The 48,625-nt window shown below is 56.0% G+C and carries 41 protein-coding genes, 3 tRNA genes and 1 pseudogene; 19 read left to right on the top strand and 26 right to left on the bottom strand.

From position 1 onward, the window contains the following. The first annotated feature begins 5 nt into the window (after positions 1 to 5). The 3 genes from IQ241_RS16155 to IQ241_RS16145 all read left to right on the top strand — a co-directional run bounded on the left by IQ241_RS16155 (position 6) and on the right by IQ241_RS16145 (position 2,917). The gene (locus tag IQ241_RS16155) at positions 6 to 404 is read left to right on the top strand and encodes a GxxExxY protein (RefSeq protein ID WP_228021778.1); all 399 of its coding nucleotides are present in this window, start codon (positions 6 to 8) and stop codon (positions 402 to 404) included. Positions 405 to 445: 41 nt separating this feature from the next. Beyond that, positions 446 to 1,195, top strand: coding sequence for a DUF554 domain-containing protein (locus IQ241_RS16150; RefSeq protein ID WP_193909026.1), 750 nt, complete (start codon positions 446 to 448; stop codon positions 1,193 to 1,195). Positions 1,196 to 1,372: 177 nt separating this feature from the next. Beyond that, complete coding sequence (locus IQ241_RS16145; protein ID WP_193909024.1) at positions 1,373 to 2,917, top strand: D-alanyl-D-alanine carboxypeptidase family protein; 1,545 nt, start codon at positions 1,373 to 1,375, stop codon at positions 2,915 to 2,917. 61 nt (positions 2,918 to 2,978) lie between these two features. Here IQ241_RS16145 and IQ241_RS16140 read toward each other — a convergent pair whose 3' ends face one another. The 6 genes from IQ241_RS16140 to IQ241_RS16115 all read right to left on the bottom strand — a co-directional run bounded on the left by IQ241_RS16140 (position 2,979) and on the right by IQ241_RS16115 (position 8,471). Beyond that, positions 2,979 to 3,611, bottom strand: a complete 633-nt coding sequence (locus IQ241_RS16140; protein WP_193909032.1) for a peroxiredoxin — start codon at positions 3,609 to 3,611, stop codon at positions 2,979 to 2,981. Positions 3,612 to 3,692: 81 nt separating this feature from the next. Further along, positions 3,693 to 3,765: transfer RNA gene (locus IQ241_RS16135), tRNA-Met, on the bottom strand. 231 nt (positions 3,766 to 3,996) lie between these two features. Further along, positions 3,997 to 5,829 (bottom strand): peptidoglycan DD-metalloendopeptidase family protein, encoded by a 1,833-nt coding sequence (locus tag IQ241_RS16130; RefSeq protein ID WP_193909022.1) that lies wholly within the window; start codon positions 5,827 to 5,829, stop codon positions 3,997 to 3,999. Positions 5,830 to 6,549: 720 nt separating this feature from the next. Then, positions 6,550 to 7,017 carry a tRNA (cytidine(34)-2'-O)-methyltransferase gene (locus tag IQ241_RS16125; protein ID WP_193909020.1) on the bottom strand — a complete coding sequence of 156 codons (468 nt, stop codon included), beginning with the start codon at positions 7,015 to 7,017 and terminating at the stop codon, positions 6,550 to 6,552. A gap of 52 nt (positions 7,018 to 7,069) precedes the next feature. Then, complete coding sequence (gene gshA, locus IQ241_RS16120; RefSeq protein ID WP_193909018.1) at positions 7,070 to 8,221, bottom strand: glutamate--cysteine ligase; 1,152 nt, start codon at positions 8,219 to 8,221, stop codon at positions 7,070 to 7,072. A 168-nt stretch (positions 8,222 to 8,389) separates the two neighbouring features. After that, positions 8,390 to 8,471, bottom strand: a tRNA-Leu gene (locus IQ241_RS16115). Positions 8,472 to 8,764: 293 nt separating this feature from the next. Between IQ241_RS16115 and dnaK the strand changes: the two genes are divergently transcribed. After that, on the top strand, positions 8,765 to 11,626 hold the full coding sequence (gene dnaK, locus IQ241_RS16110) for a molecular chaperone DnaK (RefSeq protein ID WP_193909016.1): 2,862 nt from the start codon (positions 8,765 to 8,767) through the stop codon (positions 11,624 to 11,626). A 76-nt stretch (positions 11,627 to 11,702) separates the two neighbouring features. Next, entirely contained in the window at positions 11,703 to 12,668 is a 966-nt protein-coding gene (locus tag IQ241_RS16105) for a DnaJ C-terminal domain-containing protein (RefSeq protein WP_193909014.1), read from the top strand. 26 nt (positions 12,669 to 12,694) lie between these two features. Here the strand turns inward: IQ241_RS16105 and IQ241_RS16100 are convergent, their stop codons facing one another. The 3 genes from IQ241_RS16100 to yidD all read right to left on the bottom strand — a co-directional run bounded on the left by IQ241_RS16100 (position 12,695) and on the right by yidD (position 15,445). Then, positions 12,695 to 14,032 carry a PhoH family protein gene (locus tag IQ241_RS16100; RefSeq protein ID WP_193909012.1) on the bottom strand — a complete coding sequence of 446 codons (1,338 nt, stop codon included), beginning with the start codon at positions 14,030 to 14,032 and terminating at the stop codon, positions 12,695 to 12,697. Positions 14,033 to 14,194: 162 nt separating this feature from the next. Then, positions 14,195 to 15,088, bottom strand: coding sequence for a glycine betaine ABC transporter substrate-binding protein (locus IQ241_RS16095; RefSeq protein WP_193909010.1), 894 nt, complete (start codon positions 15,086 to 15,088; stop codon positions 14,195 to 14,197). Positions 15,089 to 15,184: 96 nt separating this feature from the next. Continuing rightward, the gene (yidD, locus tag IQ241_RS16090; RefSeq protein ID WP_193909008.1) at positions 15,185 to 15,445 is read right to left on the bottom strand and encodes a membrane protein insertion efficiency factor YidD; all 261 of its coding nucleotides are present in this window, start codon (positions 15,443 to 15,445) and stop codon (positions 15,185 to 15,187) included. A 96-nt stretch (positions 15,446 to 15,541) separates the two neighbouring features. Here yidD and IQ241_RS16085 point away from each other — a divergent pair, with 96 nt between their 5' ends. Together IQ241_RS16085 and IQ241_RS16080 are read left to right on the top strand one after the other, a co-directional pair. Next, entirely contained in the window at positions 15,542 to 15,778 is a 237-nt protein-coding gene (locus tag IQ241_RS16085) for a tautomerase family protein (protein ID WP_322743681.1), read from the top strand. Positions 15,779 to 15,880: 102 nt separating this feature from the next. Further along, positions 15,881 to 16,426 carry a (2Fe-2S) ferredoxin domain-containing protein gene (locus tag IQ241_RS16080; RefSeq protein WP_193909005.1) on the top strand — a complete coding sequence of 182 codons (546 nt, stop codon included), beginning with the start codon at positions 15,881 to 15,883 and terminating at the stop codon, positions 16,424 to 16,426. Here IQ241_RS16080 and IQ241_RS16075 read toward each other — a convergent pair. From IQ241_RS16075 to IQ241_RS16060, 4 genes are all read right to left on the bottom strand, one after another. Then, positions 16,416 to 17,048 carry a Uma2 family endonuclease gene (locus IQ241_RS16075; protein ID WP_193909030.1) on the bottom strand — a complete coding sequence of 211 codons (633 nt, stop codon included), beginning with the start codon at positions 17,046 to 17,048 and terminating at the stop codon, positions 16,416 to 16,418. The two genes, IQ241_RS16080 and IQ241_RS16075, sit on opposite strands and share 11 nt — an antisense overlap. Positions 17,049 to 17,138: 90 nt before the next feature. Further along, entirely contained in the window at positions 17,139 to 17,351 is a 213-nt protein-coding gene (locus IQ241_RS16070; RefSeq protein ID WP_193909003.1) for an acetyltransferase, read from the bottom strand. A gap of 271 nt (positions 17,352 to 17,622) precedes the next feature. Beyond that, positions 17,623 to 18,606, bottom strand: coding sequence for a pentapeptide repeat-containing protein (locus tag IQ241_RS16065; protein WP_193909001.1), 984 nt, complete (start codon positions 18,604 to 18,606; stop codon positions 17,623 to 17,625). 156 nt (positions 18,607 to 18,762) lie between these two features. Beyond that, positions 18,763 to 20,574, bottom strand: coding sequence for an ABC transporter substrate-binding protein (locus tag IQ241_RS16060; RefSeq protein WP_193908999.1), 1,812 nt, complete (start codon positions 20,572 to 20,574; stop codon positions 18,763 to 18,765). A gap of 266 nt (positions 20,575 to 20,840) precedes the next feature. Between IQ241_RS16060 and IQ241_RS16055 the strand changes: the two genes are divergently transcribed. The 5 genes from IQ241_RS16055 (at position 20,841) to IQ241_RS16035 (ending at position 23,050) form a co-directional block, all read left to right on the top strand. Next, positions 20,841 to 21,071: a hypothetical protein gene (locus IQ241_RS16055; protein WP_193908997.1), complete on the top strand. Its 231-nt coding sequence runs from the start codon at positions 20,841 to 20,843 to the stop codon at positions 21,069 to 21,071. A gap of 70 nt (positions 21,072 to 21,141) precedes the next feature. Then, positions 21,142 to 21,585 (top strand): PPC domain-containing protein, encoded by a 444-nt coding sequence (locus tag IQ241_RS16050; protein WP_193908995.1) that lies wholly within the window; start codon positions 21,142 to 21,144, stop codon positions 21,583 to 21,585. Positions 21,586 to 21,744: 159 nt separating this feature from the next. After that, positions 21,745 to 21,817, top strand: a tRNA-Phe gene (locus tag IQ241_RS16045). Between the two features lie 157 nt (positions 21,818 to 21,974). Further along, positions 21,975 to 22,541: a DUF389 domain-containing protein gene (locus IQ241_RS16040; protein WP_193908993.1), complete on the top strand. Its 567-nt coding sequence runs from the start codon at positions 21,975 to 21,977 to the stop codon at positions 22,539 to 22,541. A gap of 113 nt (positions 22,542 to 22,654) precedes the next feature. Further along, positions 22,655 to 23,050, top strand: a complete 396-nt coding sequence (locus IQ241_RS16035; protein WP_193908991.1) for a hypothetical protein — start codon at positions 22,655 to 22,657, stop codon at positions 23,048 to 23,050. Positions 23,051 to 23,095: 45 nt separating this feature from the next. Here IQ241_RS16035 and shc read toward each other — a convergent pair whose 3' ends face one another. Continuing rightward, complete coding sequence (gene shc, locus IQ241_RS16030) at positions 23,096 to 25,033, bottom strand: squalene--hopene cyclase (RefSeq protein WP_193908989.1); 1,938 nt, start codon at positions 25,031 to 25,033, stop codon at positions 23,096 to 23,098. A 66-nt stretch (positions 25,034 to 25,099) separates the two neighbouring features. Between shc and IQ241_RS16025 the strand changes: the two genes are divergently transcribed. Together IQ241_RS16025 and IQ241_RS16020 are read left to right on the top strand one after the other, a co-directional pair. Further along, positions 25,100 to 26,269 carry a glycosyltransferase gene (locus tag IQ241_RS16025; protein ID WP_193908987.1) on the top strand — a complete coding sequence of 390 codons (1,170 nt, stop codon included), beginning with the start codon at positions 25,100 to 25,102 and terminating at the stop codon, positions 26,267 to 26,269. A 110-nt stretch (positions 26,270 to 26,379) separates the two neighbouring features. Further along, the gene (locus tag IQ241_RS16020; protein ID WP_193908985.1) at positions 26,380 to 26,961 is read left to right on the top strand and encodes a Uma2 family endonuclease; all 582 of its coding nucleotides are present in this window, start codon (positions 26,380 to 26,382) and stop codon (positions 26,959 to 26,961) included. A gap of 12 nt (positions 26,962 to 26,973) precedes the next feature. Here IQ241_RS16020 and IQ241_RS16015 read toward each other — a convergent pair whose 3' ends face one another. Genes IQ241_RS16015 through IQ241_RS16000 form a run of 4 tightly spaced genes read right to left on the bottom strand, consistent with a single transcriptional unit; the run spans position 26,974 to position 31,004 of the window. Then, entirely contained in the window at positions 26,974 to 27,819 is an 846-nt protein-coding gene (locus tag IQ241_RS16015) for a Uma2 family endonuclease (RefSeq protein WP_193908983.1), read from the bottom strand. A 40-nt stretch (positions 27,820 to 27,859) separates the two neighbouring features. Beyond that, entirely contained in the window at positions 27,860 to 28,543 is a 684-nt protein-coding gene (locus tag IQ241_RS16010; RefSeq protein WP_193908981.1) for a 5'-methylthioadenosine/S-adenosylhomocysteine nucleosidase family protein, read from the bottom strand. Next, positions 28,533 to 30,164, bottom strand: a complete 1,632-nt coding sequence (locus IQ241_RS16005) for a cyclic peptide export ABC transporter (RefSeq protein ID WP_193908979.1) — start codon at positions 30,162 to 30,164, stop codon at positions 28,533 to 28,535. Before IQ241_RS16005 ends, IQ241_RS16010 begins: the two co-directional genes overlap by 11 nt. An 18-nt stretch (positions 30,165 to 30,182) precedes the next feature. Beyond that, positions 30,183 to 31,004, bottom strand: a complete 822-nt coding sequence (locus IQ241_RS16000) for a squalene/phytoene synthase family protein (protein WP_193908977.1) — start codon at positions 31,002 to 31,004, stop codon at positions 30,183 to 30,185. A gap of 242 nt (positions 31,005 to 31,246) precedes the next feature. Here IQ241_RS16000 and hpnH point away from each other — a divergent pair, with 242 nt between their 5' ends. Then, positions 31,247 to 32,266, top strand: a complete 1,020-nt coding sequence (hpnH, locus tag IQ241_RS15995) for an adenosyl-hopene transferase HpnH (RefSeq protein ID WP_193908975.1) — start codon at positions 31,247 to 31,249, stop codon at positions 32,264 to 32,266. On the opposite strand, the gene IQ241_RS15990 is transcribed toward hpnH, so the two are convergent. After that, complete coding sequence (locus tag IQ241_RS15990) at positions 32,263 to 33,294, bottom strand: NAD-dependent epimerase/dehydratase family protein (RefSeq protein ID WP_193908973.1); 1,032 nt, start codon at positions 33,292 to 33,294, stop codon at positions 32,263 to 32,265. The two genes, hpnH and IQ241_RS15990, sit on opposite strands and share 4 nt — an antisense overlap. Between IQ241_RS15990 and IQ241_RS15985 the strand changes: the two genes are divergently transcribed. Continuing rightward, positions 33,293 to 34,393, top strand: a complete 1,101-nt coding sequence (locus IQ241_RS15985) for a sulfotransferase family protein (protein WP_193908971.1) — start codon at positions 33,293 to 33,295, stop codon at positions 34,391 to 34,393. The two genes, IQ241_RS15990 and IQ241_RS15985, sit on opposite strands and share 2 nt — an antisense overlap. Positions 34,394 to 34,457: 64 nt before the next feature. Here IQ241_RS15985 and IQ241_RS15980 read toward each other — a convergent pair whose 3' ends face one another. The 5 genes from IQ241_RS15980 to IQ241_RS15960 form a co-directional block, all read right to left on the bottom strand. Beyond that, a complete protein-coding gene (locus IQ241_RS15980; RefSeq protein WP_193908969.1) occupies positions 34,458 to 36,728 on the bottom strand; it encodes a substrate-binding domain-containing protein kinase family protein in 2,271 nt (756 codons plus the stop codon). A 73-nt stretch (positions 36,729 to 36,801) separates the two neighbouring features. Continuing rightward, a complete protein-coding gene (locus tag IQ241_RS15975) occupies positions 36,802 to 37,326 on the bottom strand; it encodes a type III secretion system chaperone family protein (RefSeq protein ID WP_193908967.1) in 525 nt (174 codons plus the stop codon). A gap of 13 nt (positions 37,327 to 37,339) precedes the next feature. After that, positions 37,340 to 39,772: an eCIS core domain-containing protein gene (locus tag IQ241_RS15970; RefSeq protein WP_193908965.1), complete on the bottom strand. Its 2,433-nt coding sequence runs from the start codon at positions 39,770 to 39,772 to the stop codon at positions 37,340 to 37,342. Positions 39,773 to 39,975: 203 nt separating this feature from the next. Then, entirely contained in the window at positions 39,976 to 41,205 is a 1,230-nt protein-coding gene (locus IQ241_RS15965) for an eCIS core domain-containing protein (RefSeq protein WP_322743679.1), read from the bottom strand. Between the two features lie 211 nt (positions 41,206 to 41,416). Then, on the bottom strand, positions 41,417 to 43,057 hold the full coding sequence (locus IQ241_RS15960; protein ID WP_193908961.1) for a tetratricopeptide repeat protein: 1,641 nt from the start codon (positions 43,055 to 43,057) through the stop codon (positions 41,417 to 41,419). A 145-nt stretch (positions 43,058 to 43,202) separates the two neighbouring features. On the opposite strand from IQ241_RS15960, the gene IQ241_RS15955 reads away from it, so the two are divergent. From IQ241_RS15955 to IQ241_RS15945, 3 genes are all read left to right on the top strand, one after another. Next, positions 43,203 to 44,411: a pentapeptide repeat-containing protein gene (locus tag IQ241_RS15955; RefSeq protein ID WP_193908959.1), complete on the top strand. Its 1,209-nt coding sequence runs from the start codon at positions 43,203 to 43,205 to the stop codon at positions 44,409 to 44,411. A 120-nt stretch (positions 44,412 to 44,531) separates the two neighbouring features. Beyond that, complete coding sequence (locus tag IQ241_RS26600) at positions 44,532 to 44,951, top strand: endonuclease domain-containing protein (RefSeq protein ID WP_193908958.1); 420 nt, start codon at positions 44,532 to 44,534, stop codon at positions 44,949 to 44,951. A 208-nt stretch (positions 44,952 to 45,159) separates the two neighbouring features. Continuing rightward, entirely contained in the window at positions 45,160 to 45,810 is a 651-nt protein-coding gene (locus IQ241_RS15945; RefSeq protein ID WP_193908957.1) for a Uma2 family endonuclease, read from the top strand. 100 nt (positions 45,811 to 45,910) lie between these two features. Here the strand turns inward: IQ241_RS15945 and IQ241_RS15940 are convergent. After that, positions 45,911 to 46,084: pseudogene (locus IQ241_RS15940) on the bottom strand (Uma2 family endonuclease); the annotation flags it as partial. Positions 46,085 to 46,177: 93 nt separating this feature from the next. Continuing rightward, positions 46,178 to 48,625: COG1470 family protein (locus tag IQ241_RS15935; RefSeq protein ID WP_193908955.1), on the bottom strand; the 2,448-nt coding region annotated here is incomplete at its 5' end.

Below are 48,625 nucleotides of genomic sequence, written 5' to 3'. Positions count from 1 at the left end.
AGGGGATGGAGGGGATGGAGATGAAGCGGGATAGGGCGAATTTTTTGTCGGGGGTGATTATTGGGGCGGCGATTGAGGTGCATCGGGAGCTGGGGCCGGGGCTGCTGGAGTCGGCTTACGAGGCCTGTTTGCTCTATGAGCTGAAGCAAAAGGGAGTTCGGGTTGCCAGTCAGGTTCCTCAGCCAGTGGTTTATAAGGGGATTAAACTGGACTGTGGCTATCGTTTGGACCTGTTAGTGGAAGACCTGGTCATCGTCGAACTCAAAGCGGTCGAAATCCTGCACCCAATCCATACGGCTCAGCTGCTAACCTACCTCAAGCTGAAAAACCTCTGGCTCGGCCTGCTCATCAACTACAATGTCCCCGTCCTAAAACAAGGCATCAAACGCCTCGTCAACGGCTAGACCCCAAACTTTTACACCTCTGTGCCTCCGTGGTTCTCTCTATGCTAAGCCTATGGGCCAAAACCAGCGGCACCTGGATCAACATAGCAACCGTTTTGCTTGGCACCGGCTGCGGCCTCCTGCTGCGCGATCGCTTACCCCTCCGCATGCAGGTCATCATCACCCAGGCCGTCGGCCTATTTACTTTATTCATTGGAAGTGCCATGGGGCAGCAGCTCTTAACCGTCCAGGCTGGCTCAATTGACGGCGTAATTTTAGGACTACTCGCCTTAGTATTCGGTGGACTGCTCGGGGAGTGGTGGCAGCTAGAGCAGCGGCTCGTCACTGTCGGCGACCGGCTAAAAAAGCAGTTTCGCGGTAGTGGTCGGTTCACTGAGGGCTTTGTCGCAGCGACGCTGCTGTTTTGCGTAGGGCCAATGACATTGCTCGGCAGCCTCAGCAACGGCCTGAGCGGAGATGCCAATCTGCTCGTGATTAAAGCCACAATGGACGGGCTGGTTTCAATCGCGCTAGCGGGCAGCTATGGCGTTGGTATCGGCTTTGCCATTTTGCCCATTCTGATCTACCAGGGCGGCCTCTCACTCCTGGCGGGTAGCCTAGCGGCAGCAATCCCCAACCCGGCTCAGGATCCTCGGATTGCGCTTGTGACCGGCATCGGCGGCATCATGATCCTGGGACTGGGTCTGAACCTGATTGAGATTGCTCAAGTTCGGGTAGCGTCGTTCTTACCGGCTCTACTGTTGGCACCAGTGATTTACGGTCTGGCTGTTCATCTAGCCGAACACTTTTAACCCAGCTGTTCACAAACCAGTCAGACATCATAGCGCTAATGGGCAAAGAAATCAAAAAGTGAAGCTGTTTTATGCCAGGTTCGGCTAGAGTCGGGTAATTCAGCCCTAAATTGGGAGGCAAGCTAGCACCCTAGCGGTAGCCGTCCGAAATTTTCTTGATTTCACTTGAATATTCCCATGAATTCCCATCCCCGAACAGCGCTGAAGATGAGTGAACGGCTCGCGGGTCGCTACGAAATTGTTAAACAGCTGGGCCACCTGGGTGCGACCTACCTGGCAATCGATCACCACTCGCCTAGCCTAGCTCGATGCGTGATTAGAGAGTTGAGGCAGACGCATCCTAAACTGCTGAAGCGCTTTCGACGGGAGGCTATGACGCTAGAACAGCTAGGCCGACATCCTCAAATCCCCCAGCTTTTTGCCTACTTCAGCCAGGAAGAGCGATTTTATTTGGCAGAAGAGTTTATCGAAGGCCATGCGCTAAGTCATGAGCTGGTGCCGGGCAAATGCTTGAGTGAAGGCTATGTGACGCGGTTGCTTGAAGCGGTGCTTGGGGTGTTGGCCCATGTCCATCGCCAAAATGTCGCTCACGGCAACATCACGCCCGAGTCGCTAATTCGCCGCCGAAGCGATGGCCAGATTTTTCTAATCGGTTTTGGCCAGGTCAAAATGCTCAGCACGCTTGAGGTCGAGCCTAGCGGTCGGATCGTGAGCTGCCAGCCAGCCAGCCGCTATGCCGCGTCCAAGCAGTTCCGACCGCAGCCGTCTGACGACTTGTATGCGCTGGGGCTAATTGCCCTGGAGGCGCTGGCCGGGATGAACTGCCGAGATCTAGAGCAGCTGGAGCGGAAACGGTACGCTGGCGGGGCCTCTCCTCAAGAGGATCACGCCCAAATTAGCCCGACCCTGACTCGTTTTATTGACCAGCTGATCACCGACCTTCCGGGGCAGCGCTATCCTTCGGCAGAAGCGGCGCTGGCCGCCCTAACCGGTATTGTCAGCCGACGGCAGACGGCAGAAGATAGCCGCCTACCTACGGTGATGGTGACTCCGGGGCAAGCGCAGCCTTTATTAGCCGGGCCGTCCGCCAGCCCGGCAGCTTCCCTACCGGACCTGTTTTGGCTCAAGGCCGTTGCGGGTATCCTGATCAGCCTGACTTTTCTAGGGCTAGGTTTTCATGCCTGGCAGTGGGGCGAATACCGGGTGAGCCGTTTGCAGCAAAACTGGCAGAGCTGGCGATCGCGACCTCAACCCTACCCGGAAACATCGCCGCGGCAGCTCACTAGCCTGCTAGAAGACGGCAGCATTCAGCTCCGGCCCGCTGCGGCAACGGCATTTTGGGCGATGGTCGCGGCCGCCCGGGCCGATGGAGTGAACCTCTACCCGCTGGCAGGCTACCAGTCGCGGGCCGAGCAGCGAGAGCAGCTTTATGACAGCCCGACTCCGCCTACGACTGAGGCTAAACGGCGGCTAAGACTGAGTGACTATCAGACCGGATATGCGATCGCAATCGGCGACTACGACGCGGCCAAAACAACCGACCGCCATCCCAGCTTTGCCCAGACCCGCGCCTTCCGTTGGCTAGCGCAGCATGGCGCTGACTATGGCTTTGAGCCGTCTTTTGAATCAGCTACGGGGACACCGATAGAGCCCTGGCACTGGCGCTATGTTGGCGATCTCGACAGTCAAGCGCTGTTCAAACCGACATCTAACCCAGAATAGAGGCAGCCCGTCTGCTCAAAACCGGCTCTCACCGAATGCAATTGGCTGGCATCTCAGAAACTCAGTCGGCTTGAGCCTGATTGCTCGGCTGCACAGCGGTAAAGTAATCCTTGAGCTTATCCGGATCGGAGATCATTGTTCGATCGCCGGGATGCCACTCTACCGGGCAGACCTCGCCCGGATTTTCCTGCACATGCTGAATTGCTTGCAGCAGCCGCAGCGTTTCCTCAACGCTGCGGCCAAAGGAAAGATTATTCACTGTCATGTGCTGGATATCCCCTTCCTTGTCAATCAGAAACAGGCCCCGCAGCGCAATTCCCAGCTCTGGCTCTAGCACGCCGTAATCTTTGCTGATCTCCTTGCGAATATCCGACACCAGCGGATAGGCCAGATCTCCTACGCCGCCAAGCTTACGCTCGGTTTGAATCCAAGCCAGGTGAGAAAATTCGCTATCTACCGAGACACCGAGCACCTCGGTGTTAATCGCTTCGAATTCGCTGTAGCGATCGCTAAAGGCTGTCACCTCGGTTGGACAGATGAAGGTAAAGTCCAACGGATAAAAAAAGAGGACAACGTACTTACCCCGGTAGTCAGACAGCTTGACGGTCTTAAATTCTTGGTCAAAAACGGCCGTTGCCGTAAAGTCAGGAGCCGGCTGACCTACTCTGAGACACCCCTCTAACTGACTCGTCATAAACGCATTCTCCAAGGCATAAACACAAGCCGTTGCCAGCGCTGCTTGGACGCTGACTGGAGCTTTCATGGGGGCTTTTGATGGCTCAGGCGGGATTTGAACCTGCGACCTTGGGCTTATGAGTCCCCTGCTCTAACCACTGAGCTACTGAGCCTAGTTACGCCTTTGCGGCCTAGAGATAAGCCCCAGCGGCCACAATTAAAGCTTAATAAATGTAGCACGAAATGCAAAACGGGTGAGCGGCCTTAGACCGATAAAACGCGTTTCTCTTTAAATTCAGGCCCGTCGTCAGAAAGGGGCCGTAAAAAGGGCCAGTCTTCGCAGGGATGACCCCAAAGACTGGCCTATTGATTCAGCAGTCGGACTCTGAACTCACCTCCGTCGATTAGCGACCAGGCAGATAGGCGACGGGGTTGACCGTCCCTTGATTGGGCATATGCACTTCAAAATGCAGGTGAGGCCCGGTGCTATAGCCCGTGCTGCCCATTTCAGCCACCTGCTGTCCCTGCCGCACAGACTGTCCCTGCCGCACCAGTAGGCGGTTGTTGTGGGCATAGCGAGTCATGCTGCCGTCGGAGTGACGAATGTCTACTAGGTTGCCATAGCCTCCTGAGTTCCAGCCCGAGCGCTCGATTACGCCAGCCGCAGCGGCGACGATAGGTGTCCCGACTGGACCCGCAACATCGACGCCGCGGTGCATTCGGCCCCAGCGCCAGCCATAGCCAGAAGTAACGGTGCCCCGGGTAGGCCAGATGTAACCGTCAAAGTAATCCGGCGCTTCTGGCAGGTACTCGCCGGCGTCGGGTAAGAGCGGCATCTCTGGAGAGACGGTCTGCCCGGCCGCCGGACGGCTCCGATTGGGCGCATAGGCATCTGGGCTCAGCGGAGCGGCTGCCAGCAGCTCTGATGTATCAACGGCGCTAGCGGAAGTGTCGGCCGCCGCCAGCTGCGGCGGCTCTGAAACCTGCCCCTGAGCTCCAGATTGAGAATCTGGTCGAAACTCGGGGTTAACTACGGTCTCGCTCTCAGCAGGCTCAGCTAGTTCTGTTCCCGCATCGACGACAGGCGTCTGGTCCGGTCGAATTGCCTCTACATCCTGAAGCAAGCTGGCGACGTAGGGATCGGCTTGGATCGCTGCGGGCTCTGTGCCCCCGGTCGCTTCGGCTCTGGCGATCGCGATTTCAGTACGGCCAGCCGCATCCATCAGCGTAGACTCTAATGGACGTACGGCAGTTTCCTGCAAATGGGCCAGACGCTCACTGCGCTCAGCCGCCTCGCGCTTTAGCGCTGTCTCGGCTGTTGAGGATTCGGCCCTGTTTGCGGCAGCTAAAGTCGGAGCCGGGCCGCCAATACCCAGTTGTGCCTGGGTACGGGGAATCACCAACTGAGTGCCTGCAATAATTAAATTGGGATTGTCGATGGCATTCGCCTGAATCAGCTGCTCCGAGCTAATGCCGAAAGAGCGAGCAATGTTGCCGACCGTATCACCCGACCGCACCTGGTAGCTGACTGAAGCGTTGACCGGGGTCGAAGACAGGGCAACAGCTGGTGCAGCCGGAGGTGGGCTAGGCATCGATGCGGCTGCTTCAGACTCGGCCTCAGCCGCTGACTCGGCTGAGTGCAGGCTCTCCAATTCCTGCCTGAGGCCATCAGACTGGGAGACCAAGCCAGCCGAACGCAGCACATCGGTGGGTTCGGTTTCAGCCACAGGCATCATGAGCGGGGAAGGCGCTGCCTCCACTGGAGCGGATGCGGCCTGGGGTAGCGGCTGCGGAGTAAGTCGCCCAGTCACACCTGGAGTCAGAGCTTCATCTTTCTCGGTTCTCCCCGAAGAGGCAGCGGTAGCCGTATTGCTATTGGGAGCTGCCGCCGCGACTGGGACGTTGGCTGGTGCCGCCGCACGAGCCACAGAGCGCTCGGCAGCCGTCGGCACTCGCAAAACGAGTCCCACCCGGAGTCCATTCTCAGGAGAAAGGCCGTTGGCAGCTTTGAGTGATTGAACATCGGTGTGGTATCGCTGAGCGATTTGCCAGAGGCTTTCGCCATCCTCCACAACGTGGTAAGTCGGAGCAGTTGAGTCTACATCGGTAGACGCGGCCTGCAACGAATCAGAGAGCATGTCCGGAACCCTGTCAGCAGAGGGAAGGTCTGCTGCGATCGCGGCGTCATGATAGGCAAAAAGGGCTCCAGAAGCGCCCACCGATAGGGCTAGGCCCAACGCGGCTGCAGAGGATACTCTGCAGCTTCCATAGCGACTGGAGCTATCAAACTCGTGAGCTGTGGTATTGCACGAGTGACCCGAATCAGACTTGGGCTCCTGTGAAATTACTCGTTCCAAGGAATCACCTCCAAATGACCAGCGTTCAACTATCTGAAAATCGCTCAAGAACGGAGCGGTTTGCAAAACAGCATCGCGGCTATCGAGCGATAGCACTAAGTAACTCAACAGTCAGGTGGCAGCTTCAGAAGAAGTTACCGCTTTGCTCAGGTCACAGTACTCTGCTTTCCTGGCTTAGGCAAGTTTACACGACTTAACCAAAAATTCAATCACCGGCTCAAAAAAATTGGGGATCGTCTCAGCTGGTGGAAAAAGGGAACGTAGAATTCCCCTTAGCGCCAGTTAGGCTGGTGCTGAGGAAATGTCTCAACATCCGTTTTTTTGAATATATTAAAGTCGTAGAAATCCCTTCCCTATCTGGTTTTGAGGCCCGGAGCCGGTGTTTTTTAACCCCTCTCAGCCAGCTTCACTAGCCGGGTTTCGACCGTTAGTTCCAAGCTAAAAATAGGCTGTCAGGACACGTTTACGCTGACCTTGGCAGCGGTCAATGCTCAATAGAAAATTCTTATCAAAGGGTTGCCAATGGTGAGCTCGCGGCTAGCTTTAGCGGGGAGATTAGCTGCTGTTTTATTGTCTGGATATAAAAGTGGCGCTGGAGGATTACTGCCGCGATCGCGACTGCTCCTGCCGCAGCGCTTCAAACAGCCCGATGGCGACGCTCACCGAAAGGTTAAGACTGCGGACCTGGGGCTGAACCATCGGGATTTTTACCCGTCGGTCGCAGCGCTGGAGTACCGAGGCCGCTAGACCACGGGTCTCAGACCCAAACAGCAGCCAGTCGTCTTCAGCGTACTCAATATCTATATAGCTATCTGAAGCTTTGGCGCTGAAGCCAACGGCTCGGCCTGCAGATTGAGTGAAAGAGTACCAAAAGTCATCGATTGAGTCATGTACCTTAAGATCGACATAGGGCCAATAGTCTAAACCAGCCCGCTTCAGATAGCGATCGCTGAGCTCGAAGCCGAGTGGCGCAACCAGGTGAAGCTCAGTACAGGTAGCCGCACAGGTTCGCGCAATGTTGCCAGTATTTGGCGGAATTTCTGGATTTACAAGGACAATTCGCGGCATTATTGGCTCAAAAATTAACCGCTAACCGATAGGAGTTTTTAATCATTTCGGCTTAGACGGCCAGCGGCTGGCAAACTTCCTCTGCTAAGGCACTTTCCTCGACCTGGGCTGTCTGGATTGCCTGACCCAAAATTTCGCTGACGGATGCCCCCCGCTGATACTGCCGCAGCCATTGCTGAGCCTGGTTGCCCTCTCGCAAAATTTTCTTTAGCGGCTGTAGAAAACAGCTAATCCCAGTTTGCTTGGCAATCGGCTGAACCTCTGCATAGAGCTGAGCTACCCAGTCGCGAGCCAGGATGGTTTCACCACTGCGCCAGTGGCGGAGCTGAGCATCGAGGCTACTGCGGGTGGCAGCCTGTTCATTTTGCCGGGTCAGCTCGAGCAAATCCTGCTGGCGGGTGGCGACGGGCAGCTGGCTGGCTTCTAGCGGGTCGAGCTGGGGCACCGCCAGCAGCTGCATCAGCCGGGCTTCGAGCAGGGCCGTCACCGCCAACAGCGCTAGCGGGTCGATTACCAGGTCGCAGATCCGCAATTCCAGCCGATTCAGGTTGTAGGGGCGGCGATCGCCGTTAGGCCGCACCGATGACCACAGATGGCGGACGTTCTGCATGGTGCCCTGGGCCAGCTGCGCTTCGACCCAGCGAATATGGTCTAGGTGGCTTTCAAACAGCGGTACATAGTCAGGCGTTTGGGGAAACATTTGCCAGCGGGTGGAGTGAGACCCGGTGGGCTGCCCATCTAAAAATGGGGAAGCGGCGGTCAGAGCTAGAAACAGCGGTGCTTCCACCCGAATCAGGCGGCAGGCCCGGATCAGCTGCTCGGGGTCGGCAATGCCAATATTGATGTGAATGCTAGCGGTGACCACGTCTGTGCCGTAGGTTTCTTCGATATAGGTGTGATAGGGATTTTTGGGGTCAGAGCGGTAAAAGCGATCGCGATCGCCCAAAGACAGCGTGCTCCCCGGCACAATCGTATAGTCGCCCAGGGTTTTGAGGTACCGGCGCAGGTTCAGGCGCGGCTTGACCAGGGCACAGAGCAGCTGCTCGTAGCGGCGCAGCGGCGGCGTCGTATATTCCACATTGCGGCTGTCGGGCTCGCGGACAAATCCGTCGAGGTTGGCCACGATCTGATCGGAAAACCCCACAATCTGACCGTCGGGCCGACCGGTATACATTTCGACTTCAAAGCCTTTGGAGAGCAGCACGGATTGTCCTCAACGTGAGTGGTCTACTCACTATATATAAGAGATGGGAGCGATCAGGACTCTATCGATCGACGGGAAATCGACCGGCACAGAAACCCAGCGACCTGTTTCAAGTCGCCCAACTAGCCTACTCCAGCCAGGCTCGGACTAGCTGAGAAGACCCTTAAATGCGGATGAAAGGACTTGAACCTTCACGCCTTGCGGCACTAGAACCTAAATCTAGCGCGTCTACCAATTCCGCCACATCCGCGTATCAGCTATGTATCCTAGCAAGAATCCCTACTTGTCGGCAGCCGTTTTCGCCAAATCTTAGGATTTAACCTGACTTGCGTTTTCACCTCAAGCGACCTCGACGAGTCCACCTCTAGCAGCGGATTCCCCTGGGGAAACATTATGATTAGGAAAAGGGGCCATTCCATCCCGGTTTTAGGATGCGGTGGTGGCTTAGAATACCGAGCAGCCTGATCAAACGTGATTAATTGTGGGGGCTGCCACTGGCCTAATCGGGGCTACATTGTCAGAGACACAGGAGAAACCTAGCGAATGGGTAAGGTAGTCGGCATCGACCTCGGCACGACCAACTCAGTGGTTGCCGTCATGGAGGGCGGCAGACCCGTCGTGATTGCAAACGCAGAAGGTATGCGGACGACGCCCTCGGTGGTGGCCTTTAGCAATGAAGGCGAAAAGCTGATCGGCCAGATGGCTCGCCGCCAGACCGTGCTCAATCCGCAGAATACCTTCTATGGGGTTAAACGCTTCATCGGGCGCAAATACGCCGAGCTGACGTCAGAGTCCAAGCGGGTCCCCTACACCGTTCGTAAAGATTCAGAGGGCAACGTCAAAATCCGCAGCCCGCGCCTGGACAAAAGTTTTGCGCCGGAAGAGATTTCAGCCATGGTGCTGCGGAAGCTGGCGGAGGAGGCCAGTCGCTACCTGGGGCAGCCGGTCACGGGCGCGGTGATTACGGTGCCCGCCTACTTCAATGACGCCCAGCGGCAGGCGACCCGCGACGCCGGGCGGATTGCCGGGCTGGAGGTGAAGCGGATTATTAATGAGCCGACTGCCGCTGCCCTGGCCTACGGCCTGGAGCAGGAATATAACCAGACGATTTTGGTGTTTGACCTGGGCGGCGGCACCTTTGACGTGTCGATTCTAGAGGTAGGCGACGGCGTCTTTCAGGTGCGGTCTACCAGCGGCGATACCCAGCTGGGCGGCACCAACTTTGACCAGAAGATCATCGACTGGCTGGCCAATGCTTTCTTGGAAAATGAGGGCATCGACCTGCGGCGCGATGGTCAGTCCCTACAGCGCCTGACCGAAGCCGCTGAGAAAGCCAAAATTGAGCTTTCCGGCGTTGCGTCAACCGAGATTAATCTGCCGTTTATCACCGCTACCGAAGAGGGGCCTAAGCATATCGAGACCCGGCTGGAGCGATCGCAGTTTGAGTCGCTCTGTGCCGACCTGGTCAGCCAGCTCCAGGCACCGCTGAAGCAGGCTATGGCCGATGCGGGCCTGAGTCCCTCTCAAATAGATGAAGTTGTCCTGGTCGGTGGGGCCAGCCGCATGCCGATGGTACAGGACCTGGTGCGGTCTCTGATGGGCCGCGTCCCCAACCAGAACGTCAACCCAGACGAGGTGGTGGCGGTGGGGGCCGCGATTCAGGCGGGCATTTTGACCAACGAAGTCAAAGACATCATGCTGCTGGATGTGTCGCCGCTGTCTTTGGGATTGGAAACGATTGGCGGCGTGATGAAGAAAATTATTCCGCGCAATACGACGATTCCCGTCCGCCGCTCCGACGTCTTTTCCACCTCTGAGAATAATCAAACCGTCGTCGAAGTTCACGTGCTCCAGGGCGAGCGGGAGATGGTGGCCGATAATAAATCTTTGGGCCGCTTTAAGCTCATGGGCATTCCCCCGGCCCCGCGTGGCATCCCGCAGGTGCAGGTGGCCTTTGACATCGACGCTAATGGCATTTTGCAGGTCTCGGCGATGGATAAGACCACCGGCCGGCAGCAGAGCATCACTGTCCAGGAAGCGTCTAATCTATCGGAAGAAAAAATTCAGGAGATGATCCGCGAGGCCGAAGAATTTGCCGAGACCGATCGGCTGCAGCGAGAGCGGATCGAGAAGCGCAACCGGGCCGAGGTGCTGACCTTCCAGGCCGAGCGAGTACTGCGAGAAGTCGCACTCGACTTTGGTCTGCAGTTTTCTCGCGATCGCCGTCGCCGCATTGAGGCCCTGATCCAGGCGCTGCGCGATGGCCTGGCCCGGAACGATGAACGCGGTATCGATATTGCCCAGGCCGACTTACAGGATGAAGTCTACGAGCTCAACCGCGAAGCCTACCTCTACGACCTAGACGACGAAGAAGACGGCTTTCTGGGCCAGATCGGCGGCACCCTGCGGCGGGCCTTTGCTGGCGACGATGAAGACTACCGTCGTGAGTACGACTACAACAGCTATCCCAGCAGCGGCTATCCCGGCAGCAGCTACCCGGGCAGCAGCTACCCGGGCGGCCGGGCCGGTGGCTGGGAGCAGCAGGCCCAGTGGGATGACCCCGAGTGGGGCGGTCGTCGCCAGCGCAGCAGCAGCTGGGATGACTGGAATGACGACTGGGAAAGCGGCAACCCGCGCGATCGCGGGCGGCCTGATCGGGATCGGCCCACCGCTCCTGGCACCTATCCGCCCCCGCGCAATGGCCGCAGCGGTGCGGATCTAGGTGGGGCGTCACGCCAGCCCGATGCTGGCTTCGACCCCTGGGAGCAGGAGGATGCCTGGGCGACCAACAGCCGTAGCACCCCGCCGCCCGAGCGCATCGACCGCGGCCCGGCCCCGCCCCGCCGCGAACCGCCCTATCGGCCCTATCCGGAAAATGATCGACCCGCCGCCTACGGCGATCGCCCCTATCAGGATGACTATGGCCGCGATGACTATGGTCGTGATGACTATAGGGGCGACTCCCGGTATAATCCCCCGCTGCCCGAGCGCCCCGGCGAGCGAGCGAACCAGTACCGCGATGACTACGGACGCCGCGACTATGCCAGCGAATATCCGCCCAACTATCCGGAAGACTACCGGCCCGATGACTATCGGCCCAGCGACTATTCGCCGGGTTACCCAGAAGACTACCGGCCCAATGACTATCGGGCCAATGACTATCGGGCCAATGACTATCGGGCCAGTGATTATCCGGAATATCGTAGTGGCTCGCGCGATCTCAACCCCAATGGCTACTCCGGCAATGCACCAGAGGGCTATTCGGGGAGCTATTCGGGCAATGCGCCGGGCGGCTACGACCCCGGGACGCCGAGGCGTCCCGTCCCCCGGGACGACCGCAGCCCCTACGGCAGTCGTGGCGACTATGAAGACGACTACTGGGGCGATGAGGATGAACGGCTATAGTCCCTGACTCACCCTGACCCATACCCAGGCGCTGACTTTTCAGCCATTTCCTAACCGCACCTGAGCTCCATCGTTCATGCAAAACTTTCGGAACTACTACGAAATTCTAGGCATTTCGAGAGACGCGACCACCGACGAAATTAAGCAGGCCTACCGGCAGCTAGCGCGGCAGTACCACCCCGACCTCAACCCCGGAGACAAGGCCGCCGAAGAGCAGTTCAAGCTGCTGGGTGAAGCCTATGAGGTGCTGTCCGATCGGGAAAAGCGATCGCAGTATGAAAGCTTCAGTCGCTACTGGAAGCAGAAGGGCTTCAAGGGCGTCTGGGGGCAGCGCAGCCAGAGCCAGCGGGCGAACGGCCAGGTTTCGCTAGACGAGATTGAGTTCAAGGAATTCGAAGACTTCGACAATTTCGTCGATCAGCTGCTCAAGCGCCACCGGACGAAAGCCTCGGCCCAGCCGCCGACCGCCGACCCCTACCGCCCTGGCAAAAGTAAAACCGCCTACAAAGCCCAGCCGCCCCGGCCCAGCCGCCGCGATGCTGAGGCTGACCTAGTGCTGCCGCTGGAGAAAGCCTACACCGGCGGTCGGGAGCGGATTCGCCTGGAGGACGGTCGCTCCCTAGAAGTAGACATGCCGCCGGGCATGGTGACGGGCCAGCGGATTCGGCTGCGGGGGCAGGGGATTAGCGGCGGCAGCCTCTACCTGCGCATCGAGGTTGAGCCCCATCCCTATTTCGAGCTCCAGGACGGCACCCTGTTTTGCCAGGTGCCCATCACCCCCAGCGAGGCGACCCTGGGCGGTACCATCCGCGTGCCAACGCTGGACGGGCCGGTGAATATGCTGATTCCGCCGGGCGTGCAGCCGGGCCAGCGGCTGCGGCTGGAGGGCAAAGGCTACCCTATGGGCCGAGACCGGCGGGGCGATCAGATCGTGCGGATTGAAATTGTCATTCCCACGGTCCTGAGCGACGAGGAAAAAGCCCTGTACGAGGAGCTGCGGCAGATTGAGGCCTTTGAACCGCGCGCGAATCTGCCAGTTTAGATCCTGTCAGATCGATCCAACAAGGATTACAGCAGCGTTGCAGCTCGGGCCGCTAAGTCAGACCGCTCGCCCTGATAAAGCGTCACATGCCCGGCCAGAGGCTCGTGCCGGAAGCGCTCGATGGCGTAGGTGAGGCCGTTGCTGGCGGCATCGACGTAGGGATTGTCGATCTGCGCGGTGTCGCCGGTGAGGACGATTTTGGTGCCTTCTCCGGCCCGGGTGAGGATGGTCTTTACCTCGTGGGGCGTAAGGTTCTGCGCTTCGTCGATGATGAAGAACTGCTTGGGAATGGTGCGACCGCGGATATAGGTGAGCGCCTCGATCTGCAATAGGCCCATGTCGGCCAGCTCCTCATGGCCGCGCCGCCAGTGGCTGGCCTGGCCCTTCATCTCCTGAGTGTTGAAAATCAGGTCAAAGTTGTCGTAGAGCGGCTGCATCCAGGGGGTCAGCTTTTCGTTCATGTCGCCGGGTAAATAGCCGATATCTCGCCCCATCGGCACGACCGGGCGGGAGATCAGCAGGCGGCTGTAGTGCTGTTCGTCGGCGACCTTATGGAGGCCAGCCGCAATCGCGACCAGCGTCTTCCCCGTTCCCGCTTTGCCCACTAGAGTGACCAGCGGGATAGCGTCATTCAGCAGCAGCGCAAAGGCAAACTGCTGCTCTCGGTTGCGAGCCTGAATCCGCGAGATTCCGGCGTGGGGTAGCTTGGCCAACGGCACAATCAGGCCGCTCTGGGGTCCACTTTGGGAATCGACTAGGGCTAGCGCCGTATGGTTGGGATTGGTCACATCGACCAGCGTCAGGGCCTGATTGGGGTAGAATTTGCCCTCTAGGGTCACAGCCCCCTGCTTGAACAGGCTGTCGATAGTCTCTGCGTTGACTAAAACCTGATCGACGCCTGTATATAAATCAGAGACGTCGATTTTGTCGGTCTCATAGTCCTCCGCCAGCAGCCCCAGCGTGTCGGCCTTGATCCGCAAATTGGTATCTTTGCTGACCAGCACGACGGGGCGATCGCTCTGCTGCTTCAGCTCCAGCGCCACCGCTAGGATGGCGTTGTCAGCCTGGTCACCCTCTAGCTCCGGCGGCAGCTGCCTGAGGGTTTCACGATGGCACAGGGCCACATGCAGCAGCCCGCCGCTGTCGAGCTGAATGCCGCCGGTGAGGCTACCCTGGAGCCGCAGCTGGTCTAGCGTACGGGAGACCAGCCGGGCATTGCGGCCAACCTCTTCGGGGCGTTTTTTGAAGCGGTCCAGCTCTTCGATGACTGTAATGGGTAAAACCACCTCATTGTCCTCAAACCGCAGCATCGCATTGGGATCGTGCAGCAGCACATTGGTATCGAGGACGAAGGTTTTCTTCATTAACTAGCCTAGAGAGAGAAGCGGCCAGCCTTCACTCTATCAGATCATTTTTTTTTGGGCAGCCTGGCAAATTTACCTAAGGGAAGCGTGAGCTGCCTATAGGTTAGGGATTTGTTCAGGAGTCAAGCTACCCCCAACCTAAAAACGGGCGACGACTTCCGGTTAAAGCAGCCCGTTCGTCTCTAAAAATTCGCGGGCGACCTCGTCGGGTTCGCGGCTGTTACCGGCTACTTCCCAGTTCAGCTGCTGCATCGTCTCACTATCGAGCAGAGCCGCAATTGGGTTGAGCACATCAGCAATTTCAGGATGCTCGTCTAGCACCTCCTGCCGCACGACCGGGACGACCGGGTAGGGTGGCCAGAAGCCCTTGTCGTCTTCTAAAACGACCAGATCAAAGGCATCGATCTGGCCATCGGTACCGTACCCGGTTGTCACATCGATTTCGTTTTCTTCCAGGCCAGCATAGAGTAAGCCTGCATCGAGTACGACCACGTCATCAAAGTTGAACCCGCCGTAGACCTCTTGTAAACCGACTAGACCATCGGCCCGGGTAGGAAACTCGCGGTCGGTACCGAGCTTGAGCTCACCAGCTTTTGTAGATAAGTCGCTGACGGTTTTCACATCCAGTTCGTCGGCTCGCTCCTGGGTCATCATCAGGGCGTAGGTATTGTTAAAAGAAGTCGGCTCTAGAATCGCCAGGCCTTCTGCATTATAGGCTTCCTCCACGGTGTCATACACCTGATCCGCCGTCTGACCGGGGTCAAATTCCAGATTGAAAATGCTCAGCAGCGCCGTCCCCGTATATTCGGGATACAGGTCAATCTCGCCGTTCAGCAGGGCCTCATGATTCTCATTGGAACTGGCGAGCACCTTATATTCGGCATCGAAACCGGCATTATCTAAGGCAATTTCGTACATATTGCCGAGAATATACTGCTCGGTGAATTCCTTAGAGCCGACGGTGAGCTGGGGCTGGTCACCGCCAGAGGAGCAGGCTGTCAGCAGCCCAAACCAGGCGGTGAGCGAAGCACCGATAAAAATACGTCGATTTAGCATGGACATTTCCTTGCGATAAAGCTTGAGCTTTCACTCGCCCTCATTTTATCGGCCCCAGGCGCTGAACGCGCTGTGGCTGAAGGCAGACTCTACCGCCTAGAGGTTGTGTCGCTCCTCGGTTTTGCTATCAGAACTTCGCCCAGCGGCCTCTGGCACCGGATCGTAGCCACCGGGGTGGAAGGGATGGCAGCGGCTAATTCGGCGCAGCGCTAGCCAGCTGCCGCGTACCGGGCCAAAGCGCTCTACGGCCTCAACCGCGTACTGCGAGCAGGTCGGCTGAAATCGGCACACCGGCGGAAACAGGGGTGAAATGAGCAGCCGATAGCCTCGAATCAGCCAGACCAGAACAAGTTTCATGATGTTGATTAGCAGACCTGATTTCACTATAGCGATCGCGGCTCAGATTGACGAAAGCGATCCCAGGGCCAACCGGGTAAGGCAGACCACCCTAGAATTGCTAAAATTACTGATATAGATAGAGGTATAGCGTTAGGAAAACCTATGCCTCTGATTACGATTCAGCAATCCCCGGGCCGCACGTTAGACCAGCGGCGGCTGTTGGTGAAGCGAATCACCGAAGCCTTTCAAGAAGCCTATGGGCTGCCAGCAGAGGCGGTCACCATTTTCTTGCAGGATTACGAAGACGACATGTGGGGCAAAGGCGGGCTGCTAAAGTCGGATAGAGCCTAACGTCATAACCTTGTCCTTTGTGGGGTTGAAAATTGCTGTAATGACTGGCTAGGGTATGATCAAATCCTACAGATGTTACGCTATCCGCTGCTCATTTTGACTATGCAAGTCCTACAAGGCCGCTATACCGAGAGCCTCAGCTCCTCTAAGGGCAAGCTCAAGGCAATGCATTTGGAAACGTCCCAGGGGCTGAAGCGCATTCAGCTGCCCAAGCCGCTGCGCGCGATCGCGCACGAAGAGCTGGCAGTCGGCGACATCGTCCGCGTCTGGGCCGAGTCAGAAAAAAAGGGCCTGCAGGCGGTGCAAATTGTTCCCCTTTCGCCCAAGGCCAGAATTACCTACGACGCTAAGCTCGCCAAGAAGTCTAATAAATCAGCACCCAAGGTGCAAATCTGTCAGAAGAAAAACTGCTGTAAGCGCGGCGGCACTGCACTCTGGCAGGCGTTTGAATCGACCCTGGCGGAGCAGCCCAGTTCGCTCAAGCTAGAGGCCAGCGGCTGTCTGGGCGGCTGTAAGCACGGCCCAAATATCCGCATTCTGCCTAAGAACGTTAAGTATCGAAACGTCGAGCCTAGCCAGGTTGAAGAAATCATCCAGCGTCACTCGCCGACTAGCGCCCTACAGACCCCTGCCCACGCTAGCGACTAGCTTGAATACCCCGGCGAAAGGCTTTGGCCGCTGCTAAGGGGTTTGGGTTTTGGATACAGTCCGTGAGTAACCCCATATCCAGGTCTGGCAGCAGCTCGCTTTGGGCAATGGGTTCATAGCCAGCAGTCAGCGCAAACTGAGTCGGGGTTTCTTCGCGCCGATGGTATAGCAGGAGACGATCATTTTGCCAAAACCACACTTCCCGAACGCCTAGCCGACGGTAAAGTTCTAGCCGATTGATGCTGCCGCTGGTGACGATGACTTCAATCGCCAGATCGGGAATGTCTTTATCCGTGCCAATGCAATAGCTTTCGTCGGGCTCACCTCCAGCCTGGCGTTCTGGCTGCCGCAGGGTAGTTGAGCCCATTGGAAAATATTCCGTATCCGTTTCTAGAAAGTAAATCAGCAGTAAGTCTCCGATGCGAGTTTTGCCGCTTTCATGCCGGCGACTGGGGGCCAAAATCTCTAACACGCCATCTAGAAATTGCAGCCGGTAGGGAGACGCTTCCCCTAGGTCAGCGAGTAAAGTTTCGTACTGCGACCAGGATACATAGCTCAAGACCCGCCGCTCTTCTGGATCGTCAAGCGCGAGCTGACTCGATAAATCTCTGAGAAGTACCATCGCGCCACCGTCAATCTGCCAAAACCTATTTCCGTCATACTGCTGAGCTTTTCTGCTCATGCTAGCGAGAAATTTGACTCGAGCAGCACTTTAAGATTTGAGGCGATAGTCGGCATCGACCCAGCAGCGGGGTAGCGACTCGCCTGAGGGAAAAACTAGCTCTGACTTCTCAAAGGTTTCTGGGGCCTGCTCTGCTTGTCCTTTCTGATCGCGCCCTTTTACTGAAGTCTTAACCGGGTCAAATAGCTCTTCCGGTTCCATAATTTTGATTAGGGTATCGGTGCCTTTCTTTTGTAAAAACATAGAAATGTATAGAAATGTATTGATTAATAGTCGTTGTCCATCACCACCGTATCAGAGTAGTGGATCTTTAAAATCTGCTAAAAGGAGTGAAGGGACGCTGCTGCATCGCGCACAGACAGAATCGGCACTCCAGTTAGAATAGAGGTTTAAAGCTGACGGCAATGAATCTATGACAGCGGGGAAGCCGAGTAAGGGGCCGTTTTCGAAGTCCAGAGTTCCCAGCTAATGGCCGACTGATGACCGACTCATAGCGGACTGGTAGGATAGGCGGCTAATCGTGAATGGTCCCATTGGGCATAATTGCCCCAGTCAGCGTTGCGCCAATCAGCTTAACCATAATCTTATCGCCGTAGCCGACCTTCGCCCCGCTCAGGTCAGCGCCGCTTAGGTCAGCGCCGCTCAGGTCAGCCCCAATTAGGTCGGCGCCGCTCAGGTTGGCATGGCTCAGGTCAGCCTGGAGCAGGTTAGCTCGGAACAATCGAGCCTTGCGCAGGTTGGCCCGATTGAGGTTGACCTTATGCAGAAAGGCATCGCTGAGGTCGGCCTCGCTGAGGTTGGCATTGCTCAGGTTGCGGCCCGAAAAGTCTTTCTCCCTCAGGTTGGCACCCTGGAAGTCCGCCCCGCTAAGGTCAGGAGCCTGGCGGCTGCGAGCAGGGGCCTCGGAGGCTTCGTCTTGTGAGGAACGGGGATAGCGACTAGAGGGGTAGCGCCCGGCGCTAGACTGATTGGTCTGAGCAGACTCGGCACTGGCGGCGGAATAGTAGCTGCCATAGCGGGAAGGGCGAGTGCTGCTACCGTTACTACTGCTGCCGTTGCTGCTGCCGTTGCTACTGCCGCTACTACTGCTAGCGCTACTGCCGCCGCCTCGAGCAGTATAGGCAGCCGAAGTCCGATAGTAGGATTCGTAGGGTGGGCGATAGCTGGGTCGGCTGTAGGCGCTGTAGGCTCGGGCAGAATCCCTGGACTGTGACGTCGAACGAGCGCTCTGGGACGGCTCGCTGGCTGCCGCGTTACGGCTGGCTGCCCGACTGCCGGAAGCAGCGCTGCTTTTGCCGTTGCGCGATCGCAGCAAAGCCCGAGCTTCGTTCAGCAGCTTCAGTTTCTCCTGAGCCTTTTCGCGCAGGCGAGTCTTCTCCGCCGGGATCCGGTCGGGATGCCAAATGAACACCAGATCCTTATAGGACTGGTTTACATCTGCCATCGAAGCTTTGGGGTCTAGCTCCAAGACGCGATAGGCTCGGTCGATATCATCCATGCGCTACGGTGGCGTCGCTCGTTCTATTGCTGACTACTATTGTAAGCGTATGCTTGATTATGGCGGCTGCGGTCGCGATCGCGGCGCAAATCACAGCAATCTTTATGGTTTCCGCCAGTCCGGGAGTTCTAGCGCCAGCCTAGAACGGGCAGCGATTCACTCCTCAGCAATGCGCAATTCATGAATATTCCATAGCGCGCCGCCCAGGGCCGAATATTCAACGCCCTTAATCTTGTCTCGTACGGCCACCATGGAATACTGATTGATTAAATAGATAAACGGCAGATATTCTTGGGTCAGGCGCTGCGTCTCGACATAGAGCTCCCGCCTTTCGTCTTCGTCCAGCTCCTGGGCCGCTTCGATGTAGAGGTTGCTAATTTCGGCCTCCCAGTCGTACACCTCGCGACCTTCCAGCGGGGCCGCACCCGGCGGGGGCTTCTGGTTGAAAAAATGAAGCCCCCCATCGGCTAGCCAGAGGTTAGCGCCATTATTCGGCTCGATGCCGCCGGTAAAGCCCAGGACGATTGACTCCCACTCTAGGCTATCGCTCAGCTTGCTGACTAACGAGCCAAAGTCAATCGGCTGAAAATCAACCCGAATGCCGATCTTACCCAAGTCCTGCTTCACCTGAGCCCCCACCGCTTCCCGAATAGCATTGCCCGCATTGGTCAGCAGCGTAAACCGCACCGGGTTGTCGTCCCAGTCCAGCAGCCGACCGTCGGACGCATATTGGAAACCCGCCGACAGCAGCAGCTCCTTAGCCTTTTCAGGGTCATACTCATACACCGGTAGGCCGTCTTCTTCGCTGGCGAAATAGGGGCTCTGATAGGAAATCGGCGAATTTTGCAGCACGCCCAGGCCGCGATAAATATTATTCAGCATGGTCTCACGGTCGATGGCGTGAGCAACGGCCTGACGAAACTCCAGAGCATTGAACCAGCGCGCCTTCACTGGGTTCACTAGGGGCTGACCATTACGCGAGCCCTGGTTCAGATTAAAGGTCATAAATAGCGTGCCGGGCGCAGGGCCACCGTTGTAGACCGTATAGTTGCCCTGCTCTTCAGTCTGCTTCATCAGCGAAAAGTTATCCGGCGTGACCGACATATCGTCCAGTCCGCCCGAGCGAAACTGAGCAAATTCGCTATTTTGCGACTCCACAATCTGCCAGACAATCTGCTCGATGTAGGGCTGCTGCTCGCCATTTGGCCCAGTACGCCAGTAGTAGGGATTTCGCTCAAAGATCAGCCGCTCCCCCGGCACGTAGCGTTCCAGCATGTAGGGGCCATTGAACACAAGCTTGTCTGGGTCGGTGCTGGTATCCCAGGCGGAGAGAAACTTGGGCTGACCCTGGGAATCTTTTTCCGCCACCAGTGGTTCCAAGACATGCTGGGGCAAAATCGCCAGGCCGGTAATCCGTAAAAAGGGCGCAAAGGGTTCCGGAATCTGAAACTCCACCCGGCGCTCGTCTAGCTTACGCACCTGCGGCAGCTTGCCTTCCTCACCCACTCGCAAAATGTCGCGGGTATCGGTTGGGATTTCCTCATTCAAAAAAATGTCGTTATAGGTAAAGACGACGTCTTCCGCCGTCAGCGGCTCCCCATCCGACCACTTCAGCCCTTCCCGCAGCGTAAAGACGATATTCATCCCGTCGTCAGAAACGTCCCAGGATTCGGCTAGAGCAGGTTCAATTTCGCCCGTTAAAGGATTATCAGTAACCAGCCCCTCATAGGTCAGCCCAAAAATATTGGGAGACTCATTGTTCAGCGCATAGTTAAAAGTTTTCGGATCGCTTAGCAGCCCCTCAACAATCCGAGGCACATCCGCCGCCTGGGTCTCAAACATCGACAGGCTACAGCTGGGCAGCACCACGGCCAGTGTCAGCGCCATCAGCCCAGCCAAAACCCGCCCCCAAAGCCGATGCCTAAATCCGAATAGCCCCTTGTCAAATCGAAATGACTGCAAAGACATAGCCGCTAGAAGCTCAAAAAAAGTCTGCCCCCAATATAGCCCCTACCCCCTAACTCCATCATCCCTAACGTCTACAGCAACGCTTCCCGAACATCCCCTCTCAACTCTCAGCTCTTTACCCTTTACTCTTTACTCTTTACTCTCTACTCTTTACTCTCTACTCTTTACCCACCCACCCTCCAAAGATGACGTTTCTTCGCAAACCACCCCGCTCGCCCCCACTCCTATGGCAAGGTGAGAAACAGGAGAATTTATCAGGTGATGGGATGAGCGAACCTAAAACCCAGACTTGCCCAATTTGCCAGGTCAAAATTATGGTCGGCACGGCGGGGGGCGATCGCGTTTTATTTTCCGCTGGACCACCGGGAACGCGAGCCAAGCTATGGGCTAGGGTCTGCCAGTTCAATAAAAAGTCCGGCTGCATCAACGAGCAGGCTAAGGCCGAGAACATCAGCGCCGATGATTACTATAAAGAAGCGCCCAATTTGAACCTTTAAATTGCCAAAATATGGGCCATAATGGCAGAAACTTGCCGACTTCGTTCTGGAAAGAATATTCAGATTTCCTATGAAACTATCTAGATTCTTCAGCTACACGCTGCTGGTTCCCGCTGCTCTGGTTATGACCGGTCTGACCGCAGGCCGGGCCTCAGCCCAGCTCTACAGCCCGATCAGCCTGCCCAATAGCCGCGAAATCACCGATACCCTTTCCGAGCAGGACATCCCCACCGGCTTTGGCGGCTTTGCCAGAGACTACGTCGTGGAGCTTCAGGAAGGCGACCAGATTACCATCGACGCCATTTCTGAAGAGTTCGACACCCTGGTGACGCTGATGAATACCAACGGCATCACCATTAGCGAAAACGACGACGGCCCCGACGGCACGACGAATTCGCTGCTGTTCGCCCGGATTACTGAAACCGGTAAGTACACCGTCCGCGTCCGCTCCTATGCCGGCGAAGGCTCAGGCGAATTTTCTCTCAAGTTGGCCCGTCTGCGCCCGATCGAGTAGCTCCCCGCCGACCGAGCTGCTGCTTTTCGCCTTTATGGCCAGGATCTGATCAAAACCAGGGGCCTAGTTTCGCAAGGGTACTCCCCTAATCAAAGACACCCAAGATTTCCTTGCTAACCATCACAATCTTTTGCTACCTTAGTTAAGCGCAATTTGCGCGCCGGGATAGCTCAGCTGGTAGAGCAGAGGACTGAAAATCCTCGTGTCGGCGGTTCAAGTCCGCCTCCTGGCATTTTATAAAGATTTTAAAGCGTAAATCCTGGCATTAGACGTTTGTGCATAAGGGTACGAGCCATCAGGTATAGGATGGGTTGAAGCTGTCTCAACCCATCCATACACTTATACAAATCCCATGGATAAAATGGGCGCTGACCTAACGGCGAGATGATATGCGTCAGATGATTGTGCAGGTGCCACAGGGCCAGGGGAAAGCAGTTTTTGAGACGGCCAAACAGCACCAGGGTAAAAATTTAATTCAGTTCGGGGCGATGGGGCGCGATGGCCCGATTGATGTTGTTATTCTGCATACGGTAAATCGAGAGATTGAACCGATTTTGCAGGCCCTGGAACCGATTGCTGATCTCCATGTGGCCCTGTTCCCCCACGGCGTTTTGGCGCTTCAGCCGCCGCCTTCTGAAACGCCCGAAAGCGTCACCGATGTTCAACCCCGCAGCTCGCTAGAAATTTTTTTGGCGGGGCTCCAGAGCATTGGCTCCTGGCGCAGTCTGCTGGCCTATGCGGCAGCCGGGGGCGGCATTGCCTGGATTGGGCTGTTTACCAACAGCAGTTTTTTACTCGTAGCGGCGATGCTGATTGCGCCCTTTGCCGAGCCCGCGATGAACGTGGCGATCGCGACGGCCCGAGGCGATCGCACATTGCTCAAGCAAAGCCTGCTGCGCTATTTTGCTGCTTTGGTCAGCGTTACCGTTTTAGAACCGCCGAGGCAGGCCCAGTAACGGCTCTGCCGGAAGAGGGATCTTGACCAAATTGGGCTTCAAAACTCTCAGAGTTTCCTACGATCGGATTGAGACTTGAATATTCTCACTTTCGACTGGAGCCATTTTTAGCCATGACGTCCCCTAACCTTCAGCAAGAAAAGAGCCTAACGGCTTTCATCACCGCCCTTAGTCAGCAAGATGAATCTCTGCCTGATAGTCTACGAGCTCAGCTACAAGCTATCGGCCAGAATCTAGAAAATCGAGCGATGGAGCTGCCTGCGATCGCGGCTAGCCTGCCCCGCCTGAACCAGGCCTATCAGCAGGCGCTGACAGCTACCCAAACGGACGTGGACAAAAGTGCGGCCTTTGTTTCATCGCCCAGCCAAGATCCGGGTGATGCCTTGCGCGATCGCGCCGCCAAAATTTTCACCGATCCAGATCCGGTTCAGGCCGCCCAGAAAAGCCAGACCCGAGGGCTAAGACAAGTCGCCTCAAATCCATTAAAACGCTTTTTTGGCAGAGGCTAATAGCGAAAATTTTGGCAATGGGTCGGTTGGGAAAGATTGGTCTCTTTACAACTGCTGTCGATACCGTCCTAGCGCCATCAGCGGGAAATGCTGGTAGTAGAGGTGGTAGCGAATATAAAAGTGGCCGGGGAAGCCGGTGCCGGTGAATTCGGACTCTTGCCAGGTGCCGTCTTCGTGCTGAGTGCGAAGTAAATATTGAATGCCGCTGTGGACCGCTGATTTGGCCGCAGAGTCTGGGTAAAAAGCAGCGTCGATTAAGCCGAGTAAGGCCCAGGCGGTTTGGGAAGCGGTGCTGGGTCCCTGTCCTTTTAAGCTGGGGTCGTCGTAGCTGCGGCAGGTTTCTCCCCAGCCGCCGTCAGCATTTTGACACTGCACTAGCCAGGCAACGCCGCGCTCAATCTGAGGTTGGCAGCGTTCGGGTGCAATCAGAGCTAGGGCAGAGAGGGCTCCACTAGTCCCGTAGATATAGTTCACGCCCCAGCGGCCAAACCAGCTGCCGTCTGGCTCCTGTTCTCGCATGAGATAGCTCAAGCCTCGGGCTAGTCTCTGAGCCGTCAGCGTATCAGCGTAGCTAACGGCAAGGGTCGCATCGTCAGATAGGCGACCGTGCATTTCCAACACTCGAGCCGTGATGTCGGCGGTGCTGGGGTCGATCATGGCCTTAAGATCGCCGTAGGGAATCGCATTCAGCCAGTCCTGGTTGTTGTCGATATCAAAGGCGGCCCAGCCCCCGGTCTGACATTGCATCGTGGCAATCCAACGGACAGCTCGCGCGATCGCGCTTTGCTTCAGCGCCTCATTCGGCAGGGTGATATCCTGTAAGGCCATGGCCACCACAGCGGTATCGTCTACGTCTGGATAAAAGCGATTCTCAAATTCAAAGGCCCAGCCGCCCGGCCTGCCCTGGGGATTTTTCACCGACCAGTCGCCATAGGCGAGAATCTGTTTTTCCAGCAGCCATTCCCCAGCCTGCACCAAAGCCGGATGGTCGGCAGCCAGGCCCGAGTCGGTCAGGGCACGCAGGGCCAGGGCTGTATCCCAGACAGGGGAAATGCAGGCCTGCACCCAGTAGGTTTCCTCAGTTTCGACAGCGAAGCGATCTATCGCCCGGAGTCCCCGCTGTACGACCGGGTCGTTCGCGTCGTAGCCTAGGGCGCGCAGGGCCAGCATCGAATTGAGCATGGCGGGAATAATGCCGCCCCAATCTCCCGAGGCTTCCTGCCGCTCGATGACCCATTTTTCAGCCTGCCGTAGGCCCGCTTCTCGAAAAGGCACCGCGTTGAACGCCTCTGCCAGTTTAAAGGCTTTATCCAACCAGAGAAAGGCATCACTCCAGTCGCCGCGCTCGGGAATTTCCCAGCGGACATTCTCAATTCCTTCGGCGTAGAGCTCGTTCAGCCGGAAGGCGGGTTCGACCAGATAAACCGGCTTTTGGTCAAAGACAATCAGCAGTGGCACGGTGCTGCCCCGAGCCCAGCTCGAAAGTTCGTAGATGCTAACAGGAAAGGGCGGCTCTAACAACATCACCCAGGCTGGTAAAGACGGCAGCCCCTGCCACTGGTAGCAGCCGATCAGAGCCAGGTGCAGCTTGGTGAAGATGCGGCATTGGCTAATCCCGCCCCGACTCAGGATGAATTTTTTAGCCTTGATCAAGGCCCCATCGCTGGCCGGAATACCCAGCAGCCGCAGCGCCATATAGGCTTCGACTGACGTACTCAGGTCGCCGCCATCGTTGTAGAACAGTTCCCAGCCGCCGTGGTCGCACTGGCGCGATCGCAAATACCGTTCTGCTTTTTTTAACGGCCGCTCGTGGTCGGTTCCCCAAACCTTGTGCAGCAGGATAATCTCGGCGGTGATCGTGACGTTGGACTCCAGATCGGCCCACCAGTAGCCGTCGGGCTTTTGAATCGAGAGCAGATAGCGCTGGGCGGCGGCAATGCTTTGCTCTAGTCCGATGAGCTGATCAGTCTGTGGGGTTTGCATTCGGGTCTGACGCCAGATGGGGCGACATCAGGGTAGCATAATGCCAATTTCAATCAATTTATCAATATGGAAAGTGCGTTACTGGGGCTGGTGGGAATTTCAGCCGCGATCTGGCTGGGGCTGCTGGGTTTTTGGGGGCAGTTTTGGCGGGCAGACCAGCGATTGGATACGCAGGAGAGCCCTTTGGAAACCTGGCCAACCGTAGCGGTGGTGATTCCAGCCCGGGATGAGGCTGAGCTGATTGGGACGGCAGCGCGATCTCACCTCACCCAAACCTATGCCGGCCCGCTTTCCATCGTCCTCGTTGACGACCAAAGCACTGACGATACCGCTGAAATCGTTACTCAGGTAGCAGAAGCACTGGAGGAAACCGCTCACCTAAAAGTTCTCTCGGGCAAACCCCTCCCGCCGGTCTGGACTGGCAAGCTCTGGGCAATGGAGCAGGGATTTCGCTATCTACAACAGCAGCCCTCACCTCCCGACTATTTGCTCTTCACCGATGCCGATATTGAACATGACCCGGCCAGCGTGCAGCAGCTGGTGACTAAAGCGGAATCAGAAAAACTAGACCTGGTCTCTCTGATGGTGCGGCTGCGCTGTCAGAGCGCTTGGGAAAAGCTGTTGATCCCCGCCTTTGTCTTCTTCTTTCAGCTGTTGTATCCCTTCCCCTGGGTGAACAATTCCAACAGCAAAATGGCAGCCGCTGCGGGAGGCTGCGCCCTGATTCGCTTTAGCGCCTTGGAGCGGATTGATGGTCTGCAAACCATTCGCCACGCCCTGATTGACGACTGTGCCCTGGGCGCGGCAGTTAAGGCGGGTGGCCCGATCTGGCTGGGGCTGAGCACAAAGACTCACAGCCTGCGACCCTATTCCAACTTGCAGAGTATCTGGAATATGGTGGCCCGCAGCGCCTATACCCAGCTTAGCTATTCTCCCTGGCTGCTGATGGGTACGGTGTTGGGGATGGGACTGGTTTATCTGGTGCCGCCGCTAGGGCTGGTGGTTGGACTGATTGGAGGGAATGATGCGATCGCGCTGACGGGGCTTGCAGGTTGGCTACTGATGGCTTGGGCCTACTGGCCTACGCTGCGGCTGTACGGCGGGTCACCTCCGCTAGCCTTAGCGCTGCCGCTGATTGCGCTACTGTATACGCTGATGACGCTGGATTCAGCCCGACGCCACTGGGCAGGCAAAGGCGGCGCTTGGAAAGGACGAATTTATAGCGATTTGCAATAGCGGATGCCAGCGCTATTGCTTTGAGAGGTTGGTGAGCAATTATCCCCCAGTCTTACGAACATGCTAGTTTGAAGACATGGGCACTAAATCGCAAAGTCGGTTGACTAAAAATGCAAATACAGCAACGCAACTACACCCCAGAAGAGTATTTAGCACAAGAGGAGACTGCTGAATTTCGCAGCGAATATCGAGATGGGGAAATTGTGCCGATGACGGGCGGTTCGATTAATCATAATCAGATTGCAGGCAATATCTATGCTTTTTTGAAGTTTATGCTGCGTAAAACAGATTTTAAGCCCTACATCGGCGATTTACGGCTATGGATTCCTGAGCACCGACTATATACTTATCCAGATGTATTTCTAATTCAGGGTCAGCCCGTTTTCCAAGGTCAGCGCACAGATACTATTTTGAATCCTTGCCTGATCGTCGAGGTTTTATCGAAATCTACAAAGGACTATGACCGTACCGATAAATTTCGCTACTATCGCTCCATTCCATCGTTTCAAGAATATGTATTAATCAATCAGTATAAGCTCGAAATTGAGCATTACCTGAAGACAGAGGAAAATTCATGGCTCTTTCGAATCTATGAATCTGAAGCTGAGAAAATAATGCTGGCTTCGACCGGGGTTGAAATCAGGGTTGACGATATCTACGAAAATGTCAGCTTCAACATCGGCGAGGCATAAGCGCGAATCTGATCAGAGTGCATCTGGGTCAACCCCCATCGCCCGCAGCCGGTCCGCCAAGCGTTCGGCTCGCTGTCGCTCTGTTTCGGCCTGCTGCTGGGCTATTTCAGCCTGCTGCTGGGCTGCTTCAGCCTGCTGCTGTGCCGTTTTTTGCCCTTCCGCTCCGGTGGGGATGACCTGACCGATGCGATCGCACCAGCGCAGCCACAGCCGGGTCACCTCGTCCTCAAACGGTCCTTCCCACAGCGCTAGGCCCAAGCCCAAAGCCTCTAGCTCAATCGACTCGCCAACGCTGGTCATTCCCGACTCTGAGGTCAGCTCGCGATAGCCGCTAGCCACAATCGACCATACCCGCAGCAGTGCCCCGTCCATTTCATCCTCACCCTGAATTTGTCGCAGCGGATCAAATACCGCGTAGTAACGCACCCCAATTTGGGCGTAGAGGTCTCGCCTAGTCAGTGTTTTGCCTTTCCGTCGCGATTTCTGGCTAAGCTTTAGCTCATCCCCTTCCTGCTTGGACACAATCTCGATGCAGACTTCAGGAACTTTGCCAAATTCCCAGACAAAGTAAGATCGATTGCGCCGCTGGGAGAAATCGTCTGGCCGCTGCACGCCCAGGCTAAGCATGACGTCCGGTACCACCGGGTCGCCTTTGAGTTTATAAAACAATCCTACATTCGCCGCGGCCAGGAAGGGCGGCGGCAGCGCTTCGGCGCTGTAGAGCGGTTCAACCAGCAGCCGCTGCTGCACCTCCGATTGAAAATTATCCACTGGATTGTCGTCCTCGATCACCAGATGGCTGATATCAAGTTCAGTAATGACGTCTTCATCATTCAGCAGGTCTGGAACCCTAGCCATAGATCACCTCAGAATGCGCCTGGGTCGAACTGACTTTATCCTAACCCATGGACTTTAACCGCAGGGCTGAGACCACAGTTTCTAGGGATTTGAGCCCTTTAAGTGAACCCCGAATCAGCCGTATTGCTGCGACTGGATGGCTCAGGAAGCTCAACCCTAATGGCACTGGCGCGATCGCGCCGTTGGCCCCAATCGCGTTTGAAATATTGGGTAAATCGTGGTGACAGTCGTCGCTAATGATGCGCAGGATGGCGATTCTGCGATGGGGCAACGCTTGCAAAAGGGCGGCGGCTTCCATATCTACGACGTCGGCACCGTAGCGATCGCGCAGTTCCCGCTTCTCAGCCGCCGTTGTGATTACGCGGTCGCAGGTTACCCCAACCCCAGTTGTTATTCCAAGCTGTTCTGCAAGCTGAGTTGTCAGAGCGCGATCACACTCATGAATCTCTGAGTTCCCAGATTCATAGCCGTTCCAAACCTGTTCTATCAGCACGCCATCTCCAGCACCGTATTCAGGAAATAGACTGCCACCCAAGCCGATTAGCAACAGATTTCCCTGAAGCTGTGAACGATCTTCCCAGGCCTCTAAAAACTGTCGCACCGGCTGCGGTCCTGCTGGAATGGCGACAACTTTCGGACCCTTGCCAGACTGCCCCAGGGCTCGTTTTACCGCCCGATATTCAGCTCCAGCGGGTACCAGAATCGTCTGAATTTCAGCGTGCATAGACCGTCTGACTGGGAGGCTGATTGTAGACGACCTGGCCGTAGTCGAGCTTAATTAGACGATCGGCCAGATGAAAATAGCGATCGTCATGGCTGATTACAAATATTGCCTTGCCTTGGGCCTGGAGGTTGGGTAAGAACTGGCTATAGAAGAGATCTTTGAACGTCGGATCTTGGTCAGCGGCCCATTCATCGAACAGGTAGATCGGACGATTTTCTAGATAGGCGGTCAGCAGCGTCAGGCGTTTGCGCTGGCCTTGGGATAGCGCGGTCGTCGAAAACTGGCCCTGGTCGATGCTGACTTTATGGTTGAGCTGGAGCTTTTGCAAGTAGCTCTGAGCGCGAGCATCGTCGGCCTGGCGATCGAAACCCAGCAGCCGTTCAAATAGGAAAAAGTCTGAGAAAACAACCGAGAAATACTGGCGGTATCTTTCCTGTTGCTCAGGGTCAATCGGCTGATCGTCCAGCCAGATCGAACCCGACTGAGGCTGGTAAAGACCCGTCAATAGCTTAGCCAAAGTCGATTTACCGCTGCCGTTGCCGCCAATTACAAAAATCAGATCGCCCGGATGCACCGTCAGGTCAATTGGGCCGAGGGTAAATTCGCGTTCCCGATCGGTGCGGTAGCTATGGGTGACGCCCCTGAGTTCCAGACGATGCCAGTCTGCTGGCGGCGGCGGGGGGCCAGTGGCATCCGGGTCGCTGAGGCTGAGGCCCAGGGTTTCAATCTTTTGCAGGGCAATGCTGGCTTTGCTCAGCAGCGGCAGCTTGTTCACCAGGCTCTCCATCGGCCCGAGCAGATAGGTGAAGGTGAGCACGTAGCCAATCCGGGTTTCAGGACTGATGCCAATCCAGCGGGGTAGGGCAAACAGCACCAGGCCAATGGCAAAAAAGTAGATCAGCTTGCCCCAGCTGTCGAGCACGGCAAATAGACTAAGTCCCCGGCTGTTGTAGCGCGTTGCCTGCCGGGCGGTCTTCTCCAGGTCGGTGTGGAAAAAGTCCTGCCGCCCAGCGTAGTGAAGCTTCAGCTCCTTCACCCCATCTATCAATGTGCGAAAGTGCTGAAATAGCCGATCCTGCTGCTCCCGCGCGGCGCTCAGCCAGCGGCGTCCCGCCACCAAGAACCAGCGGCAGCTGACCGACGCAACCAGCGTCAACAGCAGCACCAGGGCTAACACTCGCCAGGACAGCCAGGAAATATAGACCATACAGCCTGCGGCGCTGGCCATATTGATCACCAACACCGGCACCGCGCCCGCTGCCGTAGCCACAGCCTGAATGTCTTCCGTCAGCATTACCAGCAGGCGAGGCAGGCCCAGATTTTCTAAGGGCTTCAGCTCGGTAGCTAGAATCTGGCGGCTGAGCCGCAGCTGGAGGCCGAACACCGCTTCCTGGGAAAAGCGCACCAGCAAAATTCGAGACACGATGGCGGTGAGCAGGGCGACCAGGCCCAGGGCCATAAAAGCTACCGCGATCGCGCTCGAAGGCGAATTATCCTTTACCACCGTCCGGCTAATCAGCGCAATCAGACCGGCACTACAGCCGCCGCTGATAAAGCCGGTGATTAGCGCGATCGCGATCGCCTGCCAGGATGCGCGTAGCAGAAAGGCGACTAGACTCATCGCGGCCCTAAACGGGTACTAACTGGCAATTTTACTGAGCTGCCCCACGATGGTCAGCACGTCGCTGCGGCTGAGCTTTTCTTTACCCTGGGATAGCGCGTCCAGAGTGCCGTGGGCCAGGGCCAGCGGAATTCGGCAAAAGACCAGAGCGGGGCCTTTGGGCAGAGCCGCCGTATAGGCATCGGCTAGACTCAGGTTATGGCGGGCATAGCGCTGCATCTCCTCAGCCGTCCAGCCCTGGGGATAGAAGTCAACGCCCCGGGTTAGGTCCTCCGCGTGGTTGCGCAAAATATTCACCGCTTGGAGCCCGCGCCCAAACCCGATCGCCTCGGTGCGATTGGTCTGGGTGCCGTCGTGCCAGGCCCACAGGTCAGACAGCATCAGACCCACGGCCCCAGCCACACTAAAGGTATAGCGGTTCAGGTCGGCTTCGGTTTGAATCACCCAGTTGCGCTCAGCCCAGTAGGCCATCCGATCGGCCATGGCGGCGGTGGCGTCCCAGATTCGAGGCGCGATCGCGCTCGGAGCCAGCAGCGCCCATTCTCCAATCCGCAGCGACACTTCTTCGAGGTGGGACTCAAAGTCGCCCAGCCCTTCAGTGAAATCACCTACGGTAGAAGCCTCCGTGCCCGCCTGTAGGTTCAGGCTGATCAGCCTCAGCAGCCTGGCTTTCACCGCGTAGTCCAGGCCGGAATGATCCTCAATTTGGTCAATCGCTCGCATACAGAGATAGGCCGAGGCGACCGCCTCTTGCAGCCCTGCGGGTAGCAAGCTGATCGGAATATAAAAGGTGCGGCTAGTGGCTTTAAGCAGGGCTAGCGCCGGGCTGACGGAAGTCATTCGTTCATCTCCTCATACGAATAGGCGGATGGAGCAGGCAACTCAATTTTGCAGGCTTTTATCTCAAAAAAATTAATCACGGATTAATTCGCCAAAGGGGAAATGCATTAAGGTGTTTTGATACTCGTGCCTACTTTACCCTTAAGTTTGAATCAGCGCATGTAGACATGCAGTCGCTTGATGTAAAAGGGCTCAGATGTTCTGTAACCCCGTAAAAGCTACCACAGGAGCGAACCCAAAAAATGGGCATTCATTTACAGCAGGCCGTTTCAGTCGGGCAGTATCTGGTCACTCAGCGGCTCAAAGGACGCAAGCGCTACCCGCTCGTCCTGATGCTAGAGCCGCTATTTCGCTGCAATCTGGCCTGCTCGGGCTGTGGCAAAATCCAGCATCCCAAAGAAATTCTGAAGCAGCACCTGTCGCCAGAGGAATGCTTTGCCGCAGTTGAGGAATGCGGCGCGCCGGTGGTTTCGATTCCGGGGGGTGAACCGCTGCTGCATCCCCAGATTGACCAGATTGTGCAGGGGCTGGTGAAGCGTAAAAAGTTTATCTACCTCTGCACCAACGGGCTGCTGCTGGAAAAAAGCCTGAATCAATTTACGCCGTCTCCCTATCTTAGCTTCAGCGTTCACCTAGACGGCCTGCAGGAGCTGCATGACCAATGCGTAGACCGCAAGGGCGTCTTTGATATTGCCGTCAGCGCTATCCGGGCGGCCAAGGCTCAGGGGTTCCGGGTGACGACTAATACTACGATTTTCGACGGCACCGACCCGCAGGAGATTCAGGCTCTGTTCGACTACCTGACCGAGCTGGGGGTAGACGGCATGATGGTGTCCCCCGGCTACAGCTATGAATGGGCACCTGACCAGGACCACTTTTTGCAGCGCGAGCAGACCAAGGCCCTATTTCGAGAAATCCTGGCCCCCTTCCAGGCCGGTAAAAAAGCCTGGCAGTTCAATCACAATCCCCTGTTCCTGGACTTTCTGACCGGCCAGAAGGACTATGACTGCACCCCTTGGGGTAGCCCCAGCTACAGCGTTTTAGGCTGGCAAAAGCCCTGCTACCTGCTGAATGAAGGGCACTACCAAACCTTTCAAGAGCTGCTGGAGAATACCGACTGGGACCAGTACGGCACCCAGAGCGGCAATCCCCAGTGCGCTGACTGTATGGTTCACTGCGGCTATGAGCCGACCGCAGCCGTCGATGCGATGCAGCCCAAGAATATGGCGCGATCGCTCGGCAGCCTATTTGGCGCATCCTAAGCCGAGGTCAGCTGATCAACGCACCGGGTGGGTTGGCGCTTTAACCAACCTCGCTCGGCATACCAGCCAATCGCATCAGCCAGCGATTCCTCCACCGGGCGACCGTGAAAGCCCAGTTCCTGGTGGGCCTTGCGCGAATCAAAGCGTATCGGGCTACCGGCCAGGCGAACGCCGGTTAAGGGGGCGGCAGGTGGACGATGGGTAATGTAGTCGGCGATGAATTCTTGCACGCGGCTCACGGTTAGGGCAAGCCAGTAGGGTACCTGCCGTTGGGGCATTGATAGCCCGGTCAGTTTGGTCAAAATTTGCAGCAGCTCCCTGAGCTCTAGATGGGTATGGCCCAGCAGGTATCGCTCGCCCACTCGGCCCTTTTCGGCAGCGAGAATATGACCCATGGCCACGTCTCGGGCATCAACTAGATTGAGGGTGCTGTTGAGAAAAGCGGGATAGTCACCGTTCAGGAATCCCAAAATCATCCGGGAAGGCGGCGTCAGGTTGCGATCGCGCGGCCCAATCGGAATCGTCGGATTGACGATCACCACCGGCAGACCACGCTCGGCGGCGGCAAAAGCTTCCTGCTCTGCTAGAAATTTGCCTTGGCAGTAGGCGCCGACCATATCGTCAAAGGTCAGCCGTACCGATTCGTCGATCAGGTCTGGGGACTTAGCCCGATCCGTCTTCAGGATCGATTCGGTTGAGGTATGGATGACTCGATCTACTCCTGCTGCCTGAGCTGCCGTCATGATGTTGCGCGTGCCGACCTGGTTTACCGTGAGGAAGGTTTGCTTTTGAGCCGACCACAAACCGGCGTTGGCCGCCAGGTGAAAGACCCATTGGGTATCCGCGATCGCGCTTTCCACCACTGCCCGGTCGGTAATCGATCCCTGAACATAGTCAACGCCTTCAATCGGCTGTTCAGGTACCGCCAGGTCTAAAATGCGAACGGTTTCTCCTCGCTCTAGCAGTGTCTGGACGACGTACTGCCCGATAAATCCTAGCCCCCCCGTTACTAAGCAAGTCTTCCCCATGTCGCAACCTCGCCTTTTGCATCCCCTGATGGGCAGTAACCTAAAAACATTGCGATCGCTGATCGCTCGCAATGGCACCGGCCAATATCCCCTACATCTGGCCATTATTATGACAGCGGCGGTGCTGCGCTGGCCGTTTTCCACCTATGAGCGCTGGCAGGTGACGCAGCTGCCTTCCCCCCAACCCAACCCGGCCCCGCCGGTCTTCATCGTCGGCCACTGGCGCAGCGGCACCACCTTTCTGTACAACCTGCTGAGCCGCTCTTCGCAGTTTGCCTATGTGACGCCGATCGCCACCGGCCTGCCCTGGGACTTTCTCACCATCGGCAAGCTGCTAAAGCCTATCCTAGAAAGGGCATTGCCAAAAGGTCGCTTCATCGACCGGGTGCCGGTCAATCCAGATTCTCCCCAGGAAGATGAAATCGCTCTGGCGAGTATGCAGCCTGTCTCTTTTTATCATGGCCTGTATTTCCCAGAACACTTTGTCGAAAACTTCAATGCCGGAATTTTTTTTGAGGGATGTAGTGAACCAGAAATAGAGGGCTGGCGCTGGGCAATGATGCATTTTTGTCAGAAGCTTCAGCTACAAAATCCGGGCCAGCAGCTGCTCATTAAAAATCCGGTGTATACGGCTCGAATCCAGCAGCTGCGAAGCCTCTGGCCCAATGCGAAATTTATCCATATCTATCGAAATCCCTACGTGGTGTTTCAGTCAACCCTTAACTTTTACAACAAGTTGTTTCACGAACTCTCGCTTCAGAGATTCGACCAGGTACCGATTGAAGAGATTGTTCTCAGTAGCTATCCGAAAATGATGAATGCGCTGTTCCGAGATACTGCACAGCTTCCCCAGCAGGACTTTGTCGAGATTCAGTTTGAAATGTTTGAAACAAATCCCCTACCGCAGCTGCAAAAAGTCTACGCTCAGCTGGAGCTAGACGGCTGGGAAACGGCAGAACCCGCTTTTCAACGCTACCTGAAGGCCCAAAAAAACTATCGCAAAAATCACTATGCGTTTGAGCAACGCACCCTTGAGCGGGTTCAAACCCGCTGGCAGCCTTTTATTGAACGGTGGAACTACCCGCCGCCGCCGGCTTAGAACACCAGGCCGTCGTGCTGTCTCTCACCCTGGCAGCCGTCTCTGAAACAGGGCAGTCATACGCCTATTGCTCTGCACCTGTCCTCAGTTCTAATGGATAGGCAGACACCAGCCCCATCGTCATCAGGTATTGCTGGCTTTCCTGGGTCAGCAGCAGGCTGGCTAGCTTGGAGCCAATATTAGACCGGGTGTTATCGAAGGGATAGACTACGGCCAGGGGGTAGGCCAGGGGATAGGACCCACTACGGATGGCGGCGGCATTGGGGTGGTAGCTGCCTTTGCGATCGCACAGGTCACTATCGGGCTCAACGGCATTGCCATTGTCTAGAATCAGCGGTGAAACTGGTTCGTTCTCAACCGATAGGGCCAGCGGATAAACTGAACACTGACCGACGACCTGACTGAGCGGCGCAATCCCAATACTGCCGGTGGTATCGTTCTCAAAGTCTTGCAAAATCAGCCGCAGCATTTCCAGGCTTGGAAAAGCAGCGGTCTCAGCCGGATAAAAATCCACCTGTTGCTGAAAAATTGCCTGAACGGTCGGGTCGTTTGACCCATAGCGGTTGACCGACAGATCGACCGGGCTGATCTGCTGCCAGTTGCTGATTTGCCCCGTATAAAGCTGTTTTAGCTGAGGTAGGCTAACTTCTCCATCCAGCGCATCGGTGAGTCCTTTGGTCCGGTCTGGATAATTGAAGGCAACCACGGGCACCAGACTATCGTAGGCAATGATAGTAGCGGTGATATCAGCAGGCAGCGGCCCGATTAGCGGCAGAATCGCAAACTCCGCCTGCCCCGACTGAATCGCCGCGATCGCGGTTGCCGCAGTTGGGGTCGAACGCCCAATTAGCGTCAGGTCTGGATAGCGCGCTTGCAGCTGGTTGAATAGGGGAGGCGCTGGCAGAGTCGAGGTATCCAGTGAGGTTTGAATGAGGGGATGCCAGTAGGCAAACTCTGGGCTGGCGTAGGGATAGCGACCGGTGGGAACTGCACCGATATCGGCAAAGCAGCAGGGAGGTAAGGGGCTATTAGCGTAGCTAGGCTGGCGCGATCGCAGCAGTAGCCAGGTAATGCTAGCCAGGGCCGCGACTACTGCCGCCGCAATCAACAAAGGGACATAGGGTCTATACCCAGAGCGATGAGCCGTCAAAATTTCAGCCTGCCGCAGCTCCCACTGGCTGACCGCAGCCTCCGGCGGCAGCTTCAGTAGGGCCATACGGGCGACTTCAGCGCTGACAAACGGCGGCTCGACACCTATCAGTCTACGAATAAACAGCTGGAGTGGGGCATAGAGGGCGGTAGGCCAATCGCCATCCAAACGCGGATTCAGCGGCTGACCCTGCTGGTTCACGGTCGCCCCGTTGAGCAGGTAGAATGCGATCTGTCCCAGGGCCGCTAAGTCCTGCTGGGGATCCGCCTCTCCCCGATTGACCAGCGCCGGGTCAAAGCGGGTTGCCCACTGGGCTAAGTCCGCCAGGTAAACGAATCCCTGAAGGTCGGCCTGACGATGGCTTTCGACCCAAAGCAGACTGTCCAGGCTGAGGTTGCCATGAACAATGCCCGTCTGCACCTGCCCTGATGGCAGCCTGAATTTTTGCTGGTGCAGGAACGTCAGCGTCTGCAAAACCTGGTTGAGCATGTCTACCACTGCCTGACCGCTGAACGGGCCGTGCTCGGCGCAGTAGCGATTGAGCGTAGGGCTGCAATCGACAGCAGGGGTGATCAGGTAGCAGCGATCGCCAGAGGGATCCGCGATCGCTTCCAACGGCGTCACAATTCGCAGATCCTGCATCCGCCCGTCGGCCAGCGCTAGTCCAGCCAGGCTGGTAAACGCCTCCTGGTACTGCCGCTGTTCCGCCGGGCTAAAGTACCGCTCGGGTAGCAAATACTCGTGGATCACCACCGGCTCTTCTGCCCCTAACCGCAGCCCGTCATACAGGCGGCTGATCCCCCGCCGTCCCAGGGGGTGACCAATCTGGTATTGGCCCTGCTTCCCCACGAGTTGCCCCTGCCCAGGTAGAAAAGCCGGAAAGCCACAGTATTCACAACGAGCCTGTCCGCTGTTAGCCGGTTCTAGGCAGCTCAAGGGGCTGCCCTGTAGGCAGCGATACTGGTGATAGTGAGGAGAGGGCGCTTGAATTGCTTCGGGAATGGCTGCCTGAACGGGTATGTCTGATGGCGCAGGCTCCGGCAAAACCTCTGGCCGGATTTCTTCTAAGGCAGATTTCAGCCAACTCAGCTTGGATAGGGCATGATACCGCCCTATCCGCCTCTGCGGCGGCAGTTGCAGTAAGTAGCGCCGAAGAACGCGCTTGGTCAGATGTCCTACAGGCACAGCCACCTTCATCAAACAAGTTTATTTGTTTAAAGAGCCTACCCAAATTGGGGGCTAGACTAACGCGCTATTGCTAACTGTTTAAAGCCTGTAGGGCAGCCTGTAAGTCAGTTTGTCCTTCTATAAGCGCATCTACGAGCATATTGATGTTGTCTAGAATGTACATCCACAGTAGAAACGTTTCCAAAAATTCAGCGGGATCGGTTTCTTTGAATTTACTTAGCACATAGACGTATTTGAAGATGAGCTGGCGATTGGTATTGATACTATAGGCCCCAAGCGGGACTGTCAGATTAACCTCATGCAAAAGCTGCTCTAGGTCAGGCAGCGTTTCAGAAGTGATTTGGATTGGGAGTTCGCAATAGAGCTGCAAGAGCTTTATAGACTCCATATCCTCGTCATCAATCGGCAGGAACATCAAATTCGCCACCCTTGAGCTGCCGCTGCCATCGGGCTCAAGCACGATTGATAGTGATGGGGAAGGAATCTGAGATGACGCTTCAAAAAGCCTGGATTCTAGCTCTAGCTCGCTCTCAATCAGCTCCTGTAGCCGTTTGAGCTCTAAGTGGTGCTTGGCCTGCATAAGTTCTGCTGACATGTTTGAATAACCTCTATGACCGTTGCTTCATCGCCGCTACCATCATCTCGATTTGCTTGTCAGGGCTGCGGGACAGCGCGTAAAACATGCCCGTATTAACACCCGTGGCTTTGATGTAATTATCGAGCAGCTGGATCCTAGTGTCTTGCGGAGACTTGACGCTCGCGATGGACTTAAAGATAAAGCGGGCATGGTTGACGTACTCTCGATGTTTATTCGTCGTTGATTTTTTGTCGTCTCCCTGGTCGCGATCGCGGTACAGCTTTTGCGCAAACTTAGCTCCGCCATGGGCTAGCTTATAGCCCCCCGAGCTTGCCTTAATTGCCTGACCAACCATTGCCCCGACGCCCGTTGCGCCCGTTGCGATGGTAGTAATATCGCCCGACATATTCACCAGCTCAAGGGCAACATCTGTCCATCCAGATGTCTGACGCTTTTGATTGATCTCAGACATCTTATCGGCAAACTCATACTCATTGATCTTGCGATCGGCATAGTTCAGAGTCCGCACATTAACCTTCAGGTTACGCAATCTGCCTTTACGAGTCGTTGGCGTTGCATGCACCTTTTCCTTAATGTTTTGTTTGAGAGTCCCATCCACAGCTCTAGTATTGTCTGCCGCCAGACAAATGTTGTCATAGGCCGCATCAACGGCAGTGACCAAATCTGCCTCTAACTTGGCTGGATCCGAATGGGTCTGGTCGGCCTGCGCTTGCCCCTGCTCGCCCGCTGTAAGCATGTCTTTAACCATGGCCCGAACCGGCTGCTTCACCCGAAAATAGGTTTTGTAAGCTGGAAAGGTACCGCGCCTGTCTTTATCGAACAGGCGCGAGTCAGACGAGTGATCGGGAACAGGCTCTTTGAATAGACTAGCGACTGACGCCCGCAGCGTTTCTGACGTATCGCCCATCCCCACTTTCTGAGCACCGGCTTTAATCGCATCGGCTAGCCGGATGAGCAGGTTGATAGCCGAAATAGCAATACTTAGCGCTGGGATCGTGTAGACCACCGACATGGGGATGCCATTGCCAATGATGTCATAGGCTGACTTAGCCACCTTTGCTGCCCCCAGCGCCGCTTCGGTCAGCTGCTTGAAGGCGACAGCAGCATCCTTTGGCTTCTCGCTACTCTGAGACTTGTACAGACGATAGAGGCCGATCACGCCTAGCGCAGACGATTTGACTGCGGACAAGCCATCCGATACTGCGGAAGTGTATTTCCCAACAGTATCAGACTCGCCTACGCCTTTCTCATCACCTAGCGCCTTTGAAAAGGAATCAACGATTTTTGTAGACCCCGAGGTTGATTTGCTGACCGACTCAACAAACCCATATCCCAGCTCCATGTTCTCCCAACGGGTTTTCTGCGTGCTGATCTCTTTGGCACTACCGATCATTCCTAAAATTCCGGTAACCGTATCACCTGTTCCAGAAACCACGTCTAAACCAGCTTTACCTTTTTCAGTTCCCGAAATGTTTTCAAGCCCACCCGAGAGGGTGTCGTGCCCGCTTCCTAGCGAATCGGTGACTTCTCCAGCCTGCTCTAACTTATCACTAGAATAGTCAGGTGCTTGAATCGTTTGACCAAACGATGACGGTAGATAAACCTTAGTTCGACGAATATAGCCCTCATTCGTTCCGTCCTTTGCTTTGACCCAAGCACCACCCTCCTTTTCTTCCAAAACATCGGCCTCAATCCAGTCACCCAGCTTTAGTTTTCTACCGATACATCCCTTTGAACCTTCTTTCACCTGAGCAGGATTACCATCTTTGAGCTTATGAAGATGAGCCGTATCCACAATACGAGCCGCTTCAAAAGCTGCCTGAATAGTAGGTAAGTTCGGTCCGCTAGTGAGCTGTCCAGCAGTTGACACTTCGGATATAGACGTTTCCTTTTTTTGAACCTTGCGCCCGGTTTGCTGGACCACATGAGTTAATTCGTGAGCAATCAGCGCCTGTCCTTGTCGGTTTGCAGGGTTATATGCCCCCTGTTGGAAGAAAACATCATTCCCTGTGGTAAAAGCCTTGGCTTGAATAGATCGATTAAGCTGGTCGGCTTGGCTATCTGTATGCACCTTGACCTGGCTAAAATCTGCGCCCATGGCAGACTCCATCTGGCTGCGAATTGGTGTATCTAGCGAGACCCCGCCGTTTCTAGACTGGTTCAGGATCGATTCAAATTCTTCAGAAGCCTGACCGCTAGTAAGCCCCACCTTCATTCGTAATTCTTCTGATTGCTCATACCGATCGCCCAGCGGACCATTTGCCAGCTTAGGCTGAATTGGAAGGCTTGCTAGGTTAAATTTGCTGTAAGTTTTTGACCCAGCTTCGTATGCGCTCAGAAGACTATCCGTAGATCCAAAAGGTCGAGCCTGCAAATAACCATACGTTATGGTCGAAGGCGAGAAATTGCTTTCTTTCTTGCGCCAATAGCGACGGATCTTCATAATTTAGCCCTTCAAGAAATACTTCTATGCTCTCAAACAACTGAAATGCTGAATTAGAAAACAACATACTTGATATGTTTATTTGACCTGCCCCAACTTATAGTTTGAGTGCCTTACCTTCATCTAAAGTGTATCAACATGTGTCTGATTTGAGAGCAACGTCAATTCGCGGCTTGGCGATTTGGAAAAGCATTCAGAAAATTTTATTGACCATACTTCTGCAATCCCGTTATTACTGCTGGCAATTTCGCTGCACTCACCTTTATTAATAGCGACGCAGCTTTATCAGCCTTTAAATGTGTCTCGTATTTTGCTAAACGCGCTTTCCCCTCTCGTGTATTGTCGAGGATTGATTGATCGAATTCATCATTAGTCGTCGCTGGTATGATAGCTTTGATATCCACACCACCTACTTCCCGTAATGCTCCAAGAAAGGCCATATGCTCCGGAATTATCTCTTGCGCCATTTCATCGTCCAGTTTTCCCTTGCTAAGCTTCACGCCTTTTCTTTTCCATTTGTAGTACTTAGCCGATATATTTCCTATTGCGCCTCCCAGCGTGCTTCCTAGCATCTCTACCACAATCTTAATCACCGCTGCACCTTGGGGATGCATCTCAACTTCGCCCTCTGGACCTCCCATTGTCTTCCTCGCTGCCATCGCTTGATGTAGGTCGCTAACCGCCATCAACATATCAACTACTGTCAAAGGGGTTTTCCCTCCCGGAGCTACATGGGCATCAGCGGTATTATTCGTCCAATCATAAGTTCCAGAGATTAGACCGTATGCATATTTCTGTTTCAGAGGGGCTTCAGCTCCTCCGTTTAAGGCTGCTTGAACTCGCGTTGCTTCTGTTGAGCTTATGGGTTCCCTGACTACTGACGCACGGCAGGCCAAGACTTCTTTCCCTTTCTGCTGCACCACATGAGTTAACTCGTGGGCAATCAATTCCTGCCCTTCTCGGCTTCTTGGCTGATATTCCCCCTGCCGAAAGAACACATCCTGCCCTGTTGTAAATGCCTTGGCCTGAATTGACTGATTTAACTGGTCAGCCTGAGCGCTGGTGTGAATTGTTACCCCACTAAAATCTGCTTCCATGGCAGATTCCATCTGGTTCCTTATCTTAGGTTCCAAGGAACTACCTCCACCGCGAGCCTGATTTAACCTCTTCTCAAACTCATTACTAGCCGGACCTACTGGAATCGTGCTCTGACGCTGTATAGTTAACCGCATTACTGAATTATGCATTGAAAGGCTGCGTTGAACGTCACCCTCTTTCTGAGCTGCCTGTGGGCTGTTGATTTGCTGGACGACTCGTGCCGCGACCTGGTCGGCTTCTTGTTCGTATTTATCGCCGGGCTGTCCAATCGTCAGTTTGGTCTGTATTGGTCCTACGCTTGATTGGGGAGCGGGTTTTGTTTCATTGGCAAACACATTGACGTTGCCAAAGCTAAAATTAGTTCGTGAGTCAGACGCCGCGGACTGACTCTGCAACTCTTGACAAGATGCGTTTGTTGGTGAGGATGCTTCTGAGCTAAAGGGTCGTGCCTGAAGCTGTGGAGCATTCTGAGGCGTGGGGTTTTCGGATTTGTGATGGGACGCATGGGCTCTTTTGCTACTCATAATAAGCACTTGTATAAATGGGCTAAGGCTGTTCTATCTCAGGTCTTAGGGAAGCCAGGGTTTCCTGAGCTAACGTATCCGAGGGATTAAGAGCGATCGCGGCTTGCAGGTCAGCCACAGCGGCAGCGTAGTCTTTGAGATAGACATGGGCGATCGCGCGTCCGGTGAGGGCATCGGCATAGGTGGGGTCAAGAGCAAGGACCTGGTTATAGGCTGCGATCGCGCTTTCATACCGCCCCAGCGCCGACAGCGCCGTTCCCTGGTTATACAGCGCTGGTACGGACTCCGGCTCCAGTGCAATGGCCCGTTCAGCAGAAGCTAGCGCCTCGTCGTACTGCTCCAGCTGCCACAGAACCAGACTGCGGTTGGTCCAGCCCCAGGCATTAAAAGGGTCAAGGGCCAGAGCGCGATCGTAGGCTGCGAGGGCTTCGGTATAATGGCCCATGGCGCGGAAGATAACGCCGCGAGTAAACCAGGCGGGGGCGTAGGTCTCGTCCAGCTCTAGGGCCTGCTGGTTGGCAGCAAGGGCCTGGGAGTAGCGGCCCAGATACCAGAGAATCGTACTGCGGTGATTGTGGGCCGCCACGTAACTGGGTTGGATGCCGACGGCTCGGTTGATCGAGGCCAGCGCCTCTTCATACTGGCCCGCCCCGGTCAGGGCAATACTGCGTTCATTCCAGCCTTGGGCAAGACTCTGACTGCCCCAGTCGCCGTCACCGTCAATCGCCGCATCACAGGCCGCTAGGGCAGGTTCGTAGCTGCTCAGCCGGTTGAGCAGAGTGCATTGGCCCAGCAGCGCCAGGGCATAGTCTGGCCGAATTTCTACCGCTCGATTATAGGAAACCAAAGCTTCCTGATTGTGTCGCAGGGCCGCGAGCACCTGCCCTTGGGCTGCCCAAGTTAGGGCATTATCAGGGTCAAGGCTAATGGCCTGGTCGTAGGCAAAGATGGCTTTGTCATACTGGCTGAGCTGAGTGTAAGCCTGCCCCTGGTAGGTCCAGGCCAGAGCCGGGCCGACCTCGCCCCACTGGCCGTTTCCAGCTAGCGCAGCCTCACAGGACTGAATGGCTCTAGCAGACTGCGCCAGGTCCAGGTAGGCTTGGCACTGGCGGGTGAGGGTGCGGGAATCTTCAGGGGCCAGCAGCAGGGTGCGTTCGTAGGCGACCAGGGCCAGCTCATACTGCTGACTCTGGGCCAGAATCGTACCGCGATAGAGCCAGGCCAGAGCCGGATTTTCGCGGCCCCAGCTGCCGTTGACGCGAAGGGCGTCATTGCATTTATCCAGAGCGGTTTCGGATTCACCCAGGGCGGTGTAGGCGACGCACTGGTAGGTAATGGCGAGGGAATTTTGCGGGTCAAAGCTGAGGGCACGGTTGGCCGACGCGATCGCGTCTGGAAACGCAGCTAAATTCACCAGAATGCCGCTGCGCTGCGCCCAGATATCGGCGTCTTCGGGGGAAAGCGCGATCGCCTGTTCGCAGGCGGTCAGCGCCTTTTCGTAGTCCTCAGCACTGGCCTGTAGGCGGCAGAGGTCGGCCCAATAGTCAAAGTCTTCTAGCGCGTCGAAGCCGGCGTTTTGGGCTTGGGCGGGCGCGATCGCGGGGATTGCCGTGCTGACAAAGGCAAGGCTGGTAACCAGACGGATAGCCCACGGATGCGGCATGAGGTATCAATTTTTGTTCATCCGTATCTAGGATGCCCAAAGTTTGGCCGCAATTTACAGTAGGTCAAATCGTGAACCGGCATCAGTCGCTGTCGCCTCGGCTGGGTCGTTCGGGAACAGTAGACTCAGGTCGCATAGTTTGCTTATGAAACGCTCAATTCCTGGTCTCGTTGCGCTGGTGCTGCTCGGGGGACTGCCCAGCTACGCGGTAAGCGAGAAAGACCTCGCGCAGCTGCAAGCAAACCGTCAGTGTCCGCGCTGTAATCTGCGTAATGCCGACCTGCGTAGCCTGTTTTTGCAAGGCGCTAACCTGCGCCGGGCAGACCTGCGGGAAGCTGACCTAAACGGAGTTGACCTGCAAGGGGCCTTTCTCTTTCAGGCAAACTTACGGGGCGCTGACCTGCGCAACGCCGACCTGCGCAATGTGAACCTCTACGGGGCACAGCTAGAAGGCGCGCGGCTAGAAGGCGCGCGGCTGGACTCGCGGACGGTGATTGAAGACCGCTGGCGGCTGGTCTGGGACCTGGCCAGCCACGGGCTGGGTGAGCATGACCTGCGCGGCGCTGATCTGTCTGGGGCTAATTTAGACGGGGCGGACCTACGTGGGGCGGACCTGACTGAGGCTGTTCTAACCGGGGCCACGTTTGAGGGCGCTTTTCTGAGCGGCAGCCGTTTCAACCAGGCGCAGCTAGAAGCATCTAATTTTTTTATTGCCGATCTACAGGGCGCTGACCTATCAGAAACTCAGCTGACCAACAGCAGCCTCAGGGCCGCCGATGTCCGTTCTGGGAACCTGGTTGGAGCTAATTTGAATCGAGCCGACCTGGCCCTGGCCTATTTTGACAGCGCTACGCTAACCGGAGCTGATCTAACTCGCGCCAATCTATCAAATTCGTACTTTACCCGGGCCAATCTGACCGATGCTCAGCTGAGTCGGGCCGACCTCTTCGGGGCTGACTTTCGCCAGGCCACGCTCGATGGGATAGATCTGAGCAGAGCTAACCTTCAGGCTGCTGACTTTACCGATACGCAGTTCATGGCTTCTAGGATACAAAATGCTGCCCTTCAGGGCATTCGGCTGCTCAATGCCAATCTATCTGGCGCTGACTTGAGCGGCCTCGACCTCAGCGGCGTTGACTTCAGCGGCAGCCAGCTGCGGCAAGTGCGGTTTATCAATACCAACCTGAGCGGGGTCAATTTTCAGGGCGCTGACCTCAGCTTTACTGACTTTTCTGGGGCCAACCTATCCAACGCCAATCTACAACAGGCCACTTTAGAAGGCATTCAGTTCGACACCCGCACCAATCTCTGCGGCACAATTATGCCCGACGGCAGCGAGCACGATTGTGATTAGAAGGCTGACTCAAAGCAAGCTTTTAAGGGTTAGCCCTCATCCCCCAGCCCCTTTTCCCCGGGGAGAAGGGGGGCCGGAAGCCCGGTTTATGAAACCTGCTTGGATGGGTAAACTCATCCCATGACAGACCTCTCTCGACTATCTGGCCGCGAACGCCAAGTTCCTGAAGCGCTCCTTATCCGGGCGCGTCAGCTTAGACAGCAGCAAACCTGCTCAGAGCAGATACTTTGGGAATGCTTGCGCGCTCGTCGCCTTAACGGTGTCAAATTTCGCCGTCAGCACAATATTGGACAGCTCATTGCTGACTTCTACTGCCATAAAGCTCGGCTTGTGATTGAAATAGACGGCAGTATCCACCAAAGCAGAACTGAGCAAGATGCCGAACGAGATGCCTGGATGCAAGCCTGTGGTTTGCAAGTTTTACGGGTTACAAACGAAGAGGTGCAAAACCACCTAGAATCCATTTTGTCAGAGATACTAAGGCAGGTATCAAAGCCCCTCTCCCCGGGGCTACCGTGTATACACAAGTTGGAGAGTTAAGCGTCATGCCGGCAGCCCTCATCCCCCAGCCCCTTCTCCCCGGGGAGAAGGGGAGCCGGAAATCAAAGTCCTTCTCCCCTCGGGAGAAGGATTTAGGATGAGGGCCTACAGCGACTTGCAAAACTGGGATACTCCTGCTTCTTGGTTAAGAGCGTAGATAGACATTTTCTCTAAAATTGTATGTAATCCTTATTTGCTGTTTACCGCTATGGTCAGCGCAGCTCCGCTTGTCTCACAGCCTATTCCGCAGCCGGTTGGCGAGCGAAGAGTGGTTTTCCATTCGCTCGACTGGCAGCGATATCAGGCGCTTCGGGCCACCCTGAGTCCTGACCGCAATGCCCGTTTAACCTATTCTCAAGGGACTTTAGAGATTACAATGCCGCTCGAAATCCACGAGTTCTCAGCTCGGCTGATTGAGAAGTTCATCTGGATATTGGTGGCAGAGCTGGGCATGAAACTTAAAACGATGGGTTCGACGACTTTGGATAGAGAAGCGCTGGATCGGTCAGCTGAACCTGACAATGCTTACTACATTCAGAATCAGCCTCTAGTGGCGGGTCGGGATGTAGACCTGGATCAAGATCCCCCGCCAGATTTGGTTGTAGAGGTCGATATTACTCACACTGACGTTGATAAGCTACGGCTCTATGCTGCCATCGGCGTTCCAGAGTTTTGGCGTTACAACGGCGAAGTTTGGCGAATTTATCGTTTACAGGATGCTGTTTACCAAGAGGTGGAGATCAGTCCTACGTTTGCTGATATCCCTAAGTCAAGGCTCTATGAGTTTTTGGCAGCGGCCCGAGAAGATGAAATGGCAGCTGAGCAGGATTTGAGACTTTGGGTGAGATCGCGGCGGTAGTCCTCGCAGTGAGACTTGCTCTGGCGGCTATAAAAGCTGGGCAATATTTTCATAGAAGGTTTCGATTTCAGTAGAAAAGCCAATGGAACTCAGCCCAATGTAAATGATTGACGTGCTGAGCTGAGAGGTTGCCGGTGATAATCACGTGAGCTTTAGTAGCTCCTGCCATCGCCACCATCTGTCCCTGAATATATTCGTGTTTGATCGGACTGATGCGCTCTATTTCCAGGTATGCTTCAGGAGCGAAGTAGGCATGGCTTTTGCTAGCGGTCATTGCTCATGTTCTCAGAGTCTCTGCTGAGCCTCGATTTTAGCTTTCTCAGCCAGCTGATTGATGCGTTTGATGCAGATAGAACTATTTTATGACTTATTCAAACTGAGGCGGCAGCTCTTGCGGCGAGACTTCCCCGGGCCTCACCGGAACTGGTGCACCAACCGGATTACCACTGCTAGTGGCTCCAGCCGCCGGGCTGCCAGCATCTGCCCCGGCTCCAGCAGCAGCGGCGTCACCTGCCGGGTCGCCGGTATTGACCACAACGGTTGGCGTTTCGGGGGTAGGGTCGTAGGTGTTGATGTTGATGGCTCGCGTCAGCTGCTCTCCGGCGGCGTTAGTCACCAATAGCGTGACGGTCGTTTCTCCCGGCTCTGGGCTCAGCGGTAGAGGCAGTTTCCCCTGCGTAGCAACGTCACCCGGGGCGGGCATCAGCATCACCTGAGTGCCCGGATTGTTCTCCACTTCCCAGGCCAGCTCCAGAGTCGTCAGCGGCTTGCCTTCGTCAATTGGCACCAGATAGTTGGGCTGGGCCGGTTCGCCGTTGAGGGTAAAGCTGAGCAGGCGGGGCGATCGCGGCTGAATCACTACGGGTTCACTGGTCGCTAGAATCGGTTCTTCGGGCTGCTCGCCGCGTGGAATCGCAATCAGGTCAAAGGTATAGGTTCCCGCCCGGCGCAGGCCCGTGGGCACATTGCGACAGACGAGCCGCGCTTCTAGCCTACAAAACTCCGTCAGTTCCTGCGGCAGCCCGGCTTCAACGTCGAACAGGATTGGCGGGGCTGCCTCTGCCCCGGTCGCGTCTCGGCCAATCAGCCTCAGTCCCCGTAGCTGTTTAGGATGATCGATGACCCAGTTCAACCTGGCTACATAGGGATCTGACTCTGATTTGGAATGAGTCTGCTTACCATCCGCCGGCGGCGCTTCTGCATAGCGGGCAGCGGCGGGGGCTAGTTCTAGAATCTGCGGCAGCGGGGCTGGGACAATCGACACGGGTACCGCTGTCGCCTGTGCCGGGGTGGCGCTTCGGCCCGGTTTTGGAATCAGGCTCAGGGTAAAAGTATAGTCTCCCACTCGCTTCGCATCAGTGCGAACATTGCGGCAGGTCAGTCGTCGCCGTTGCTCCACACAGAAGGGGTCTAGCTCAGTCGGCAGACCCTGGCTAAAGTCAAATTTTAGCGGTCCACTGAGCAACTCGCCCTCAGCTGATTGCCCCACTATTTCCAGCTGCTGGATGCGGTCGGGGTTAGCAATTTCGAAGCCGAGATGCACCGCGTCTCCCTGGCTGGCCGAATAGGTCGTGTCTTCCGGGGCAAAGCGTACAATGCTGGCCGCTGCTGGGGGGCGAATGAAGAACCACCAGGTCAGCCAAAGCAGTCCTAGAAACGAGCCCAGAAGGAGCAGTACAGCGGGCAGAATCTGCCACCAGGGGCGCGCGTCCCACATCAGCAGCCCCGGCATGGGGATTTCCGGCAGCGGTTTATGCTCCGGGTCGGTGGCTGTGACTTCAAAATTGAGCACACGACCGCCGCCAAATAACGGACGCTTCCAGGGGTGCTTGGGTTTGACAGTGACCTGGCTGGTTAGGCTTTGCTGTGGGGCCAGCGTCAGAGTCGGCGGCTGAATGCTATAGCTACAAAGGTCACTGTTTTCTAACCCGAGAATGTTAAATTCCAGCGTCCGATCCGTGTTGCCTCGATTGGTGGCCTGAATGCTGTAGAGCCCTGGCTGGTGCTGCACTTGGCTAACCAGCGTGCGAAAGCGAGTCTCAAGCTGATAGACCGGCTGAATTTCAATGTAGAGGGCGTTCAACAGCTTCAGGGCAGGGCTATTTTCAGACTTTAGCTGGAGCGTCGCCAGCACTGTTTTGGCTAGGGCGTCGAGGGGGGGCATAACGGTTAATAAAATGACGCCCTCCATACCCGGATTTAGGTCCAGAAAAGGTTCTACCACTGCCAGTCCTGGGGCTTGAAACCCCTGGGGATAGTGAATCGTCACCCAGTCTTCGGGCAGGTCGGGGCACTGTAGGCGAAAGCGATCCACCCGGTCTGCTCGGTTGTAGACATGGACCTGAAACTGAAGGGGATTGCCCGGCAGCGTATTGGCCGGATTTGCGCTGCTGGTCGCAGGTTCAACCGCAAAGGTTGGGTCGTTAACCCTGACGGCGTCCTGAGTGGGCGGCAGCACCTGGAGAGTTTGTTCGTATCGCTGCGGCGGGCTATCGGGGTAGTGGTTGGGCGCATCGACAATCAGCCAGTAGCGATAGGCCCCAGAAATTGCCGAGGGGGGCACCTCAAAGCTGAAGGTGACTTCCTCGCCTTGGCCCGGGTCCAGGGCCAGTCGGGTCTGAGTAGTCGGGCACCAGGCCTGGATAATCGCAGGCAGCTCGTCTAGGAAAACATCGATGACGGCGCTCTGGTTGCCTTTGTTGCTGACGGTGAGGCTGATGTCTAAGCGCTCTCCTGGCAGGACTGGGGTTTCTCCGGCGTTGGAGAGGATGATGCCGAGGGGGGCAGCCGGGGGGTCATGGTGAGTGAGTGAGGC

Source organism: Vasconcelosia minhoensis LEGE 07310 (assembly GCF_015207255.1).
Taxonomy (GTDB): domain Bacteria; phylum Cyanobacteriota; class Cyanobacteriia; order Phormidesmidales; family Phormidesmidaceae; genus Vasconcelosia; species Vasconcelosia minhoensis.
Note: the sequence above shows the minus strand (reverse complement) of the source record. Positions and strands in the feature narration are given on the sequence as shown.

What these genes read in the sequence shown, in the direction of transcription:
- IQ241_RS16155 (WP_228021778.1), top strand. Translation starts at nt 6, where the DNA reads ATGGAGGGGATGGAGATGAAGCGGGATAGGGCGAATTTTTTGTCGGGG.
- IQ241_RS16150 (WP_193909026.1), top strand. Translation starts at nt 446, where the DNA reads ATGCTAAGCCTATGGGCCAAAACCAGCGGCACCTGGATCAACATAGCA.
- IQ241_RS16145 (WP_193909024.1), top strand. Translation starts at nt 1,373, where the DNA reads ATGAATTCCCATCCCCGAACAGCGCTGAAGATGAGTGAACGGCTCGCG.
- IQ241_RS16140 (WP_193909032.1), bottom strand. Translation starts at nt 3,611, where the DNA reads ATGACGAGTCAGTTAGAGGGGTGTCTCAGAGTAGGTCAGCCGGCTCCT.
- IQ241_RS16125 (WP_193909020.1), bottom strand. Translation starts at nt 7,017, where the DNA reads ATGCCGCGAATTGTCCTTGTAAATCCAGAAATTCCGCCAAATACTGGC.
- dnaK (WP_193909016.1), top strand. Translation starts at nt 8,765, where the DNA reads ATGGGTAAGGTAGTCGGCATCGACCTCGGCACGACCAACTCAGTGGTT.
- IQ241_RS16105 (WP_193909014.1), top strand. Translation starts at nt 11,703, where the DNA reads ATGCAAAACTTTCGGAACTACTACGAAATTCTAGGCATTTCGAGAGAC.
- IQ241_RS16100 (WP_193909012.1), bottom strand. Translation starts at nt 14,032, where the DNA reads ATGAAGAAAACCTTCGTCCTCGATACCAATGTGCTGCTGCACGATCCC.
- IQ241_RS16095 (WP_193909010.1), bottom strand. Translation starts at nt 15,088, where the DNA reads ATGCTAAATCGACGTATTTTTATCGGTGCTTCGCTCACCGCCTGGTTT.
- yidD (WP_193909008.1), bottom strand. Translation starts at nt 15,445, where the DNA reads ATGAAACTTGTTCTGGTCTGGCTGATTCGAGGCTATCGGCTGCTCATT.
- IQ241_RS16080 (WP_193909005.1), top strand. Translation starts at nt 15,881, where the DNA reads ATGCAAGTCCTACAAGGCCGCTATACCGAGAGCCTCAGCTCCTCTAAG.
- IQ241_RS16075 (WP_193909030.1), bottom strand. Translation starts at nt 17,048, where the DNA reads ATGGTACTTCTCAGAGATTTATCGAGTCAGCTCGCGCTTGACGATCCA.
- IQ241_RS16070 (WP_193909003.1), bottom strand. Translation starts at nt 17,351, where the DNA reads ATGTTTTTACAAAAGAAAGGCACCGATACCCTAATCAAAATTATGGAA.
- IQ241_RS16065 (WP_193909001.1), bottom strand. Translation starts at nt 18,606, where the DNA reads ATGGATGATATCGACCGAGCCTATCGCGTCTTGGAGCTAGACCCCAAA.
- IQ241_RS16060 (WP_193908999.1), bottom strand. Translation starts at nt 20,574, where the DNA reads ATGTCTTTGCAGTCATTTCGATTTGACAAGGGGCTATTCGGATTTAGG.
- IQ241_RS16055 (WP_193908997.1), top strand. Translation starts at nt 20,841, where the DNA reads ATGAGCGAACCTAAAACCCAGACTTGCCCAATTTGCCAGGTCAAAATT.
- IQ241_RS16050 (WP_193908995.1), top strand. Translation starts at nt 21,142, where the DNA reads ATGAAACTATCTAGATTCTTCAGCTACACGCTGCTGGTTCCCGCTGCT.
- IQ241_RS16040 (WP_193908993.1), top strand. Translation starts at nt 21,975, where the DNA reads ATGCGTCAGATGATTGTGCAGGTGCCACAGGGCCAGGGGAAAGCAGTT.
- IQ241_RS16035 (WP_193908991.1), top strand. Translation starts at nt 22,655, where the DNA reads ATGACGTCCCCTAACCTTCAGCAAGAAAAGAGCCTAACGGCTTTCATC.
- shc (WP_193908989.1), bottom strand. Translation starts at nt 25,033, where the DNA reads ATGCAAACCCCACAGACTGATCAGCTCATCGGACTAGAGCAAAGCATT.
- IQ241_RS16025 (WP_193908987.1), top strand. Translation starts at nt 25,100, where the DNA reads ATGGAAAGTGCGTTACTGGGGCTGGTGGGAATTTCAGCCGCGATCTGG.
- IQ241_RS16020 (WP_193908985.1), top strand. Translation starts at nt 26,380, where the DNA reads ATGCAAATACAGCAACGCAACTACACCCCAGAAGAGTATTTAGCACAA.
- IQ241_RS16015 (WP_193908983.1), bottom strand. Translation starts at nt 27,819, where the DNA reads ATGGCTAGGGTTCCAGACCTGCTGAATGATGAAGACGTCATTACTGAA.
- IQ241_RS16010 (WP_193908981.1), bottom strand. Translation starts at nt 28,543, where the DNA reads ATGCACGCTGAAATTCAGACGATTCTGGTACCCGCTGGAGCTGAATAT.
- IQ241_RS16005 (WP_193908979.1), bottom strand. Translation starts at nt 30,164, where the DNA reads ATGAGTCTAGTCGCCTTTCTGCTACGCGCATCCTGGCAGGCGATCGCG.
- IQ241_RS16000 (WP_193908977.1), bottom strand. Translation starts at nt 31,004, where the DNA reads ATGACTTCCGTCAGCCCGGCGCTAGCCCTGCTTAAAGCCACTAGCCGC.
- hpnH (WP_193908975.1), top strand. Translation starts at nt 31,247, where the DNA reads ATGGGCATTCATTTACAGCAGGCCGTTTCAGTCGGGCAGTATCTGGTC.
- IQ241_RS15985 (WP_193908971.1), top strand. Translation starts at nt 33,293, where the DNA reads ATGTCGCAACCTCGCCTTTTGCATCCCCTGATGGGCAGTAACCTAAAA.
- IQ241_RS15990 (WP_193908973.1), bottom strand. Translation starts at nt 33,294, where the DNA reads ATGGGGAAGACTTGCTTAGTAACGGGGGGGCTAGGATTTATCGGGCAG.
- IQ241_RS15975 (WP_193908967.1), bottom strand. Translation starts at nt 37,326, where the DNA reads ATGTCAGCAGAACTTATGCAGGCCAAGCACCACTTAGAGCTCAAACGG.
- IQ241_RS15970 (WP_193908965.1), bottom strand. Translation starts at nt 39,772, where the DNA reads ATGAAGATCCGTCGCTATTGGCGCAAGAAAGAAAGCAATTTCTCGCCT.
- IQ241_RS15960 (WP_193908961.1), bottom strand. Translation starts at nt 43,057, where the DNA reads ATGCCGCATCCGTGGGCTATCCGTCTGGTTACCAGCCTTGCCTTTGTC.
- IQ241_RS15955 (WP_193908959.1), top strand. Translation starts at nt 43,203, where the DNA reads ATGAAACGCTCAATTCCTGGTCTCGTTGCGCTGGTGCTGCTCGGGGGA.
- IQ241_RS26600 (WP_193908958.1), top strand. Translation starts at nt 44,532, where the DNA reads ATGACAGACCTCTCTCGACTATCTGGCCGCGAACGCCAAGTTCCTGAA.
- IQ241_RS15945 (WP_193908957.1), top strand. Translation starts at nt 45,160, where the DNA reads ATGGTCAGCGCAGCTCCGCTTGTCTCACAGCCTATTCCGCAGCCGGTT.